The 53999-nt window shown below is 39.4% G+C and carries 49 protein-coding genes; 29 read left to right on the forward strand and 20 right to left on the reverse strand.

What is annotated here, in order from left to right; all coding sequences use genetic code 11:
- Positions 1–179: 179 nt before the first annotated feature.
- On the forward strand, positions 180–512 hold the full coding sequence (locus tag BKK47_RS05240) for a hypothetical protein (protein ID WP_077493849.1): 333 nt from the start codon (positions 180–182) through the stop codon (positions 510–512).
- Between the two features lie 211 nt (positions 513–723).
- On the opposite strand, the gene BKK47_RS05245 is transcribed toward BKK47_RS05240, so the two are convergent.
- The gene (locus tag BKK47_RS05245; RefSeq protein WP_077493850.1) at positions 724–1491 is read right to left on the reverse strand and encodes a TOBE domain-containing protein; all 768 of its coding nucleotides are present in this window, start codon (positions 1489–1491) and stop codon (positions 724–726) included.
- A gap of 124 nt (positions 1492–1615) precedes the next feature.
- Here BKK47_RS05245 and modA point away from each other — a divergent pair, with 124 nt between their 5' ends.
- From modA to BKK47_RS05265, 4 genes are all read left to right on the forward strand, one after another.
- The gene (gene modA / locus BKK47_RS05250) at positions 1616–2380 is read left to right on the forward strand and encodes a molybdate ABC transporter substrate-binding protein (RefSeq protein WP_077493851.1); all 765 of its coding nucleotides are present in this window, start codon (positions 1616–1618) and stop codon (positions 2378–2380) included.
- A gap of 92 nt (positions 2381–2472) precedes the next feature.
- Positions 2473–3201, forward strand: coding sequence for a molybdate ABC transporter permease subunit (gene modB, locus BKK47_RS05255; RefSeq protein ID WP_077493852.1), 729 nt, complete (start codon positions 2473–2475; stop codon positions 3199–3201).
- Positions 3188–4243 carry a molybdenum ABC transporter ATP-binding protein ModC gene (gene modC, locus BKK47_RS05260; protein WP_077493853.1) on the forward strand — a complete coding sequence of 352 codons (1056 nt, stop codon included), beginning with the start codon at positions 3188–3190 and terminating at the stop codon, positions 4241–4243. The genes modB and modC overlap by 14 nt, the downstream gene beginning before the upstream one ends.
- Before the next feature lie 102 nt (positions 4244–4345).
- The gene (locus tag BKK47_RS05265; RefSeq protein WP_077493854.1) at positions 4346–5674 is read left to right on the forward strand and encodes an L-cystine transporter; all 1329 of its coding nucleotides are present in this window, start codon (positions 4346–4348) and stop codon (positions 5672–5674) included.
- Positions 5675–5937: 263 nt separating this feature from the next.
- On the opposite strand, the gene dnaJ is transcribed toward BKK47_RS05265, so the two are convergent.
- Positions 5938–7086 (reverse strand): molecular chaperone DnaJ, encoded by a 1149-nt coding sequence (dnaJ, locus tag BKK47_RS05270; RefSeq protein WP_077493855.1) that lies wholly within the window; start codon positions 7084–7086, stop codon positions 5938–5940.
- A gap of 160 nt (positions 7087–7246) precedes the next feature.
- A complete protein-coding gene (gene dnaK / locus BKK47_RS05275) occupies positions 7247–9142 on the reverse strand; it encodes a molecular chaperone DnaK (protein ID WP_077493856.1) in 1896 nt (631 codons plus the stop codon).
- 271 nt (positions 9143–9413) lie between these two features.
- On the opposite strand from dnaK, the gene BKK47_RS05280 reads away from it, so the two are divergent.
- Positions 9414–10910 (forward strand): YdgA family protein, encoded by a 1497-nt coding sequence (locus BKK47_RS05280; protein ID WP_077493857.1) that lies wholly within the window; start codon positions 9414–9416, stop codon positions 10908–10910.
- Between the two features lie 95 nt (positions 10911–11005).
- Here BKK47_RS05280 and mgsA read toward each other — a convergent pair whose 3' ends face one another.
- On the reverse strand, positions 11006–11464 hold the full coding sequence (gene mgsA / locus BKK47_RS05285; RefSeq protein ID WP_077493858.1) for a methylglyoxal synthase: 459 nt from the start codon (positions 11462–11464) through the stop codon (positions 11006–11008).
- A gap of 319 nt (positions 11465–11783) precedes the next feature.
- Between mgsA and aceE the strand changes: the two genes are divergently transcribed.
- The 7 genes from aceE to BKK47_RS05320 all read left to right on the forward strand — a co-directional run bounded on the left by aceE (position 11784) and on the right by BKK47_RS05320 (position 23168).
- On the forward strand, positions 11784–14441 hold the full coding sequence (gene aceE, locus BKK47_RS05290) for a pyruvate dehydrogenase (acetyl-transferring), homodimeric type (protein WP_077493859.1): 2658 nt from the start codon (positions 11784–11786) through the stop codon (positions 14439–14441).
- Between the two features lie 63 nt (positions 14442–14504).
- Positions 14505–16406, forward strand: coding sequence for a pyruvate dehydrogenase complex dihydrolipoyllysine-residue acetyltransferase (gene aceF / locus BKK47_RS05295; protein ID WP_077493860.1), 1902 nt, complete (start codon positions 14505–14507; stop codon positions 16404–16406).
- A gap of 96 nt (positions 16407–16502) precedes the next feature.
- Complete coding sequence (gene lpdA / locus BKK47_RS05300) at positions 16503–17927, forward strand: dihydrolipoyl dehydrogenase (RefSeq protein WP_077493861.1); 1425 nt, start codon at positions 16503–16505, stop codon at positions 17925–17927.
- Between the two features lie 163 nt (positions 17928–18090).
- Positions 18091–18627: an NlpC/P60 family protein gene (locus tag BKK47_RS05305; RefSeq protein WP_077493862.1), complete on the forward strand. Its 537-nt coding sequence runs from the start codon at positions 18091–18093 to the stop codon at positions 18625–18627.
- Between the two features lie 183 nt (positions 18628–18810).
- Entirely contained in the window at positions 18811–19353 is a 543-nt protein-coding gene (apt, locus tag BKK47_RS05310; RefSeq protein ID WP_077493863.1) for an adenine phosphoribosyltransferase, read from the forward strand.
- Positions 19354–19364: 11 nt separating this feature from the next.
- A complete protein-coding gene (dnaX, locus tag BKK47_RS05315) occupies positions 19365–21449 on the forward strand; it encodes a DNA polymerase III subunit gamma/tau (protein ID WP_077493864.1) in 2085 nt (694 codons plus the stop codon).
- A 198-nt stretch (positions 21450–21647) separates the two neighbouring features.
- Complete coding sequence (locus BKK47_RS05320; protein ID WP_077493865.1) at positions 21648–23168, forward strand: catalase; 1521 nt, start codon at positions 21648–21650, stop codon at positions 23166–23168.
- 52 nt (positions 23169–23220) lie between these two features.
- On the opposite strand, the gene BKK47_RS05325 is transcribed toward BKK47_RS05320, so the two are convergent.
- A complete protein-coding gene (locus BKK47_RS05325) occupies positions 23221–23874 on the reverse strand; it encodes a hypothetical protein (protein WP_077493866.1) in 654 nt (217 codons plus the stop codon).
- Between the two features lie 57 nt (positions 23875–23931).
- On the reverse strand, positions 23932–25185 hold the full coding sequence (proA, locus tag BKK47_RS05330) for a glutamate-5-semialdehyde dehydrogenase (protein WP_077493867.1): 1254 nt from the start codon (positions 25183–25185) through the stop codon (positions 23932–23934).
- Between the two features lie 169 nt (positions 25186–25354).
- On the opposite strand from proA, the gene BKK47_RS05335 reads away from it, so the two are divergent.
- On the forward strand, positions 25355–25912 hold the full coding sequence (locus tag BKK47_RS05335) for a YtfJ family protein (protein ID WP_077493868.1): 558 nt from the start codon (positions 25355–25357) through the stop codon (positions 25910–25912).
- Between the two features lie 32 nt (positions 25913–25944).
- Here BKK47_RS05335 and BKK47_RS05340 read toward each other — a convergent pair whose 3' ends face one another.
- Both BKK47_RS05340 and BKK47_RS05345 read right to left on the reverse strand, forming a co-directional pair.
- A complete protein-coding gene (locus BKK47_RS05340; protein WP_077493869.1) occupies positions 25945–26124 on the reverse strand; it encodes a zf-HC2 domain-containing protein in 180 nt (59 codons plus the stop codon).
- A 9-nt stretch (positions 26125–26133) separates the two neighbouring features.
- Positions 26134–26682 carry a sigma-70 family RNA polymerase sigma factor gene (locus tag BKK47_RS05345; protein ID WP_077493870.1) on the reverse strand — a complete coding sequence of 183 codons (549 nt, stop codon included), beginning with the start codon at positions 26680–26682 and terminating at the stop codon, positions 26134–26136.
- A 112-nt stretch (positions 26683–26794) separates the two neighbouring features.
- Here BKK47_RS05345 and BKK47_RS05350 point away from each other — a divergent pair, with 112 nt between their 5' ends.
- Positions 26795–27043, forward strand: a complete 249-nt coding sequence (locus BKK47_RS05350; protein WP_077493871.1) for a hypothetical protein — start codon at positions 26795–26797, stop codon at positions 27041–27043.
- 131 nt (positions 27044–27174) lie between these two features.
- Here the strand turns inward: BKK47_RS05350 and BKK47_RS05355 are convergent, their stop codons facing one another.
- From BKK47_RS05355 to BKK47_RS05370, 4 genes are all read right to left on the reverse strand, one after another.
- A complete protein-coding gene (locus BKK47_RS05355; RefSeq protein ID WP_077493872.1) occupies positions 27175–27645 on the reverse strand; it encodes a redoxin domain-containing protein in 471 nt (156 codons plus the stop codon).
- Between the two features lie 114 nt (positions 27646–27759).
- Complete coding sequence (locus tag BKK47_RS05360) at positions 27760–28401, reverse strand: cytochrome c biogenesis protein CcdA (RefSeq protein ID WP_077493873.1); 642 nt, start codon at positions 28399–28401, stop codon at positions 27760–27762.
- Positions 28402–28458: 57 nt separating this feature from the next.
- Positions 28459–29526 carry a bifunctional peptide-methionine (S)-S-oxide reductase MsrA/peptide-methionine (R)-S-oxide reductase MsrB gene (gene msrAB / locus BKK47_RS05365; protein WP_077493874.1) on the reverse strand — a complete coding sequence of 356 codons (1068 nt, stop codon included), beginning with the start codon at positions 29524–29526 and terminating at the stop codon, positions 28459–28461.
- Positions 29527–29839: 313 nt separating this feature from the next.
- Entirely contained in the window at positions 29840–30502 is a 663-nt protein-coding gene (locus tag BKK47_RS05370) for a trimeric intracellular cation channel family protein (RefSeq protein ID WP_077493875.1), read from the reverse strand.
- 98 nt (positions 30503–30600) lie between these two features.
- On the opposite strand from BKK47_RS05370, the gene BKK47_RS05375 reads away from it, so the two are divergent.
- The gene (locus BKK47_RS05375; RefSeq protein WP_077493876.1) at positions 30601–31404 is read left to right on the forward strand and encodes a hypothetical protein; all 804 of its coding nucleotides are present in this window, start codon (positions 30601–30603) and stop codon (positions 31402–31404) included.
- Between the two features lie 43 nt (positions 31405–31447).
- On the opposite strand, the gene BKK47_RS05380 is transcribed toward BKK47_RS05375, so the two are convergent.
- Positions 31448–31666, reverse strand: coding sequence for an HP1242/YdcH family protein (locus tag BKK47_RS05380; protein WP_077493877.1), 219 nt, complete (start codon positions 31664–31666; stop codon positions 31448–31450).
- A 247-nt stretch (positions 31667–31913) separates the two neighbouring features.
- Here BKK47_RS05380 and serS point away from each other — a divergent pair, with 247 nt between their 5' ends.
- Complete coding sequence (gene serS / locus BKK47_RS05385; protein ID WP_077493878.1) at positions 31914–33203, forward strand: serine--tRNA ligase; 1290 nt, start codon at positions 31914–31916, stop codon at positions 33201–33203.
- Between the two features lie 76 nt (positions 33204–33279).
- Here serS and tpx read toward each other — a convergent pair whose 3' ends face one another.
- The 3 genes from tpx to serC all read right to left on the reverse strand — a co-directional run bounded on the left by tpx (position 33280) and on the right by serC (position 36060).
- The gene (gene tpx, locus BKK47_RS05390) at positions 33280–33777 is read right to left on the reverse strand and encodes a thiol peroxidase (protein ID WP_077493879.1); all 498 of its coding nucleotides are present in this window, start codon (positions 33775–33777) and stop codon (positions 33280–33282) included.
- Between the two features lie 9 nt (positions 33778–33786).
- Positions 33787–34896, reverse strand: a complete 1110-nt coding sequence (hisC, locus tag BKK47_RS05395) for a histidinol-phosphate transaminase (protein WP_077493880.1) — start codon at positions 34894–34896, stop codon at positions 33787–33789.
- A gap of 78 nt (positions 34897–34974) precedes the next feature.
- Positions 34975–36060: a 3-phosphoserine/phosphohydroxythreonine transaminase gene (gene serC, locus BKK47_RS05400; protein WP_077493881.1), complete on the reverse strand. Its 1086-nt coding sequence runs from the start codon at positions 36058–36060 to the stop codon at positions 34975–34977.
- A gap of 185 nt (positions 36061–36245) precedes the next feature.
- Between serC and BKK47_RS05405 the strand changes: the two genes are divergently transcribed.
- Positions 36246–36587 carry a DUF496 family protein gene (locus tag BKK47_RS05405; protein WP_077493882.1) on the forward strand — a complete coding sequence of 114 codons (342 nt, stop codon included), beginning with the start codon at positions 36246–36248 and terminating at the stop codon, positions 36585–36587.
- A 66-nt stretch (positions 36588–36653) separates the two neighbouring features.
- Here BKK47_RS05405 and folK read toward each other — a convergent pair whose 3' ends face one another.
- The 3 genes from folK to dksA all read right to left on the reverse strand — a co-directional run bounded on the left by folK (position 36654) and on the right by dksA (position 39105).
- Entirely contained in the window at positions 36654–37130 is a 477-nt protein-coding gene (gene folK / locus BKK47_RS05410) for a 2-amino-4-hydroxy-6-hydroxymethyldihydropteridine diphosphokinase (protein WP_077493883.1), read from the reverse strand.
- Complete coding sequence (gene pcnB / locus BKK47_RS05415; RefSeq protein ID WP_143529590.1) at positions 37127–38482, reverse strand: polynucleotide adenylyltransferase PcnB; 1356 nt, start codon at positions 38480–38482, stop codon at positions 37127–37129. Before pcnB ends, folK begins: the two co-directional genes overlap by 4 nt.
- A gap of 185 nt (positions 38483–38667) precedes the next feature.
- On the reverse strand, positions 38668–39105 hold the full coding sequence (gene dksA / locus BKK47_RS05420; protein WP_077493885.1) for an RNA polymerase-binding protein DksA: 438 nt from the start codon (positions 39103–39105) through the stop codon (positions 38668–38670).
- Positions 39106–39368: 263 nt separating this feature from the next.
- On the opposite strand from dksA, the gene BKK47_RS05425 reads away from it, so the two are divergent.
- From BKK47_RS05425 to BKK47_RS05475, 11 genes are all read left to right on the forward strand, one after another.
- Complete coding sequence (locus BKK47_RS05425) at positions 39369–41750, forward strand: DNA internalization-related competence protein ComEC/Rec2 (protein WP_077493898.1); 2382 nt, start codon at positions 39369–39371, stop codon at positions 41748–41750.
- Positions 41751–41789: 39 nt separating this feature from the next.
- Positions 41790–43553 (forward strand): lipid A ABC transporter ATP-binding protein/permease MsbA, encoded by a 1764-nt coding sequence (gene msbA, locus BKK47_RS05430; RefSeq protein ID WP_077493886.1) that lies wholly within the window; start codon positions 41790–41792, stop codon positions 43551–43553.
- 59 nt (positions 43554–43612) lie between these two features.
- Positions 43613–44611, forward strand: a complete 999-nt coding sequence (gene lpxK, locus BKK47_RS05435; RefSeq protein WP_077493887.1) for a tetraacyldisaccharide 4'-kinase — start codon at positions 43613–43615, stop codon at positions 44609–44611.
- On the forward strand, positions 44604–44783 hold the full coding sequence (locus BKK47_RS05440; protein WP_077493888.1) for a Trm112 family protein: 180 nt from the start codon (positions 44604–44606) through the stop codon (positions 44781–44783). Before lpxK ends, BKK47_RS05440 begins: the two co-directional genes overlap by 8 nt.
- A 53-nt stretch (positions 44784–44836) precedes the next feature.
- A complete protein-coding gene (kdsB, locus tag BKK47_RS05445) occupies positions 44837–45601 on the forward strand; it encodes a 3-deoxy-manno-octulosonate cytidylyltransferase (protein WP_077493889.1) in 765 nt (254 codons plus the stop codon).
- A gap of 1 nt (position 45602) precedes the next feature.
- Positions 45603–47429 carry an excinuclease ABC subunit UvrC gene (gene uvrC / locus BKK47_RS05450; RefSeq protein ID WP_077493890.1) on the forward strand — a complete coding sequence of 609 codons (1827 nt, stop codon included), beginning with the start codon at positions 45603–45605 and terminating at the stop codon, positions 47427–47429.
- Positions 47430–47526: 97 nt separating this feature from the next.
- Positions 47527–48240: a TerC family protein gene (locus BKK47_RS05455; RefSeq protein ID WP_077493891.1), complete on the forward strand. Its 714-nt coding sequence runs from the start codon at positions 47527–47529 to the stop codon at positions 48238–48240.
- A 131-nt stretch (positions 48241–48371) separates the two neighbouring features.
- A complete protein-coding gene (gene gshAB / locus BKK47_RS05460; RefSeq protein ID WP_077493892.1) occupies positions 48372–50645 on the forward strand; it encodes a bifunctional glutamate--cysteine ligase GshA/glutathione synthetase GshB in 2274 nt (757 codons plus the stop codon).
- 127 nt (positions 50646–50772) lie between these two features.
- A complete protein-coding gene (locus BKK47_RS05465) occupies positions 50773–51846 on the forward strand; it encodes a PhoH family protein (protein ID WP_077493893.1) in 1074 nt (357 codons plus the stop codon).
- A 10-nt stretch (positions 51847–51856) separates the two neighbouring features.
- On the forward strand, positions 51857–52336 hold the full coding sequence (gene ybeY / locus BKK47_RS05470; RefSeq protein ID WP_077493894.1) for an rRNA maturation RNase YbeY: 480 nt from the start codon (positions 51857–51859) through the stop codon (positions 52334–52336).
- Positions 52337–52338: 2 nt separating this feature from the next.
- Positions 52339–53124 carry a Cof-type HAD-IIB family hydrolase gene (locus tag BKK47_RS05475; protein WP_077493895.1) on the forward strand — a complete coding sequence of 262 codons (786 nt, stop codon included), beginning with the start codon at positions 52339–52341 and terminating at the stop codon, positions 53122–53124.
- 571 nt (positions 53125–53695) lie between these two features.
- Here BKK47_RS05475 and BKK47_RS05485 read toward each other — a convergent pair.
- Positions 53696–53875, reverse strand: coding sequence for a hypothetical protein (locus tag BKK47_RS05485; protein WP_077493897.1), 180 nt, complete (start codon positions 53873–53875; stop codon positions 53696–53698).
- Positions 53876–53999 lie beyond the last annotated feature (124 nt).

Genomic DNA, 53999 nt, shown 5'->3' on the forward strand with positions numbered 1-53999 from the left:
TGAAGGTGGATTTTTACTTTCAATGGTATGTGCTTTGCCCGAAGTTATGGCGTTATTTTTGCAAGAAATTAAAACGAAATAAAAAATGATTGTTTAATAAATTATTCATACCCATGAGTTTATTTTAGAATGTTTAACCCGAGCTCACAGCAATGATAAATTGAGTTGGAAAAGTAATAATGGCTAAATGGAAAAAACTTCTTATTTTTATACCGCTCTTTCTTATGGCTTTGATGGTTTTATTTTTATATTTTCATTTTATTCTTGCGGAAGAAATAGTGAATCCTGCAGAAGTCCATATTGGTTATGTTCTCGGACTTCTTTGGCTGACTTTTCCATTGGGTTATCTCGCCCTTGTTATTTTTTCTTTTCTTCTTAGCGACTTTTTTGATCCGATTGCAGTAGAATTAATGGGTATTGTTGCCATTATCGCTTTTTATTTTCAATGGTATGTGCTTTGCCCGAAGTTATGGCGCTATTTTTGCAAGAAATTAAAACGAAATAAAAAATGATTATTTAATAAATATTCAATTAAACTGAAAATGCTTTGCTTTGTAAACTTGCCAAAGTTTCTTTATTTACAATCAATTAAATGGGGGCATTATGAGTAGCCCACTTGCAGGCACATAGTTGGATGAATTAAGGGCTTATTTCGATTTTCTTCTGAAGAGAAAAGTTAAAAAGTAAACGGCTGATATTCAGCCGTTTTTTCTTATCAAGAATCTATTCCAATGTTGCCAAAATAATTTGTTCCGGATCGATATGCAACCAAATTTGTTGAGCAATTTTCCATTGGTTTGGTTGGAGGATTGTTGCACAAAATTCCATTCCGTTATCATCAAAAACTAAAATAGCTTCCTCTTCGTTGATTGATTTTATGCTAACGGGAAATTGATTTGTCTGATTTTCCAAAGGTTGTTCCGTCATTTTCACCCAAGGCGCTTTGCACATCAGCATCACTTCTTTTTCTGTCATTAATTTCAAACGTGAGGCACTTTTTGTAGTAATTGATACTTGTAAGGGCATTGGCAATCCTTCTACGCTTACATCAACAATACAACGGGAATAAATCATTCGTTGGTGTGCAACTTTGCCAAAGAATTGATTACGTGCGCTACTTTGCAAGGAAAAGCGTGCTGTGGCGGTAAGCAGACTATCGAGTGGTATGGATTCATCTTGCAAAATTTTGAATGCATGCTCTTGGGTTTTCTCTAATAAGTCATAAAGTTGCAGTAAACGTTCTGCATAGCTTGTTAAAACTGTACCACCGCCATTTTTCCCGCCCGTATTGCGTTCCAGCAAAGGAGAAGGGCTGAGTCTGTCCATCGCTTCAAGATGATCCCATGCACTTTTATAGCTGACTTTAGCATTTTTTGCCGCTTGATTAATGGAACCGCATTGTTGAATTTCTTTGAGTAACCGAACCCGTTTGGGATCAATAAAGAGCATTTGTTGAAGTTTTATGGTGAGTAAAATTTCTGTATTTTTCATGGGGATTCCTTTCATCACAATAGAGCGTGATATATTCTATGATAAAACCACATTTTCACGTATCGCTATTTTCTATTTTGATATATAATAAAGTAAATAACGTTATTCGATATAGGAGAAAATGATGAGAAAATTAACTAAAATTTCAACCGCACTTTTTGTTATTGGCTTTGGCGTTTCTTTGGCGACTTCCGCTAAAGTTACGGTGTTTGCCGCTGCCTCAATGACGGATGCTTTGCAAAATGTGGCGGCAGATTATATGAAGCAAAATCCTGAAAATGAAGTGATCTTTTCTTTTGCTTCTTCATCAACCTTAGCAAAACAAGTGGAAGAAGGTGCACCGGCAGATATTTTTATTTCAGCCAGTAATAAATGGATGAAATATCTTTCTGAGAAGGATTTAACGGTGAAAGATACGGAAAAAGTATTGGCAGGAAATGAATTGGTATTGATTGCACCGATAAAAAATGCGGTAGAAAAGGTCGATATTTCTAAAGGTGAGTGGATTAAGGCATTGAAAGACAGCTATTTATCAGTGGGCGATCCGGCGCATGTACCGGCAGGACAATATGCGGAAGAAGCTTTAACCAAATTAAATCTATGGGATAAAGTAAAAGAACGTTTAGCACGAGCTAAAGATGTGCGTGGTGCATTAGCGTTAGTTGAAAGATCAGAAGCGCCTTATGGTATTGTGTATAGCACAGATGCGAAAGTAAGCCAAAAGGTGAAAACGGTGGGGATATTTCCGTTAGATAGCTATAAACCGGTGGTTTATCCTATGGCGATTTTGAAAGGACATGATAATTCGGATTCCCGTGATTTCTTAACATATCTTGATTCTGAAGCAGCGAAAAAAGTGCTTGAAAGTTACGGTTTCTCCATAAAATAAATTTCAGTAAATAAAGGGCAAGTATTTGCCCTTTTTGTTAAAATCTCATATCACTTTTAAGCAACATATCAGTATTATTAAGGAAATGCAGTTTGCTCACTCAATTTCTTTCCCTCTTCAATCTTAGCCCGTTAGAAACCGATGCGATTCGCCTAAGTTTAAGTGTGTCGTTTAGTGCAATGCTTTGGAGCTTACCTCTTGCGATCTTTGTCGCATGGCTTTTGGCGCGTAAAAATTTTTACGGTAAATCCTTAGTGAGTGGTGTTATTCATTTGCCTTTAGTGTTACCGCCGGTTGTAATTGGATATGTATTGCTGGTGGCAATGGGGCGAAACGGGTTTATTGGCCGGTATCTATATCAATGGTTTGGGCTGTCTTTTGGGTTTAGTTGGAAAGGGGCGGTAGTTGCTTCGGCGGTAGTTGCTTTTCCTTTAGTCGTTCGGGCGATTCGTCTTTCCCTTGAAAGTATTGATGTTCGGTTTGAACAGGCGGCGCAAACTTTGGGGGCTTCTCCATGGCGTGTATTTTTCACGATCACTTTTCCCCTTTCACTACCGGGAGTATTAGCCGGATTGATATTAGGTTTCGCCCGTTCATTAGGTGAGTTTGGCGCAACTATTACTTTTGTTTCCAATATTGCCGGTGAAACCCAAACTATTCCCCTTGCGATGTATTCTTTCATTCAAACACCCGGTGCTGAGGTGCAAACCGCACGTTTATGCCTATTTGCGATTATACTTTCATTCATTTCATTGCTTGCCTCGGAATGGCTGGCTAAACGTATGCAGAAACAATTAGGGCAAAGCAATGTTGCAAATTAATATAAAAAAGCAATTAGGAAAATTGGCATTACAGGCAAATTTGCAGATTCCTATTCAAGGTGTGACGGCTATTTTCGGTTTGTCCGGTGCGGGGAAAACCGCTTTAATTAATTTAGTGAGCGGACTCACTCAACCTGATGAGGGATTTATCCGATTAAATGACCGCACTTTGGTTGACACTGAAACACAACAAAATGTCCCTATTCATTTGCGTAAAATCGGTTATGTGTTTCAAGATGCCCGACTATTTCCTCATTATACGGTGAAAGGCAATTTATGTTACGGTGCGCAAAATGTTTCAAAAGAGGAGTTTGATTATATTGTCGAATTACTTGGCATTAGCCATTTATTGAAACGTTACCCGCTCACCCTTTCCGGAGGGGAAAAACAGCGTGTTGCCATTGGACGTGCATTGCTCACTGATCCGGAAATGTTATTGATGGATGAACCCCTTTCTGCGCTAGATCTGCCGCGTAAACGGGAATTAATGCACTATTTAGAACGACTTTCTCAAGAAATTAATATTCCCATTTTGTATGTCACGCACAGTTTAGAGGAATTATTACGCCTCGCAGATCGGGTAGTATTAATGGAAAATGGAAAAGTCAGAGCCTGTGATTCGCTGGAGCGAATTTGGAACAGTGCGATTTTCGCCCCTTGGCAAGGGGAAAATGAACAGAGTAGCGTTTTAGCCTTACCCGTGTATTTGCATCATCCGCCTTATAAAATGACCGCACTTTCCTTAGGAGAACAATTACTTTGGATTCATCAAGTGAATTCAACGGTAGGGGAGCTTGTACGCATTTGTATTTATAGCTCCGATGTGTCAATCGCCTTGCAGAAACCGCAACAAACCAGTATTCGCAATATTTTACGTGGTCAAATTGCACAAATTGATATACAGGATTCTCGTGTGGATATTGCGGTATTAATTGAAGGGCATAAGATTTGGGCAAGTATCAGTAAATGGGCGCAAACTGAATTACGGTTTATGATGGGTATGAATGTTTATCTGCAAATTAAAGCGATCTCCGTTGTTTAAAATGATATTCCATAAAATTATAAGCTATAACAAAAAACGATTAGATCTTTTATGAGGAAGTCTATCTAATATCGCCACCTAAATTTATAGGAGAATATGAATATGTTATTTCTTACTTTAGCCATTTTTGCACTGATTCTTGTGCTGTTAGGCTATCTTTACAAAAAAACACAAAAATTGGGTCAAACGGTTTTTGTTGGTTTAGTACTGGGTTTAGGCATGGGGGCGTTGCTCCAAAATGTGGGTGATGAAGGCACTATTAAAACTGCATTAGATTGGATTAATCTTGTGGGTAGCGGCTATGTCCGTTTATTACAAATGATCGTGATGCCACTCGTCTTTGTTTCAATTTTATCGGCAATTACCCGCCTAAATGAGGCTCGCTCTTTAGGTAAAATCAGCTTCAGCGTGCTTTCGGTATTGCTTGTTACCACCGCAATTGCTGCGTTTATCGGTATTATTATGGTGCAAATATTCGGTTTAACGGCAGAAGGTTTGGTTGCCGGTGAACGTGAACTTGCTGCCCAAACCCGAGTATTAGGTCGTGCAGATCAAATTAATGCATTAAGTGTGCCGGCAATGCTGCTTTCTTTTATTCCTAAAAATCCTTTTGCTGAATTAACGGGGGCAAATCCAACTTCAATTATTAGTGTGGTGATTTTCTCTGCATTTTTAGGCGTAGCGGCGTTGAGTTTACGTAAAGAAAATCAAGAATTGGGTGATCGCATTGCACAAGGTGTGGAAACTCTTAATAAATTAGTGGCTCGTTTAGTGCGTTTTGTTATTCGTTTAACGCCTTATGGGGTATTTGCATTAATGATTAAAGTGGGGGCAACCTCAAAATGGGCGGATATTTTGAATTTAGGGAGTTTCATTGTCGCTTCTTATATCGCTATCTTCCTGATGTTTATTGTGCATGGCGTATTGCTTTTATTGTCCGGTATCAGCCCGATTCAATATTACAAAAAAGTGATGCCAACCCTCGCTTTTGCCTTTAGCTCTCGTTCAAGTGCTGCAACTATTCCATTAAATATTGAAACGCAAACGGATAAACTTGGCAATAATCCGGCTATTGCAAATTTCTCGGCTACCTTTGGGGCGACAATCGGGCAAAATGGTTGTGCGGGGATTTATCCTGCGATGTTAGCTGTTATGATTGCGCCAACGGTAGGTATCGATCCTTTTAGTGTGAGTTATATTGCCACACTTGTTTTAGTGGTGGCGATTTCTTCTTTTGGTATTGCCGGTGTAGGTGGTGGGGCAACCTTTGCTGCGATCGTAGTGCTTTCAACCTTAGGCTTACCGCTTGAATTAGTCGGTTTATTGATTTCAATTGAACCGCTTATTGATATGGGACGTACCGCATTAAATGTAAACGGTGCAATGACGGCGGGAACATTAAGCAGTAAATGGTTGAAATTAAAAGAATAAATAATTTACCCGATATAGGGTAACCACGACACAAAGATGATTTTACTCGTAGGGACACACTGCGTGTATGTCCGCTTATCACATATTAAGATGATTTTGATTTTATAACGGACACACGCAGTGTGTCCCCACATTTCATTGATATTTCTATTTTGGGGTTTTACATTCCGTTTAAATCATCAAGTTTGGTCAAAAACTACCGCACTTTTATCACAGCCAAAATGAAAAAGCCCGCAAAGTGCGGGCTTTTTTACTCAAGTTTTTTATTTATCGGATTTACCGAGATTATCAAAGAATTTCTTCACGCCATCTAAAAAGCCGGAGGATTTCGGACTATGTTTGCTTAATCCTTTACCTTGCAAACTTTCTTCAAGTTCTTTCAGTAATTCTTTTTGTTTACTGTTTAAATTCACCGGGGTTTCAACCACAATACGGCAGATTAAATCACCTGCATAGCCTCGATTGGATACTACACCTTTTCCACGCATTCGGAATAATTTACCGGTTTGGGTTTCGGCCGGAATCTTGAGTTTTACCCGACCATCTAAGGTTGGTACTTCAATTTCACCACCCAATGCTGCAGTGGAAAAGCTAATCGGTACTTCACAATAAAGATTGTTGCCATCACGTTCAAAGATATGATGTTCTTTTACGTGAATAACAACATAAAGATCACCTGCCGGCGCACCGTTTTCACCGGCTGCACCTTTACCGGCTAAGCGAAGTTGGTTACCGGTATCCACCCCTGCCGGGATTTTAACTGAAAGACTTTCTTTTTTATGAATGCGACCGTCTCCGTGGCAGACGTGACAAGGTTTTTCAATTTTCTTGCCGGAACCGTGACAGGTCGGGCAAATACTTTCAGATACAAAGAAACCTTGTTGGCGGCGAACGCGTCCGGCTCCATGACAGGTTGGGCAGGTTTCAACTTTTGAGCCTTTTTCAGCGCCTGTACCATCACAATTATCACAATGTACGAGTGTGTTAATTTGGATATCTTTGGTTGTTCCTTTTACGGCTTCTTCTAAGCTGATTTCAAGATCATAGCGTAAATCTTCACCACGTACGACACGCTGACGGCTACGACCGCCGCCACCAAAAATATCGCCAAAAATATCGCCAAACATATCACCGAAATCGGCACCGCTAAAACCGCCACCAAATCCACCGCCACCGAAACCGCCTTGTTCAAAGGCTGCATGACCATATTGATCGTAAGCTGCACGTTTCTCTTTATCACCTAAAACTTCATAAGCTTCTTGGATTTCTTTGAATTTTTCTTCTTTGGCTTTATCACCCTTAGTTCTATCAGGATGATATTGCATAGCGAGTTTTTTATATGCTCGTTTAATTTCTTTTTCATCTGCACCTTTTGAGATGCCGAGAAGTTCGTAGTAGTCTTGTTTTGCCATTAGGTTTTTCCATTTAGCTTTTTATTCGTTCTCCGAATTTCCCCCTCTTTAGTAAAGAGGGGGAGATATTTAAAGTGCGGTCAAAATCAACCGCTCTTTTTATAAGATAAATACACGAAAAGGGCGTTTTGCAACGCCCTTGTTATTCGCAACAAATTAATTATTTGTTATCTTTCACTTCTTCAAACTCTGCATCAACAACGTCATCATTTGGTTTGCTGTTGCTTTGAGTTTGCTCGCCTTGTGGTTGGGCGGTTTGTGCGAGTTTCTGTGCCGCTTCTGCAAGGGCTTGGATTTTCGCTTCAATGACCGATTTATCTTCACCTTTTGCCGCAGTTTCTAAGTCACTTAATGCACTTTCAATCACGCCGCGATCTGCCGCTGGGACTTTATCACCTGCTTCATCTAGTTGTTTGCGTGTACTGTGAATGAGGTGATCCGCTTGGTTACGAGCTTGAACCAATTCTTCAAATTTACGATCTGATTCAGCATTTGCTTCAGCATCACGTACCATTTGTTGAATTTCTTCATCACTTAAACCGGAAGAGGCTTTAATGGTAATTTGTTGTTCTTTACCTGTGCCTTTATCTTTTGCAGAAACATGGATAATACCGTCCGCATCAATATCGAAAGTCACTTCAATTTGTGGCATACCACGTGGAGCCGGGTTAATGCCTTCAAGGTTGAATTGACCTAAGGACTTATTGGCTGATGCTTGTTTACGCTCACCTTGTAACACGTGAATAGTTACCGCACTTTGGTTATCTTCCGCCGTTGAGAACACTTGTGATTTCTTAGTCGGAATCGTGGTGTTTTTCTCAATGAGGGTTGTCATTACACCACCCATGGTTTCGATACCAAGTGATAATGGGGTAACGTCTAACAATAATACATCTTTAACATCACCGGCTAATACACCGCCTTGAACTGCCGCACCGACAGCAACTGCCTCATCAGGGTTAACGTCTTTACGTGGTGCTTTACCGAAGAATTTTTCCACTTCTTGTTGAACCAATGGCATACGGGTTTGACCGCCCACTAAAATTACATCATCAATTTCAGATGGTGATTTACCTGCATCTTTTAATGCAATACGAACCGGTTCAAGGGATTTAGCCACTAAATCTTCCACCAGTGATTCTAATTTTGCACGGGTCAATTTAATGTTCAAGTGTTTAGGACCAGTTGCATCCGCTGTGATGTAAGGAAGGTTTACATCAGTTTGTTGGGCAGAAGAAAGCTCAATTTTTGCTTTTTCAGCCGATTCTTTTAAACGTTGCATTGCAAGCGGATCGTTACGTAAATCTACGCCTTGCTCTTTTTTGAACTCGTCAACTAAATAGTTAATAATACGGTTGTCGAAGTCTTCACCACCTAAGTGGGTATCACCGTTGGTTGCTAATACCTCGAAAGTTTTCTCGCCACCGACTTCATCAATTTCAATAATGGATAAGTCGAATGTACCACCACCTAAGTCATAAACTGCGATGGTTTTGTTGCCTTGACCTTTATCCAAGCCGTAAGCTAAAGCAGCGGCTGTCGGTTCGTTGATAATACGTTTCACATCTAACCCAGCAATACGCCCTGCATCTTTAGTGGCTTGACGCTGTGCATCGTTAAAGTATGCCGGAACAGTGATAACCGCTTCGGTAACCGGCTCTCCTAAGAAATCTTCGGCAGCTTTTTTCATTTTTTTCAATACTTCCGCAGAAATTTGTGGAGGTGCTAATTTTTCGCCTTTCACTTCAACCCAAGCATCACCGTTGTCTGCTTTAGTAATCGCAAACGGCATAATATCAATGTCACGTTTTACTTCTTCATCTTCAAAACGACGACCAATTAAACGTTTGATTGCAAACAAGGTATTTTTTGGATTGGTTACTGCTTGGCGTTTTGCCGGCTGACCGACTAAGATTTCGTTGTCATTTGTATAAGCAATAATTGACGGAGTAGTACGATCACCTTCTGCGTTTTCAATGACGCGAGGTTTATCGCCATCCATTACAGCCACACAAGAGTTGGTTGTTCCTAAGTCAATACCAATAATTTTTCCCATTTTGTTCTCCTAATTAAATTTTCTAATTCAGTGTAATTCACTATGAACTGTAAGATGTGGATACTTCTTCATAATTTCAAGAGAGAATTTAAAAATTTTTTATCTTTCTTACTTAAAAATAGCGCTGTTTCCGTTCTTGCTTTGTAAGATAAGAACAAAGCATAAAACTTCAAGGGATAATTTATGAATTTTTTGATAAAAATGTGGATAAGAAGGAAAAGTGCGGTAGAATTGACAAAGTTTTTATATTTCATTATCAAAAGGATAACTTATGAAAAAATCAAAGATTGCAATTAGCGTGATTGCCGTACTTGGCGCAGCTTGGATTGGTGGTGCATGGTTTACCGGTCAAATAGCGGAAACAGAATATAAACGTCAAATTGAATTGGCAAATCAACAATTCCGTGCTTTGGGGAGCTCGGATTCCTTCAATATTGAATTTAAAAATAAGCAATTTGAGCGTGGTTTTTTCAGCTCTCAAGTGGAAGATGAAATGGTAATTTCTTTGGCAAAAGAAGAAAAACAATGGACGATTCCTTTTTCAACAAAACTTTATCATGGGCCGTTACCGCTTAATCAACTAATGAGATTTGACTTTATGCCGGTAATCTTTTCGGAAGAAGGTTTTATCACAAAAAATGAAAGTACACAGCCGTTATTTGATGTGACTAAGTCGGACAAGCCGATTCGGTATCGTGCCTCAACAAGTTACGCTTTAACGACAAAAGGTACAGTTGACGTGGTGGGCGGAGAAGTGAGCTATTCCGAGCCTTCAAAAGGGAATATTGCTTGGTCAAATGCTAATATCGGTTTTGCAATAGACAAAGCACTTTCCGGAGAATATGAGTTTTCGGCAGATGAATTAATCTTTCATTCTTCAAGTAATGGTCAAAGAGATAATGCTTCTGATGAAGGTGTGGAATCTAAAACTCACTTGAAAGGAATTAAATACAAAGGAAGTATTGAACCGACAAAATGGGCTTATATTCAAACAGGGAAAGGCTCATCTTCTATTGATAGCATAGAAATCTCGTCGATAGGCGGAGCGAATAAAAACCGGTCTGTCATTGAAAAAGGGGTGAAAGGAATTACTGAGATCGATGTTAAAGATGATTTTTTAAATGTTAAGGGCACAAATTCTATTGATTCGCTAATAATTGAGATGGAAGGGAGAGACAAAACAGATTTAGGTAAATTAATCTATAACGTAGAGCTAAATCATCTTGAAGCCAATTCAGTTAATGCTCTGTTTGAATCTTTCATTAACATATTCAAAGAGGGATATGTCGGCAATAGTGTGGCGATAAAGCAAATTGTTGAATCGTGGTTTACCAAATACGGTATGGCAATTTTTAGTAACCAACCGCAAATTAAATTTAACCCAGTCTCGATTTCCGATAATCAGGGGAAATTGGCGTTGGATTTAAATGTAACTTTAGCTAAAGATCCTAAATTCGACTTGATGAGTGGCGGTTTGTATAACCAATTCACTGACTTTGCCGTGAATATTGAATTGGATAAAGCAACCGTTGAAGCGATTTTAACGAAATTTACCTCAGAGGAGGAACGGACAAATATTAAAGCTAAAATTGAAGAAATGGCGAGTGAAGGAGCAAACAACGGTATTGTCGTAAATAGTGAAAAATCAGTTACGATGAAACTTGCGCTTGAAAATGGCGAATTAAAACTAAACGGTCAAGCTGTGCCGGAAGAGCAGGCTAAAAGCATAATCTTTATGTTATTAATGAGCGCAGTGATGCAACATTAGGCTTAATGTCCATCCGCTTTTGATGAAATAAAAAAGGAGATAATGTCATTTATCTCCTTTTTTGTATTTGAAGTGCGGTTAATTTTTACTGAGTTTTATCCTAGACGTTCTTTCAAATAAGTTTCGTAATCGGGGATTTCAATTTCTATATTTTGCTCAAAAAGTGAAGATGTGAGTAAAAAATCTGCGGTCGTTTGATTAATTGCGACCGGAATGTTCCATACGGTTGCAATACGCATAAGGGCTTTCACATCCGGATCGTGAGGTGCGGCATTCATTGGATCCCAAAAGAAAATGATGAGATCAATTTTCTTTTCCGCAATAAGTCCGCCCAATTGTTGATCACCTCCCATAGGACCGCTCAATAGCGGTTTAATTGTCAAACCGCTTTCCCGAGCCAGTAAATGTCCCGTTGTACCTGTCGCATAAAGTTGATGAGTGCTTAATGAGATACTATGTTTTTTCACCCACTTAATAAGATGTTGTTTACAATTATCATGGGCTACGAGGGCGATGCGTTTGTGTTGATGGAGTGTTCTGGTTGTTGATTTCATAAAGAAAGTCCTTGTCTTGAAAGTAGAGGAAACTCTAGCGCAAAGATTATACGGATGCAATGATTTTACTTATCGTTTTGATGAGCTAATTAAAATACGTCGAAAAACTACCGCACTTTAGGTAAATGGGATAAAAAGGGAACGGAGAAACATAGTTTAGTAGAAAATTTACTATCTTTATTTCAAAAAATCTTCTAAAATTTATAGGATTTGTTAAATGTTTGTAATTTAAAACAAGCATTATTATATTCGTGTTTGGCTTTAGTATTTGGCTGTAAGTCAAACTAATTTTCACTTAATTAACAGATAAGGAAAACCTATGTCTGAGATTTTAAAAAATGACGTCGATCCAATCGAAACCCAAGATTGGTTGCAATCATTAGATTCTTTGATTCGTGAAGAAGGTGTTGAGCGTGCGCAATACATCATTGAGCAGGTTATCGGTCAAGCACGTACTAACGGAGTTTCATTGCCAACAGGCGTGACCACGGATTATGTAAATACCATTCCGGTGTCTGAACAGCCGGCTTATCCGGGCAATCGAGAAATCGAACGTCGTATTCGTTCTGCGGTGCGTTGGAATGCGATTGCGATGGTTTTACGTAGTCAGAAAAAAGATCTCGACTTAGGTGGTCACATTTCTACTTTCCAATCTGCCGCAACTATGTATGAAGTGTGCTATAACCACTTCTTTAAAGCGGCAACTGAGAAAAATGGTGGCGATTTAATTTTCTTCCAAGGTCATGCCGCACCGGGTATGTATGCGCGTGCTTTCTTGGAAGGTCGTTTAACAGAAGAGCAGTTGGATAATTTCCGCCAAGAAGCCTTTGTTGATGGTTTATCTTCATATCCACACCCGAAATTAATGCCTGAATTCTGGCAATTCTCAACCGTTTCAATGGGATTAGGTCCGGTTAATGCAATTTATCAAGCTCGCTTCTTAAAATATCTAGATAACCGCGGTTTGAAAGATACAAAAGACCAAAAAGTTTATGCCTTCTTAGGTGATGGTGAGATGGATGAAATTGAGTCTAAAGGTGCATTAACCTTTGCTGCACGTGAAGGCTTAGATAATTTAATTTTCACAATCAGCTGTAACCTTCAACGCTTAGACGGACCGGTAAATGGTAACGGTAAAATTGTTCAAGAGTTAGAAGGCTTATTCACCGGTGCAGGCTGGGAAGTGATTAAAGTTCTATGGGGTAGTAACTGGGATAAATTGTTTGAGAAAGATACTTCCGGTAAATTAACCCAATTAATGATGGAAGTAGTAGATGGTGACTACTTAACATTCAAATCGAAAGATGGTGCCTATGTTCGTGAACATTTCTTCGGTCGTTATCCGGAAACTGCGGCGTTAGTTGCTGATATGACAGATGATAAAATTTGGGCATTACGTCGTGGTGCGCACGATTCTGAGAAACTGTATGCTGCTTATGCAAAAGCACAAAATGCCACAAAACCGGTTGTGATTTTGGCGCAACAGGTTAAAGGCTATAAAATTCCTGAAGCGGAAAGTAAAAATACCGCTCACCAATCGAAAAAGATGTCTTACGACAGCCTTAAAGGTTTCCGTGATTACTTCCAATTGCCATTAACCGATGAGCAAGTTGAAAACCTTGAATACATCAAGTTCCCGGAAGGATCTGAAGAATACAACTATTTACACGGTCACCGTAAAGCATTAAATGGATATGTGCCTGCACGCAAACCAAAATTTGATGTGGAATATAAAGTTCCAGCATTAGATGACTTCAAAGCGTTACTAGATGCACAACCTCGTGGTATCTCAACTACTATGGCATTTACCCGTGTATTAAATACCTTATTGAAAGACAAAAATATTGGTAAAACCATTGTTCCGATTATTGCCGATGAAGCACGTACTTTCGGTATGGAAGGTTTATTCCGCCAAGTCGGTATTTATAATCCGTATGGTCAAAAATATGTACCTTCAGACCGTGACTTGGTTGCTTACTATCGTGAAGCAACGGACGGTCAAGTATTACAAGAAGGTATCAATGAATTAGGCGCGACGGCATCTTGGTTGGCTGTGGCAAATTCATACTCTGTAAATAACCAGCCAATGATTCCTTTCTTCATCTATTACTCAATGTTTGGTTTCCAACGTGTGGGCGATATGATGTGGTTAGCAGGCGACCAGCTTGCACGTGGTTTTATGATTGGCGGTACATCAGGTCGTACAACACTCAATGGTGAGGGGTTACAACACGAGGATGGTCATAGCCATGTTCAAGCAGGCGTAATTCCTAATTGTGTCACTTATGATCCGTCATTTGCTTTTGAAGTTGCGGTAATCATTCAAGACGGTATTCAACGTATGTACGGTGAAAAACAAGAAGATGTGTTCTACTACATCACCACATTGAATGAAGTGACAGAGCAACCTGCAATGCCTGAAGGTGCTGAGGAAGGCATCCGTAAAGGTTTATATAAATTTGAAACAGTGAAAGGCAAAGGCAAAGGACACGTTCAATTGTTAGGTTCTGGTGCGATTATGCGTCATGTTCGTGAAGCAGCACAAATCCTTGCAAATGATTATGGTGTGACTTCCGATGTGTTCTCAGCACCATCATTCAATGAATTAGCACGTGAAGGTAATGATGCGGCTCGTTGGAATTTATTACATCCGACAGCAGAGCAACGCGTACCTTATGTTGCACAAGTATTGGCTGATTTACCAACAGTAGCATCAACAGACTACGTTAAAGGTTATGCGGATCAAATTCGTGCATTTGTACCGACTAAACATTATCACGTATTGGGTACGGATGGTTTTGGTCGTTCAGACAGTCGTGCAAACTTACGTGAACATTTTGAAGTAGATGAGCGTTATATCGTTGTTGCCGCTCTTTCTCAATTGGCGAAAGAAGGTACTGTAACAAATCAAATTGTTGCGGATGCTATTGCGAAATTCGGTTTGAATGTTGATCGTATCAATCCGCTTTATGCGTAATTGATGGAAAACTGCGGTTAAAAATTTTGGTAAATTTGACCGCACTTTATTAAGGAACAAAAAATGTCAAAACAAATTCAAATTCCTGATATTGGTAGCGATGAAGTTACTGTAACGGAAGTAATGGTAAAAGTCGGTGATACCATTGCAGTAGATCAAAGTATTATTAACGTAGAAGGCGACAAGGCTTCAATGGAAGTACCGGCACCGGAAGCGGGTGTAGTAAAAGAAGTTTTAGTGAAAGTTGGCGATAAAGTCACTACCGGCACACCAATGTTGATATTGGATTCTGCAGAAGCAGCAGCTCCGGTATCAGCTGCGCCAGTACAAGAAGTGAAACCGGTTGATGTACCTGTGGCAGCGAGCGTAGTAGAGGTAAACGTTCCTGATATCGGTTCTGATGAAGTCAATGTCACCGAAATTATGGTGAAAGTCGGGGATTCCGTTGAAGTTGATCAATCTATCATTAACGTAGAAGGTGACAAAGCTTCTATGGAAGTGCCGGCTCCAATCGCGGGTGTAGTAAAAGAAATTTTGATCAATGTGGGTGATAAAGTTTCTACCGGTAAATTAATAATGAAATTTGAAGTAGCAGGCACAGCACCGGCTGTTTCTGCGCCTGTTCAAGAATTGGCTCCAGCGGCTGCTCCGGCAACATCTGCAATTAAAGATGTAAACGTACCGGATATTGGTGGCGATGAAGTGAATGTTACCGAAATTATGGTTGCTGTGGGTGATACTGTTTCCGAAGAACAGTCTTTAATTACGGTTGAAGGTGATAAAGCGTCAATGGAAGTACCGGCACCATTTGCGGGCGTGGTAAAAGAAATTTTAGTGAAATCAGGCGATAAAGTATCAACTGGTTCATTAATTATGCGTTTTGAAGTCGCAGGTGCAGCACCGGTAGTGGCTCCAGTCACACAGGAAGCTCCTACTGCACAAACAACAGCAGCTTCGGCTTCTACGACAGAAAGTGGCAATGTATCAGGCTTAAGCCAAGAGCAGGTTGTTGCAAGTACAGGTTATGCACATGCGACTCCGGTCATTCGTCGTTTAGCTCGTGAATTCGGTGTAAACTTAGACAAAGTAAAAGGTACGGGACGTAAAGGACGTATTGTTAAGGAAGATATTCAGGCTTATGTGAAAACCGCAGTTAAAGCTTACGAAAGTGGAGCAACTGCTTCTTCGGCGACTGGTAATGGTGTAGCAAATGGTGCAGGTCTTGGTTTATTACCATGGCCGAAAGTGGATTTCAGCAAATTTGGTGAAATCGAAGAAGTTGAGTTAAGTCGTATCAATAAAATTTCCGGTGCAAACTTACATCGTAACTGGGTGATGATTCCGCATGTAACTCATTTTGACAAAGCGGATATCACTGATTTAGAAGCTTTCCGTAAAGAACAAAATGTGTTAGCTGAAAAACAAAAATTAGGTGTGAAAATTACCCCTGTCGTATTTATTATGAAAGCTGTTGCGAAAGCATTGGAAGCCTATCCACGTTTCAACAGTTCAATTACTGAAGATGCGCAGCGCCTGATCCTGAAAAAATATATCAACATCGGTGTTGCGGTGGATACACCAAACGGTTTAGTGGTACCTGTGTTCAAAAATGTGAACAAAAAAGGTATTATCGAGCTTTCTCGTGAGTTAATGGAAGTATCGAAAAAAGCCCGTGAAGGTAAACTTTCAGCATCGGATATGCAAGGCGGTTGTTTCACCATTTCAAGCCTTGGTGGTATCGGTACAACACATTTTGCACCAATTGTGAATGCACCGGAAGTGGCAATTTTAGGTGTTTCTAAATCTTCTATGGAGCCTGTATGGAACGGTAAAGAATTTGCGCCTCGCTTAATTCTTCCAATGTCATTATCTTTCGATCACCGTGTGATTGATGGTGCCGACGGAGCCCGTTTCATTAGCTATATTGGCTCTGTATTAGCGGATTTACGTCGCTTGATTATGTAATAAATGACGCCTCTCGCGATTGAGGGGCGTTTTTTTGAATGGTTCCTGATTGCTCAAAAGAGCGGTCAATAATTTCAACGTTTTTACGAGGTAAAAATGAGTAAAGAAATTAAAACCCAAGTCGTTGTACTTGGTGCCGGTCCGGCTGGTTATTCCGCAGCATTCCGTTGTGCGGATCTTGGCTTAGAAACAGTGCTTGTCGAACGTTATTCTACGCTGGGTGGTGTGTGCTTAAATGTGGGTTGTATCCCGTCTAAAGCATTATTGCATGTTGCCAAAGTGATTGAAGAAGCAAAACAAGCTGAGAAAAATGGGGTTTATTTTAGTGAACCTAAAATTGATTTAGACCAAGTTCGCGCAGGTAAAGAAGCGGTTGTTGCAAAATTAACCGGTGGTTTAGCGGGCATGGCTAAACAACGTAAAGTAACGGTAGTAGAAGGATTAGCTGCTTTTACCGATCCGAATACTTTAATTGCCCGTGATCGTGATGGCCACCCGACGACAGTAAAATTTGATAATGCGATTATTGCAGCGGGTTCTCGTCCAATCGAATTACCTTTTATTCCACACGAAGATCCGCGTATTTGGAATTCAACCGATGCACTTAAATTAAAAGAAGTACCGAAAAAATTATTAATTATGGGTGGCGGTATTATCGGTTTAGAAATGGGAACAGTTTATCACGCATTAGGTTCAGAGATTGAAGTGGTTGAAATGTTTGATCAAGTCATTCCGGCTGCAGATAAAGATGTCGTCGCTATTTACACCAAACAAATCGAGAAGAAGTTTAAGCTAATGCTTGAAACTAAAGTAACGGCAGTTGAAGCGAAAGATGATGGTATTTATGTTTCAATGGAAGGTAAAGCCTGCAATGATACGAAACGTTATGATGCTGTATTAGTCGCTATCGGTCGTGTACCAAACGGTAAATTAATTGATGCCGGTAAAGCCGGTGTTGAAGTTGATGAACGTGGTTTCATTCATGTGGATAAACAAATGCGTACGAATGTGCCGCATATTTTTGCGATCGGTGATATTGTTGGACAACCGATGTTAGCGCATAAAGGCGTTCACGAAGGTCATGTTGCCGCTGAAGTTATTGCGGGACAAAAACACTATTTTGATCCGAAAGTCATTCCATCAATTGCCTATACGGAGCCGGAAGTTGCTTGGGTGGGTAAAACAGAGAAAGAATGTAAGCAAGAAGGCTTAAATTACGAAGTTGCGAAATTCCCATGGGCAGCATCCGGTCGTGCGATTGCGTCTGAGTGTTCAGAGGGGATGACGAAACTTATCTTTGATAAAGATACACATCGTATTCTTGGAGGCGCGATCGTTGGTTCAAACGGTGGTGAACTGTTAGGTGAAATCGGTCTTGCGATCGAAATGGGATGTGATGCGGAAGATATAGCCTTAACTATTCATGCTCACCCAACATTGCACGAATCTGTTGGATTAGCCGCTGAAGTTTTTGAAGGGTCGATTACCGATCTCCCTAATGCTAAAGCGAAGAAAAAGTAGTTAATTTCTAACAATTAAAAGGCAATTCCTATGAATTGCCTTTATTTTTTAGAAATCATATTATAAATTGGTATAAAAATTCAATTTTAGCTGGCTATTTACCTTTACATTTGATAGCCTCGGAGAGTTTTTTTATAATTTTGATTCTTTTAAATTTTTTAATATGTTAAAGCGACTTTTAATAATTACTGGAGTTATCACGCTCGCTACTGCGTGTTCAAGTGGGAATAATAAAATATCAGAAAGTGATGATGCTCAACTCAGCGGATTAATAAGTAAATTAGAAAAGGGTGATGGTAGTATTCATCGCACATTAAGAACAAACCGTCCCCGTTCCGGTTTAGTTGGCGATAAAGCACTTGCCGGCGTTTATAATGAATGGGCAGGAACGCGTTATAGAATGGGCGGAAGTAGTAAACGTGGTATTGATTGCTCAGCGTTTATGCAAACGACTTTTTTGAATGCTTATGGGATTAAACTTCCTCGTTCTACAGCGGAACAACGTTATTTAGGGCGTAAAATCAGTAAGCATGAATTACAAAAAGGTGATCTCGTCTTCTTCCGCGGTAACCACCATGTTGGTGTTTATATTGGTAACAACCAATTTATGCATGCAAGCTCCAGCCAAGGGGTTACCATTAGCTCCTTAGATGAAAACTATTGGGCAAGAACTTATACCCAATCACGTCGTATTATGTAAAGTGCGGTTGTTTTTTTAAGTATTTTTTAAGGCTAAATGAGAGGTCAATTTCATTTAGCCTTTTTGTTTTTGAAGATTTTTTATATTGCATTACGTCAGGAAATTTCCATTTTTTCTAGCATTTTATGATAGAATCTGGGCTCAAAAAATTGACATTGTCTCACTTTACCATTGAGCTCATTTATGAATAAACAACTTGAACTTATTAAATCGTCTATCAAATCTATTCCTAATTATCCAAAAGAGGGAATTATCTTTCGTGATATCACCTCCTTGCTAGAAGTACCGGCTGCATTCAAAGCGAGTATTGAGCTGATCGTTGAACAATACCGTACTAAAAATATTACTAAAGTATTGGGTACTGAATCCCGTGGTTTTATTTTTGGTGCACCGGTTGCGATTGCACTAGGTTTACCTTTTGAATTAGTTAGAAAACCTAAAAAATTACCCCGTGAAACAATTTCTCAATCTTATCAATTGGAATATGGGCAAGATACCTTAGAAATACATACTGACGCAGTTTCTCCGAGGGATAATGTATTAATTATTGATGATTTACTCGCGACAGGCGGTACTGTAGAAGCAACGGTTAAACTTGTCGAGCGTTTAGGCGGAAAAGTTAATCACGCGGCATTTGTGATTAATTTACCGGAACTTGGCGGTGAGAAACGTCTAAATGATTTAGGCGTGGATTGCTATACTTTAGTCAATTTTGAAGGTCATTAACAAAACAACCGATGAGTTATCAAGTTTTAGCCCGAAAATGGCGACCTCAAACCTTTGAGGAGGTAGTCGGGCAAGGGCATATTATTACCGCACTTTCTAATGGATTAAAAGAACAGCGGCTTCATCATGCATATCTGTTTTCGGGTACGCGTGGTGTGGGAAAGACTTCTATTGCACGCCTTTTTGCCAAAGGTCTGAATTGCATTAGAAACGGTATTACGGATCATCCTTGTGGCGAATGTGAAAATTGTCAAGCTATTGAACGGGGAACATTCATTGATCTGATTGAGATCGATGCGGCTTCACGGACAAAAGTAGAGGATACACGTGAATTACTTGATAACGTGCAATATAAACCGGTGATTGGGCGTTTTAAAGTGTATTTAATCGATGAAGTGCATATGCTGTCGCGCCATTCTTTTAATGCACTACTTAAAACGTTGGAAGAGCCGCCTGAGTATGTAAAATTTTTGCTGGCTACGACGGATCCGCAAAAACTCCCGGTAACGATTTTATCCCGCTGTATGCAATTTCATCTAAAAGCGTTAGATGAACAGCAAATTTCGCAACATCTTGCGAATGTTCTCACCCAAGAAAATATTCCTTTTGAACCCTTAGCTTTAGACAAGCTGGCGAAAGCTGCCCAGGGCGGAATTAGGGACAGTTTAAGCTTAACTGACCAAGCTATTGCAATGGGCGACCGCCACGTTACGGTGAACGTGGTGAATACAATGTTAGGCTTATTAGATGATACTCAAGCTATTGATGTTATTTATGCTCTACATCAGGGGAACGGTGAACGTTTGATGAAAATTCTTCAAACTGTCTCTGAAAAAGCCGGTGATTGGGAGCAGTTATTGGCGGAAGTGGCGGAAAAACTTCACCAAATTGCATTAATGCAGCTATTGCCTCAAAATTCAGTGCATGAAAATGAGCATCTTGCTTTCCTTGCGAAACATATCTCACCGGAAGACGTACAGTTTTTCTATCAAGTGGTTGTTTCAGGCAGAAAAGAGCTGAATGCAGCACCAAATTATCGTGTAGGGGTAGAAATGACCCTATTGAGGGCATTGGCATTCCACCCAAAGTTTCTTACGGCAACATCTAAGGCAAGTTTGCCTGCCAATGTTACAGATTCTCCTGCGAAAGGTGTCGTTGAAAACGAAGGCAATTATATTAATATGCCGGTGTTGTCGCAAAATATTAAATCTAACTATAAGAAAACGAAGTCCGTTCAACCTATTTCTTCCCCTTCAACAAATAACGAAGTAAATTTCGCTGGGCTGGCAGCGTTAGAAGCACTAAAACAGCTTGATCAAATTGAAACCAGTGAACGACAAGTCCGGCAAAAAGAAGTGAATGATGCTGTGAATGAAGCAATACATCAGGTGCAAACACTTGATGCACAAAAAACACAGCGAAAAATGACCGCACTTCCTGTGCGTGAAATGACGCCTCCCAAGAAAGCCAAGCCGACAATTTCAAAAAATATGTCGGAAATGTCTAAAAATGTTCAAACTATCATGAACACAATGGAAGATAATTCTGACTTGGAACAGGAAGAACAGGATATTATTGGGGCAGGAAATTATCGTTGGGAATGGCGTAATCCGGAATTAGCAAAAGAAACGGCGACTGTTGCGCCTTCTGATATTAAGCAGGCTATCTTAAAAGATATTACGCCGGAGCTGAATTCACGTATCATTGAAATGACACAAGAACAGGATGAATGGGCTAACATTGTGGAAAGCTCTGGAGTGAGTGGTTTTTCAAAAGAATTGGCGCTAAATTGCTTTTTACTTGATAAATCTGAAAATAAAATTTGTCTGGGGCTTCATTCAAGCAAAGCGCATTTACGCCAAGAACGGAGTATTTATTTATTGGCTGAAGCATTCAGCCAATTTTATGACAAGTTACTAACCGTTGATATCCAATTAGATGATCGTGATATAGCAACGCCAATGACTTATCGTAAAAGAATTTATCAAGGTTTGCGGGAGCAAGCTCGAGACGAGCTTCAACAGGATAAAAAACTCCTTCTTCTACAACAGGAATTTGATGCTAAATTGGATATTGATAGTATTCGTCCTGTTTAGATTAGTTTTAAACGTAGTTGTAAAATGGAGAGAAAATAGACCGCACTTTATAAATGTTAGCGAATGAAAAGTGCGGTTTTTTTATAGAGAAAATTTTTAAATTGGTTTTTTTGATTAATTTGATAGATTTTAATCGTTTAAACCTTTTGATATTATTCCACACGAAATCTACTTAAACTCAATCCAAAGGAGCATATTATGACATCAAAATGTCCGTTTTCTCATTCAACGCCTTTAACAATGGGAAATGGCGCACCTGTTGCCGATAACCAAAACAGCTTAACAGCCGGTCCGCGCGGTCCATTGCTTGCGCAAGATTTATGGCTTAATGAAAAACTAGCGGATTTCGTCCGTGAAGTCATTCCTGAGCGTCGTATGCACGCAAAAGGTTCAGGTGCATTTGGTACTTTTACCGTAACACACGACATCACCAAATATACGCGTGCTAAAATCTTTAGCGAAGTGGGTAAAAAAACTGAAATGTTCGCACGTTTCACTACCGTAGCAGGTGAACGTGGTGCGGCAGATGCAGAACGTGATATTCGTGGTTTTGCATTAAAATTCTACACCGAAGAAGGTAACTGGGATATGGTGGGTAACAATACACCGGTGTTCTTCTTACGTGACCCTCGCAAATTCCCGGATCTAAACAAAGCAGTAAAACGCGATCCACGCACCAATATGCGTTCAGCGACCAATAACTGGGATTTCTGGACATTATTACCTGAAGCATTACACCAAGTGACCATCGTAATGAGTGATCGTGGTATTCCGGCAAGTTATCGTCATATGCACGGTTATGGTTCTCACACTTATAGTTTCTGGAATGAAGCGGGCGAACGTTTCTGGGTGAAATTCCATTTCCATACTCAACAAGGCATCAAAAATTTCACGAATGAGGAAGCGGCAGAGTTAATCGCAAATGATCGTGAAACTCATCAACGTGATTTATATGAAGCCATTGAGTGTGGTGATTTCCCGAAATGGAAAATGTTTATCCAAGTGATGCCGGAAGCCGATGCAGAAAAAGTGCCTTACCATCCGTTTGATTTAACCAAAGTATGGCCGAAAAAAGACTATCCGTTAATTGAAGTGGGTGAGTTTGAACTTAACCGTAACCCTGAAAACTTCTTTGCTGATGTAGAGCAATCTGCTTTCGCACCAAGCAATTTAGTCCCAGGAATCGGTGCAAGCCCGGATAGAATGTTACAAGCTCGTTTATTCAACTATGCTGATGCACAACGTTACCGCTTAGGGGTGAATTATCGTCAAATTCCGGTAAACCGCCCTCGTTGCCCGGTTCATAGTAACCAACGTGATGGTCAAGGTCGTGTAGATGGTAATTATGGTAGCTTACCGCATTATGAGCCAAACAGCTTTAATCAATGGCAGCAACAACCGGACTTTGCTGAACCACCACTTCGCATTAATGGTGATGCAGCATTCTGGGATTATCATCAAGATGATAACGATTACTTCAGCCAACCGCGCGCATTGTTTAACTTAATGAATGCAGAGCAAAAACAAGTGTTATTCAATAATACCGCAGCGGCAATGGGTGATGCACCTGATTTCATCAAATATCGTCATATCCGTAACTGTCACTGGTGTGATCCTGCATACGGTGAAGGAGTGGCAAAAGCATTAGGTTTAACCGTAGAAGATGCATTGAAAGCTCGTGAAACCGATCCGGCTTTAGGTCAAGGCGGCTTATTATAATTCACTGAATAAGCAAAAAGGTTGATGTCAAAATGGCATCAACCTTTTTTATTTATTGCGCCGACAGCATTGGGTAGGCGTTGATAAAATCCGGTAATCGATAGGCTTTACTAAAAATTAAGGTGTAAGTATTCCGATCATTATTGACGGCGATGGTGTCAGGAATTGATTCATCTAAACCAAATCGCCAAGGTTGATTGCCTATACGTGTAATCAAATATTCATTACTCACCTCAAAAGGTCCTTCATAGGGTTTTCCAGCTATTGTTACGGTTTTATATTCAATGGGTAAACTCACGGAACCATAAACAGTTTTCCAAAAGAAATAAGGCGAGGCAGTTGGGTTTAAGATAGAGCGGTTTGTTCCTTCTTTCTGTGTTAATTCAATCACTTTACCATCACTCAATTCCAAGCGATGTTGTCCCGGTTCTAACATGAGTTTTTGGGTTTGATGAGCGGCAAGGGTGATTTCTTTTTCATCTAATTTAAACGTCACGGCAGTGTCTGTTGGATTATCAGCATAAACAATATTTTTATCGTACCATGCAACAAGATCTTCCGCTTCAAACGGAAAATATTTTGCCACGAGCGAAACCACAAAATTTCGTTTGCCATCGTCAGTATTGTTATCGGTTGCAGAAGGTTGTACAGCGGCAATGCCGATTAAGGCAGCAATGATAATAAGTAGTGAAAGTAATTTTTTCATAAAATTCTCCTAAAAATAACCGCACTTTATTGATGAAAAGTGCGGTAGAAATAATCGTTATTTTCTTGTGCTGTAGTTTCCTTCACACACCCATTTGTAAGTGGTAAGGGCTTCTAATCCCATAGGACCACGAGCATGAAGTTTTTGGGTGCTGACGGCGACCTCTGCGCCTAAGCCAAATTGTCCGCCATCGGTGAAACGTGTGCTTGCGTTCACATAAACCGCTGCTGCATCCACTTGATTCACAAACTGGCGTGCTAGAGTTTGAGAGGCGGTTAAAATGCTTTCTGAATGCTGTGTGCCATATTCACGAATATGGGCAATTGCAGCCTGAATATCTTTCACGATCACGACATTTAAATCAAGCGATCCCCATTCTTCACGTAATTGTTGATCAGTCACTTCATCCACGCTTGCTCCGGCTTGTTTTAATATCTCAAGTGCGGTTGATTTTGCGTGATATTTTACCTTTTTCGCTGAAAGTTGAGCCACGAGTTTAGGTAAGAATTCAGTAGCAATAGACTCTTGAACAAGTAGGGTTTCTAGCGTATTACAGGTGCTTGGACGCTGAGTTTTCGCATTGTCGATAACTAAAACGGCTTGATTTTGATCCGCACTTTCTTCCACAAAGGTATGACAAACACCGACACCGCCTATAATCACCGGAATCGTAGAATGTTGTTTACAAAGTTCGTGTAAGCCTGCACCACCACGAGGAATAATCATATCTACATAGCGATCCAGTTTTAATAATTGCATCACAAGATCCCGATTAGGATCAGTAATGGCTTGCACTGCGAATTTAGGCAATCCGGCTTGCTCAAGGGCATTTTGTAGTACTTCTACTAAGATATTATTAGAGAATTGGGTTTCTTTTCCCCCTCGCAAAATCACCGCATTGCCGGTTTTTAGACAAAGGCTTGCCACATCGATAGTGACATTCGGGCGTGCTTCATAAATCGTACCGATCACCCCAATGGGTGTGCGGATACGTTCAATTTTTAAACCGCTATCCAGTGTTCCCCCATCAATGACTTTACCTACCGGATCGGCAAGGGAAATTACATGGCGGACATCATTGGCAATGCCTTGTAAACGCTCAGGGGTGAGCAAAAGGCGATCAATCAAGGCTTCTGACAGCCCGTTTTGTTTTGCCAGTTCAATATCTTTGGCATTCTCGGCTAAAATGCGATCTGTTTGTTGTTCCAACTGCTTAGCAATAATAGTTAAAGCACGATTTTTTTCCACAGTACTTAATTGTGCCAACACAAAAGCTGCCGCTTTGGCTTGTTTTCCCATTTGTTCTAACATACTATGTCTCTCTAAAGGTAAAATAATGATGCGTAGCTTATCTGAAAAATTAAGAAGATTAAATGCTTAATAGTAGGATTTGGAGAAAACTTATATTTCTAGAACTAGAAATAATGAGGCATTCTCCAAAAGAGCGGTCGTTTTTTAAATGATTTTTAAAGGAATACAAATGAAAAAACAAATTTTAATTTTTGTATTAGGCTCACTGATGCTAAGCCGTTTTGCGTTTGCACATAATTTACAACTTGAACAACCATTGCCGTCAGTAAAAGTTGTGGAATATGGTGAAATTATACTTGCAGGGAAAGAAGCTAAATTCCAAACTTGGACATCTTCCTCATTAGTGGGGAAAGTGCGGGTTATTCATCATCTTGCAGGAAGAACGGCGGCAAAAGAAAAAAATCAAGGGATGATTGATGCCATTAAAGCAGCTCATTTTGCTCCAATCCACTACCAGACTACCACTATTATCAATGCTGATGATGCCATTGTCGGCACTGGTATGTTTGTGAAAAGCAGTGCGGAAAAAGGAAAAATAGAAAACCCACATAGCCAAGTAGTGCTGGATGATAAAAGTGCGGTGAAAAACGCTTGGCATTTGAATACCAAAGACAGCGCGATTATTGTGTTGGATAAAAAAGGCAAAGTGAAATTTGTGAAAGAAGGAAAATTGTCTCAGACAGATATTCAGGCAGTTATTTCTTTGATAACAGAATTGACGAAGTAATATTCGTGCGGAAGCTTAAAACTTCCGCGTTTTTATTTTTTGGCGCTTTTTGCAAATTCTTTCATTAATTGACTTAGCTCGCTACAATTTTGCTTAAAATTACGGCAATGAGGACAGGTCACTAAATGAAGACGTAAACCGACTTTTTCTTGTAAAGTTAATGGACGTTCATAGGAATCTGAAATGATTCTTGTAGCTTGACGGCAACGCATAGAGGCTCCTTATAATTTCCGAGAAAGACAATGTTGCAGTTGTAAGCGTGCACGGTAAAGTGTGGTATGCAAATTAGATATGCTTAACTGCGTTTCATGACAAATTTCATCTGACGATAATTCTAAAAATTCACGCATCATAAAAATTCGTGCTTGTTGAGCCGGTAGACAAGTCAGGCAGGTTTCAAAAATTAGCCAAAATTCTTCAGAATAAACTTTTTCTTCATGTTCTTTTAAATTACTCGGTGTGCATGCCAAATTCCAGTGACCGGATTCATCAAAAAACGTATTCGGCGAATCTTCCTCTTCTATTTCACTTTCTAAAACAAACCGTCCTTTTTGGCGCAAATAATCGATAATTTTATTTTTTAGAATGGCAAACATCCAGGTTTTAAATGCCGCCTTACGTTTAAAATGCTCGATATTTTTAAACGCACTTAAAAAGGATTCTTGCACAAGATCTTCTGCAAGCTCATGGTTGTGTAATTGTAATTCGGCAAATTTCAGCATCTGCTGCCGAATATCATTCAATTCCTTTTCAGAAATTTGACTAGACATTGCTATTCCTTTAAAAAATTTTGTAAGAAATGAAAAGTTTCTTCGTCTAACATCAATGAATGAATAAAGTTCATTCAAAAAATAATGTATCACTTATAGAAGGAAACTAAAAATGAAAAATATCACATTAAAAAGTACAATCATCAGTATAGCGGTTGTATTAGGTGCAGCAAATGTTTATGCCTCATCAATGCACACCGACTGTTCAAAAGACAAAATGGGTTGTGAAGAATCTATGCAAATGAAATCTGACAATATGATGAAAGATGACATGAAAATGAAATCCGATAGCATGATGAAGGACAACATGAAAATGAAATCCGACAATATGATGAAGAACAACATGAAAAATAATATGTAGTAAACAACTATTCTAGTTTAATGGTGATCGCTTAGTCGATCACCTAAATCATTCATTAATCCTTTTGCAGATACCCATAGATCATTAAATAAGGAGAGATATTCAACTATCTCCCTCAACTTTTGGATGCATTATTGCTCGGCAAATTGGCGAATTTTCTCTGTATTTAAATGTCCCGGTACGGTTTTTTTGACATTTAAATCAGCATCTAAAAATACATTAAAAGGATAACCACGAACACGTGCACGATCAATAATTTCCCCTTTTTCATCCAGTAATACCGTAATATCTTTGTAGTCTAAACCTTTGTACCATTCAATGAAATCAGCCGTTGTTTTTTCACCTTTATGAGAAGGTGAAACGATGGTAATGATTTCAAACTTTTGATGTTGCTCGGCACTTAAATCATCAATTTCCGCCAAGCCTGCTAAACAGATGGGACACCATGATGCCCACATTTTGATATACACCGGTTCGCCTTTGTATTGGTCAAGAGTAACAGGTTGATTGTTTAAATCCTTGAGGGGAATGTCTGCTAAGTTGGTTGTTGCGAAAGTCTGAAGGCTGAATGCCATTAATAAGATTGAGAGTAGTTTTTTCATTTGTTTTTCCTTTTTGTTTTGTCATACCAAGAGTTGGGTTTATTCAATTCAAGCCACATTGGGGTTTTTTTAAACTTATGATATGGCTTGGTTTAAGAACCTGCATAGCAAATGCTAGGCTAAATTATTGGTGATTAATAAAAATCCCATCACAATAATCAAAATTCCGCCACCGATTTTGAACTTGTTTAAATGCTTGTTTAAGCTTTTAGTTCGTTTAAGCAAGCTGTCTGAGAATAGTGAGAACAGCATAAAGGGGGTAGCCAAACCAAAGACATAAACAAGCATCATCGCAGCACCGTAAATAGCTGAACCTTCATCACCGGACAGCGCAAGGACAGAGGCAAGAATTGGTCCAATGCAAGGTGTCCAACCAAGGCTGAAAGTTAAGCCAAGCACAAATGCTTCAAGTGCGGTGGATTTTCCCGATGTTTTGATTTCCAATAATTTAGTACGCTCAAGCAAGTCGATTTTAACGATACCAAGTTGATGAATTCCGAGAATAATCACGATAATACCGGCAATCACACGGGTCGTATCACTGAATAAAATATTCCCTAAAAAACCAAAGCTAAAGCCTAGGCTCACAAAGGTAAGTGAAAGCCCTAAGATAAATAAAAAAGTGTTAAGGACTTTTTTTCCTCCTTTACTGAGAATACCAAAATAAATCGGGATAATTGGAAAAATACAAGGGGAAAGAAAAGAGGCTATCCCCGCTAAAAATACCGTACCGATAAGAAGTTGTTGATCTAACATTGTTTCATTTCCTTATATTTTGTAAGGTGTGTAAAGGCGTTCGCACACCTTACAACATTATTTTTTAATGGTTTTTATTAAATACCCATATCCGGCTTTTTCCATCTCAGCCAAAGGTATAAATTTGATGGAGACACTGTTGATACAATAACGCAAACCGCCTTTATCTTTCGGACCGTCATCAAAAACATGTCCTAAATGAGCGTTACCACTGCGACTTAGCACTTCAGTGCGTTGCATATTAAAACTGTTGTCCGTTTGATAATGCACGACTTCTTTGGCAATAGGGTGAGTGAAACTTGGCCAACCACAACCCGATTCAAATTTATCATTGGATGAAAACAGCGGTTCACCGGTTGTGACATCGACATAAATGCCCGGCTGGAAGTTATCCCAGTATTCATTGCTGAAGGAACGCTCCGTGTGCTTATTCTGAGTCACCGAATATTGCAATGGGGTTAATGCCGCTTTGAGAGTTTCATCGCTTGGTTTTGGGTAATCTTTCTCGTTAATCATCGGTTCGTCTGCCTGTGTAATGTCGATATGGCAATAGCCATTGGGATTTTTTTTCAAATAATCTTGGTGATATTCTTCTGCTTCTGTGTAGTTTTTAAGGGGTTGTACTTCAATTTGAATTTTATTTTTGTACTTCGTTTGAAGTGTGGCAATCGCACGGTCGATTACGGTTTTGTCTGTGCTATCTTGATAGTAAATCCCCGTACGATATTGTCGCCCTCGGTCATTGCCTTGTTTATTCACACTGGTTGGATCGATCACTTTAAAATAATATTGCAGCAGTTTATCCAGTGAAATTTCGCTTGCATCGTAAGTGACTTTGACCGCCTCAGCGTGATCTGTAACGGCTAAAAGCGTATAGCTGGTTTTATCCGTATTGCCATTGGCATAGCCTGAAACCGCATCTTTCACGCCGTAAATGCGTTCCATATACGCCTCTACCCCCCAAAAGCAACCACCGGCTAAATAAATTTCACGTAGATTTTGTTGAGGTTTAATCATGGGTTTTTGCTCCGTGTTTTGCATTGACATGTTTTTTTCTACTGCCCAAATTGATTGGCTTGTAGCACAAAGTGCGGTTAAAAGTAGAAAGATTTTTGAAAATTTCATAATAGGGTCCTCCTTCAATATTCAAGTTATATTGTTTTAGACGAGGCAAGTTTTCATTTCTTACAGATTTTTTGAGTTTGGCGTTTGTGGTGTGATGGAGAAGAGAAAAGTGCGGTAAAAAGTAACCCATTTTTTGTTCATCAATTTTTAGATGCAACGGGGATTTGGATAAAATTCCTATTTTTTCAATTTCTGGTTGATAAGAATAGTGGTGTCGGTTTTTTACGGACACAAAATTGGACCTATTTTTCAATAGGTCCAAGCGTCATTGGCATAGCAAGTGTTCGCGAAAGAGAATTTACAGACTCTGTAATTATTTTGTTTTCTTTGGTAGTTTATCTTGTTCTTCTTGCGACAATTCTTGGTAGTTAAATACCGGTAGTCCCCATTCAAAACGAATAGCTAAAACCCTTAATGTAAAGCTCGTGATTAAAGTGATTAAGACTGCAATGATATGTTCTATTTTGAGTGTGCTAAGTGCGTAATAAGTGAGAGTAGCAAAAAGAGAGACACTGGCATAAAGTTCCTTTTGGAAAACAAGAGGAATACGATTGCAGAGTAAATCACGTAATACACCACCAAATGCACCGGTAATACAACCTGCGATACAGACAATCGTGAGACTATGCCCCATATCCATAGCGATTTGTGCGCCGATGATAGAAAATACGACTAATCCCATGGCATCCAACACTAAGAAAATCGTGCGGAAGTAGCGCATAAAATGATTAATAAAAGGAGCAACATAGACAGTTATCACCGCAGCGGTTGCAACAATTAAAAAATATTCTGGATGTTTAACCCAGCCTAATGGGTAATGACCTAATAGCACATCACGTACAGAACCGCCTCCGATAGCGGTTACTGAGGCAATAATAATCACCCCGAAAATGTCCATTTTTTCTCTACCGGCAGCTAATGCGCCGGTCATACCTTCGGCTGTGATACCGATAATATATAAAATGCTGAGTAACATTTGAGTTCCTAAAGTGCGGTCAAAATCCCGTTCATTCTACTTTAAAACATTGTGAATTTTTAGCATAATGACGCATTATTTTTCTATATTTTTCAATTATGTCTGAACAATCCTCCAAATCTGTCTTACTGCTACTCTCTATACTTACTATTTTTATGGTGTTGGCTATTGATATTTTTATCTTTGCGTTAAAACTTCAAACACAAGCGATTCCTCATTTAGGTTTAGCGGTGTTGGTGGCACAATTACTTTCTTTACTGGTATTTTATAAAGGTGAAATTTGCCCCGGACAGAGAGGGCGGCTGGTTAAAGTAAATTTAGCCTTTGCATTATATTGGATAGTATGGATGGTTGTGAGCCTTTTACTTGATTATCATCATACCCTTACCAATATCATGAGCTTGTGCGGTTTATCCGTAGTGTACTTTATTTGGAAACAATTAAACGTTGAAAAAGCCCGTAATAGTTTTTTATTGATGGCAATTTTGGTGGCGGGGTTAGGTGGATTGAGTTATTTTATACTGTTTAGCCGGCTACCTATGTCGGCTTTCGCTGAATATAACCCTATTGCACCGATTTTAGCCGGTGTGATATTGACTAACTTAGTGTTAGTGATAGCAAAAAATCGCTTACAAAATTTTATTGCCTTGTTGCCATTGTTAATGATTATATTACTGGCTTTAAATGCGTTGGCAATATTCATTTTTTTAATTTTCATTGGTTTGCAGAGTGCGTTCAATCCGGAAAGTATTTTTGCCTATAGCATTTATTTTATTTGCCATTTTGTGATTGCGGCGATTTTAGTTATTCATAGTTTTCAAAAATGGACATTAAGCCTAAACACATTATTCATTTTGCTTTTTATCAGTGTTTGCCTGCCATTATGGATGGTATTTGTATAGAAAAACAAAAAAGTGCGGTTAATTTTAACCGCACTTTGGTCTTCTATTCCGTTGCTTTCTTTTTCAAGTAAGCATAAAGCTCATCTTTAATTCGTAGTTTTTCTTTCTTTAAGATTTCAATTTCCGTATGGGTTGCAAGCTGAATGTTTTCTTCTTTATTTTTAATATCTTGATCCAATTCATTATGCTTGTTAAATAGACGCTCAAAGTAAGCATCATTATTTTTAAGTTTAGTGATTAAGTCTCTGAATTCGGGAAACATATTAAGCTCCTATTTTGATAAAAACTTTCTTTACTTTACTCTTTTTATAAAAAATTAATAGTGTGGAGTAGTAAAAGTGTGAACTGGATCAAAAATAAAATCACTGTGTTTAACCGTGAAAAATGACGGTTTAAAATTTTTTTATTTTTATAAAATCCTTGTTATTGCTTGGCTTTTAACTGGTTTATTTTATCAATCCACGCTAGAATACGACTACTCTCATTTCAACAAATACTAAGGACGTTCAATGATTGATCCGAATCTAATCCGCAATAATTTAGCGGAAGTCGCAGAAAAACTAAAAATTAAACGTAACTTCATTCTTGATACCGAAAAACTTGTGGCGTTGGAAGAACAGCGTAAAACGCTTCAAGTTAAAACCGAAACCTTGCAGGCGGAACGTAATACTCGCTCGAAAGCTATCGGTGCGGCAAAAGCCCGTGGTGAGGATATTGCCCCATTACTTGCTGAAGTCGATAATATGGGCAACCAATTAAATGAAGCGAAAACTCAATTAGATGAAGTTTTGGCGGAAATCAATCAAATTGCATTAACCATTCCAAATTTACCGGCAGATGAAGTGCCGCTTGGTAAAGATGATTCGGAAAACCTCGAAATTTTACGTTGGGGAACGCCAAGAATTTTTGATTTTGAAATTAAGGATCATGTTACTTTAGGCGAGCAAATTGACGGTTTGGATTTTGCTGCCGGAGCAAAATTGGCGGGGGCGCGTTTTGCTGTGATGAAAGGTCAAATTGCTAAAATGCACCGTGCTTTAGCCCAATTTATGTTGGATCTTCACTCGGAACAACATGGTTATTTAGAAACCTATGTGCCTTATTTGGTGAATCATGCAACTCTTTACGGTACAGGGCAATTACCAAAATTTGGTGAGGATTTATTTCACACCAATGCTTTAGAAGGGGAGCAGCCTTACGCCTTAATTCCAACGGCGGAAGTACCGGTAACGAATTTAGTCCGTGATGTGATTCTTGATGACGCAGAATTACCGATTAAAATGACCGCACATACGCCGTGTTTCCGTTCAGAGGCAGGATCTTACGGGCGTGATACGAGAGGATTAATTCGTATGCACCAGTTTGATAAAGTGGAAATGGTGCAAATTGTTGATCCGGATAAATCAATGGAAGCCCTTGAAGAATTAACCGGCCATGCGGAAAAAGTATTGCAATTACTCAATCTTCCTTATCGCAAAGTATTGCTTTGTACCGGTGATATGGGATTTGGTTCTTGTAAAACCTATGATTTGGAAGTGTGGGTGCCGGCACAGGATACTTATCGTGAGATTTCTTCTTGTTCTAATATGTGGGATTTCCAAGCCCGTCGTATGCAAGCCCGCTGCAAAGCAAAAGGCGATAAGAAAACCCGTTTAGCGCATACGTTAAACGGCTCGGGTTTAGCAGTAGGGCGTACGTTAGTTGCCGTGCTTGAAAATTATCAAAATGCAGACGGTTCAGTTACCGTACCGGAGGTATTACGCCCGTATATGGGCGGATTAGAGGTTATTGGCAAATAATCCCAATATTCAGCGAGTAAAAAGTGCGGTCAATTTTAACCGCATTTTTTGTTTTCTACATACTACAACCGATTTTTTATAATACAGCTACTGCGGCATCATAATTCGGTTCACTTTTAATTTCAGATACCAATTCACTGTGTAATACATTGTTGTTTTCATCTAACACGATCACAGAGCGGGCGGTTAAACCAGCAATCGGGCCGGTTGCAATAGCTACACCTAAGTTCTCATGAACATCTTTATGGCGGAAAGTAGAAAGTGTTTGCACATTTTCAATGCCTTCGGCACCACAAAAACGGGCTTGAGCAAAAGGGAGATCCGCTGAAATACATAATACGACGGTATTTTCCAAATTTGCCGCACGTTGGTTGAATACACGTACTGATGTCGCACAAATACCGGTATCAATACTTGGGAAAATATTTAATACTTTGCGTTTACCTGCAAAATTTTCTAAGCTGACATCCGCCAGATCTTTATTGGTTAAGATAAGATTATCAACTTTTTCACCTTTTTGTGGAAAGTTGCCTTTGATTTCAATGGGGTTACCCATCATAGTTACTGTTGCCATAAAAAGCTCCTAGTTGGCTTGAGTTAAATTTAGCACGTTAATTAGTGCGGTAAAAAATTTGTCGTTTTCGTGAGGTAATCCGATACTCACACGTAAATGATTTTGCATTCCGTAGCCTGTAATTGGGCGAACAATCACGCCTTCCCGTAATAACGCTTCATAAATCGGGGCTGCAGGCTGTTTGAAGTCGATGGTAATGAAATTGCCTTTTGAGGGAATATAATCCAAGCCATATTGTTGGCAGAAACTTTCATAACGCGCCATTTCGGCACGATTATTTTCTGCCACTTTTTCAATGAAGGCATCATCATTCATCACGGCAATCGCTGAGGCAAGCGCCAAACTATTGCAGTTAAACGGCTGACGAACACGGTTTAATAAATCAGCAATTTCAGGATTAGACACGGCATAGCCAATCCGTAAACCGGCTAATCCATAGGCTTTCGAGAGTGAACGGGAAACAATGAGATTGGGATATTTTTTCAATAAACCGAAAGAATCGACCCGTTCTTCGGGCAGAGTAAATTCCGTATAGGCTTCGTCTAATATCACTAGTACGTTTTTTGGTACTTTTGCCAAAAACGCATCAATTTCTTGTTCTGTGAGAAAATTCCCCGTTGGATTGTTCGGATTCGCAATAAAAATTAATTTGGTTTTGTCAGAAAGTGCGGTTAAAAATCCCGCTAAATTATGCCCCCAATCCTTTGCCGGAATTTCTTTTGCAATGGCATTAATCGCCTTTGTAACAAGGGGATAAACGATAAAAGCATATTGTGAGTAAATGATTTCGTCTTCTTCACCGGCAAAAGTATGGGCGAAGAGTTCAAGCAAATCGTTTGAACCGTTGCCTAAGGTAATTTGATTCGGCTGAACACCAAATTTTTTTGCAATAGTTTGTTTTAGTTCAAAACCGTTTGCATCGGGATAGCGGGTAAGCTGATCTAACTGGTTGATAATTGCTTGTTTGGCACTTTCGGGAAAACCGAATGGGTTTTCATTAGAGGCAAGTTTAACGATATTGGAAATACCAAGTTCACGTTCAAGCTCTTCAATCGGTTTGCCGGCTTGATAAGGTGAGAGGGATTTTACCCCCTGATTAGTGATGTTGATGTATTGCATAATTTTATATTGAATTGAAATATAGGGGCGTATCCGCACGCCCATATTTGATGTAAAAACGGATTATTGTGCTTAAGATTAAGATAAATTTTCGGCTTCAAATTTTTGCATAAATTTGATGAGTGCTTCCACGCCTTCTAACGGCATTGCATTGTAAATAGAGGCACGCATACCGCCTAATACTTTGTGCCCTTTTAGGGCTTGTAAACCGGCAGCCGTGGATTCCGCCACAAATTTTGCATCCAATTCCGGATTGCCGGTAACAAAAGTCACATTCATTGTGGAGCGATTTTCTTTTGCCACAACATTTCGATAGAGTTTGCTGGAATCGATATAATCATAAAGGGTTTTCGCCTTTAATTCATTTCGCTTAGCAATCACTTTCAAGCCACCGAGCGATTTAATATGTTTGAATACAAGCGAGCATAAATACCATGCAAAAGTTGGCGGAGTATTAATCATAGAATCTGCATCGCGTTGCACTCCATAGTTCCAAATAGAAGGCGTTTCTTTGCGTGCATTGCCAATTAAATCTTCACGAACAATCACAAGCGTGATACCGGCAGGACCGAGATTTTTTTGTGCGCCGGCATAAATTACGCCGAATTTGCTAATATCAATTTCACGAGAGAGAATATTAGAGGACATATCCGCGACGAGTACAGTATTGCCAACCTTTGGAACATCAAAAATTTCTACGCCGCTGATGGTTTCGTTAGGGCAGTAGTGCACATAATCATATTGATCGGCAATATCGCTAAAATCTAATCGGGTAATATGTGTATTATCGCCATTTTTAACAATGGTAATTTCATCAATTTCTGCAAAATTACGGGCTTCTTTCGCCGCTGTGGCAGACCAATGTCCGCTGTTTAAATAAAGTGCTTTGCCTTTTTTACCAATCAAATTTATCGGCAATGCGGCAAATTGACCACGTGCACCACCTTGTAAAAATAACACACGATAGTTATCCGGGATGTGATAGACCTCACGTAGATCTTTTTCTGCCTCTGCAATGAGTTCCATAAAATATTTTCCGCGGTGGCTGACTTCCATAACGGAAACACCTTGCCCTAACCAGTTAGTCAGTTCTGCTTGTGCTTGGTGTAGTACTTCAGGAAAAATCATTGCCGGTCCGGCACTAAAATTGAAGACTTGAGACATTGTGCTTTCCTTATTTTTAGAAAAATAATGGGTTACGTTTTATCACTAGAAAAGCGGATAATCAACGTTTTTTAGAAAAATCTCTGCTTTTTTTATATCGGACAAAAAATTTAAATTTAAGGTTTTGACGAATAGGAAAAAAAAAGCTAAATTACAGTCATTTATTTATCTGGGGGAGTAATGTAATGGAAACCGTAAACAAACAATCTTTTCAAGAAGTGTTGGAATATGTGCGTATGTATCGTTTAAAAAATAAGCTAAAACGTGATATTGAAGACATCAGCCGTAAAATTCGTGACAACCAAAAACGCGTGTTATTACTTGATAATTTGAACCAATATATTCGTGATGATATGGATATTGAAGATGTTCGCGCTATTATTGAAAACATGCGTGATGACTATGAAGCACGTATTGATGATTACACGATTCGTAGTGCAGAACTTTCTACACAGCGCCGCAAAATCAGTGGAAAGATGAAAGACCAAAAGAAGTCTCACGCAGAATTATTGAAAAAATCTAAATAAAAATTACTGCATAAAAATTCAGTCAAAATAACCGCACTTTGAGAGTATTAGAGTGCGGTTATTTTTTTAGATTTTTTTCATTGAATGATCGATAAAATTCGATGCTAATTCAGAGAGTTTTTTCCCATCAGGAAAAATAAGATCCGGTGTAATTTCCAACAAAGGTACAATGACGAATTCCCGATTATACATATCATAATGGGGTATGGTTAGACGTTCATTTTGAATCATTTCATTGCTATAAAGTAAAATATCCAAATCCAATGTTCGTTCACCCCAACGGCGCAAGCGTACCCGTCCTTGTTCATTCTCAATACGTTGTAATTCATCCAACAACAATAATGGAAAAAGAGCCGTTTCGATTTTTGCTACCGCATTGACATAATCGGGCTGATCTTGCGGACCAAGTGGTTTACTTTGGTAGAATGAACTTACCGCAATAAGTCGGGTTTGCGGCAAGTTTTTTATTGCTTTCAACGCACTATTAAGCTGTTCAGCAGGTGTATTTAGATTGCTACCAAGAGCAATATATGCAGTTATCATTGGTTATTTTCTATCGGTCTTGGTTTGCGACGTTTACGAGAACGAAAGTATTTTTTCTTCGGTTTTGGGCGTAACGTTTGCTGCTCTTTTACAAGCTGGTTACGCTGATCGCTATTACTGAATTGATATTCATGCCACCATTTAGCGAGCTCAATAGTATCTCCACCTTCAACTTCTGCGCGCATTGCCAATAGATCGAAAGCTGCGCGAAATTTAGGGTGCTCCATCACGCGTACAGGTGTAGAGCCCGTACGTTTGAGTAATTGTAATTGCAAAAACCAAATATCACGAATTACTGTTGTATGACGGCGTGGAGCAGTCAAGGATTGACAAAATAAATCCAGTACTTCATTGCCGGCAAGAACGTAGGCGTCATGGTTGTTTAATCCCCCTTCATTTTTTAACATTTCTACTTTTTCACGCAACGGATACCAGAAAAATGCAGCAAATAAAAATGCAGGATTAATACGTAATTTATCAGCGACACGTTCGTCAGTTGAGGTGAGTGCAGTCACGATCATACGCTCGGCAAAACTATCTTCTTTTTCCGTAAAAAAAGGTATGAGGCTAGGAAATAGCTGCTCAAATAAGCCGTATTGGTGTAATAAACGATAGGTTTTTACGCCATGACCGGTTTGTAGCAATTTTAAACTTTCATCAAATAAACGTGCCGGTGGAATATTTTTTAGCAAATGGGCTAACTCGTGAATAGGCTGTTCGCTTGGTTTTTCAAGGAACATATCCAATTTTGCCATAAAACGGATTGCACGTAACATACGTACGGGATCTTCTTGATAACGGGTTATCGGATCACCAATTAAGCGTAACTTACCAGCCTTTAAATCTTCAATACCATTGAAATAATCGCGTAATGTATTATCTTGCGGATTATAATAAAGGGCATTTATTGTGAAATCACGGCGTTCAGCATCTTGTTCAATAGTGCCATAGACATTATCACGCAAGAGCATTCCATCATGACTCTGTTTGGCTTGGCGTTCATTACGTACATCAGTATGATTTGCACGAAAAGTTGCCACTTCGATAATATCGCGACCAAACATAATATGAGCGAGACGGAAACGACGACCGACCAAGCGACATTGGCGTTGGAAAATATTTTGGACTTGTTCCGGACGGGCATTGGTAGCCACATCAAAATCTTTTGGATGTTTGCCCAGTAACATATCACGAATAGAACCGCCAACAATATAGGCTTCAAATCCTTGGCGTTGTAATTTTTCAACCACGGAAAGCGCATTACGGCTAAACATACGTGGATGAATACCAAAATTTGTCGCCTTAATCACGCTTTTATCATAGCGATGAGATTGATTGGCTGTATTTTTCACATATTGTTGTGTAACAGGTTGCTCAACTCGTCTAGAATGAGCTTTTGCTTGGGGTGCTTTTTGCTGTCGCACTTTTTTCTTTTTGCCAAACAAATTTTTAATATAAGTAAGAATAATAAGCTCCGTTTTTTTAAACGCGAAAAGTGCGGTTGTTTTGACCGCACTTTTTCTAAATGAATGGTAAATTAACCCGCAACTTGCTTCTCGCGAATCTCTGCAAGGGTTTTACAGTCAATACACAAATCTGCCGTTGGACGGGCTTCTAAACGGCGAATCCCAATTTCTTCACCACAAGAATCACAGTAACCGAAATCATCGGTATCCAATTTTTTTAATGTGGATTCGATTTTTTTCATTAATTTACGCTCGCGATCACGATTACGTAATTCTAGGCTGAATTCCTCTTCTTGAGTCGCACGATCCGCAGGATCCGGAAAGTTAGCTGCTTCATCTTGCATATGAGCAACCGTACGTGATGCCTCTTCCACGATTTGTTCGTGCCAAGCCGTTAAGATTTTTTTAAAGTGAAGAAGTTGATTTTCATTCATGTATTCTTCATCTTTTTTTGGTTGATATGGTTTTACGCCTGCCAGCTCTAATAAGCTTAACGTTGCTTTTGACATATCTCACTCCTAATACAAACAGAATTTAAGCGTGAACTTCACTACTTCCTGTCATTATCATTGATAATTTGTTCTCAATTTTTATTGAGAAACCCGCTTTTTTAAGGGCGATATAAATAGCAGATGTTGCCCCTTTTAGCAAACAAAATTTCCTCACTAAAATTTTATTTTGCGATCAAGCTCTCAAAATTTAGGAGAAAAGATTGTTTATTAATTTAAAAATACATAGTGTGCGCACATTTCATTCATTACTCTTATTACCAATGCCTTTAAATTTGTTTACCTTGGCAATAAGTCTGATTTGTGCTTCGTTATCGTTAATATTTCTACCCGATTTTATGTTGATCGGTTGGAAACAAACGTTACTATGTAATTTAATTTTCACTCTGACCGCATTTTTTTTCTATTGGTTCAAAAAAATATGGCTGTTTCATTGTTTCATTATGTTGAATGTCGTTGTTTTGGCATTCGGTTATACACATTCTTTTGCATTGAATTTATTACAACAAGCCGATGAAATTTTACCTGAAAAACAAAATTTAGTTTTACAAATTGAAGGTTTGTTACATCAGCAGGAATACCAAACTGTAATTGCTCGTACGATACTAAATAAAAAGGAACAACGAATTTTTCTTAATTGGAAAGCGGAGGTAAAGCCTTTTTTAGGCGAGAAATGGCAGGGTGAAGTTTCTGTTAGACCACTTTCTGCAAGATTGAATTCGGGAGGATTTGATCGCCAACAATGGTATTTTTCTCAAGGTGTGACGGCGATTGGAAATTTAAAAAGTGTGGTTAAAATTGGCGATGATTTTTCATGGCGGGAGAAAAAGTTATGGCGTGCATTAAAACAAACTGAAACACTTTCTGCACGAGGTTTACTGATAGCTTTAGCTTTTGGGGAGCGGGCCTGGTTGGATCAAACGATATGGCAAATTTATCAGCAGACGAATACGGGACATTTAACTGCGATTTCTGGCTTACATATCGGGTTAGCTATGGGGATGGGATTTTTATTGGTTAGATTGGCGCAGTTTTTCTTGCCGACAAAGTATATTCAACCTGCTTTTCCGCTGTGGTTAGGCGCTTTTTTTGCCTTGTTTTATACCTATCTGGCGGGCTTTAATATCCCCACTTTTAGGGCCATTTCCGCCTTGCTTTTCGTTTTAACAATACAATTACAGCGTCGTTATTATTCGGCTTTCCGGCTTTTTATCTTAATCATCACCTTTCTTCTACTATGTGATCCTCTTATGCCTCTTTCAACGAGTTTTTGGCTTTCGATAGGGGCGGTATTTTGTCTCATTATTTGGTATCGTTACCTACCTCTTTCTTTGTTTCAATGGCGGTTTAAACCTTTTTCACTTAAAGTGCGGTGGATTTTAGGCTTATTTCATTTGCAGTTCGGTTTATTGCTGTTGTTTACGCCGTTACAACTTATTTTATTTAATGGAATATCATTGGGCGGTTTTTTCGCCAATTTAGTGGCAGTACCCTTATACAGTTTTTTTCTTATCCCTGTGATCTTATTTGCCGTGCTAAGCGATGGGGCTTTGTATTCTTGGCAATTAGCAAATAGTCTGGCAGAAGGTATCACACAACTTATTTCCTCTTTTCAGGGAAATTGGTTTAGTGTTTCATTGAATTTATCACTTGTTTTAACCGCACTTTCCTGCTTGTTTTTTCTTCTGATCATTCTTGCGATCTACCGTGAAAAAAGCCTTTTGCAAAAAGCTTGGAAAATAAAATCAGCGAAATATTTTACATTAGATACTAATAGAGCATTGCCGACAATTTGCAAAAAACAAGCCATTTGGGGGGCTATCGGTATTGCTGTGTTATCCTTATTGACAGCAGTTATTCGCCAATACCATAAACCGGTTTGGCAGTTGGATACCCTAGATGTAGGACAGGGATTAGCAACTCTAATTGTAAAAAATAGTCGGGCGATTTTGTACGATACTGGTTCAGCATGGCAAGGCGGTTCAATGGCCGAATTGGAAATTTTGCCTTACTTACGGCGAGAAGGAATAAGTTTGGATAAACTCATTTTAAGCCACGACGATAATGATCATTCCGGTGGTGCAAAGGCCATTTTAAGAAATTATCCGAATGCAGAACTTATCACTTCGTCTGAAAAAAACTATGGTGAGATTCATCGGGATTTTTGTATTGCCGGAAAAGAATGGGAATGGCAGGGGATTCATTTTCGTGTTCTTTCACCGCAGAAAGTCGTTGTACGGGCGGATAATCCGAATTCTTGTGTCATTTTATTAGAAGATGGCAACTATCGTGTTTTACTTACCGGCGATGCAGAGACCAAAAACGAGCAAATTTTTGCCCGCACTTTAGGGAAAATTAATGTGTTACAGGTCGGACATCATGGTAGCAAAACTTCTACCGGAGAGATTTTGCTTTCACACACCAAACCGGATGTTGCGATTATTTCAAGTGGGCGTTGGAATCCTTGGAAATTTCCTCATCCAACAGTTATTGAACGTCTTAAACGACATCAAAGTGCGGTCGAAAATACAGCGGTTTCGGGACAAATTCGTGTTAGTTTTTACCCTGACAAATGGAAAGTTTCACGCCAAAGGACGGCATTTTCTCCTTGGTATGCTCGCCCGATTGGATTATCAACAGAATAAAAGGTACAATGCGACGAATTTTTTCGGACGATAATGACTATGCAGGATCAAAAAATGCAAGATAAAGACCTATCCACTATGCAGACTTTCAAACGTTTGTGGCCAATGATTAAACCGTTCAAATCCGGATTAGTGGTGGCTGCTGTTGCACTTGTACTTAATGCTTTAGCGGATTCCGGTTTAATTTATTTATTAAAACCCTTACTTGATGAGGGATTTGGTAAAGCCGATCATTCTTTTTTGAAAATGATGGCTTTTGTTGTGGTAGGCATGATTTTTTTACGCGGTGTAAGTAATTTTATTTCTAACTATTGTTTAGCTTGGGTTTCAGGCAAAGTGGTGATGACAATGCGTCGCCGCTTATTCAAGCATCTAATGTTTATGCCGGTGAGCTTTTTTGATCGTAATCCTTCCGGCAAGTTGCTTTCCCGTATAACTTACGATTCTGAAATGATCGCGAATTCTTCTTCTAACTCACTGGTGACGATTGTACGTGAAGGGGCTTATATCGCTTCTTTGCTTGCTGTCATGTTTTATACCAGCTGGGAATTAACGTTAGTGTTATTTGTGATTGGACCGATTATTGCCGTACTGATTCGTATAGTGTCGAAAATCTTCCGTAAACTCAGTAAAAATTTGCAAGATTCTATGGGGGAACTCACCTCTACTACAGAACAAATGTTAAAAGGGCATAAAGTCGTCTTATCTTTCGGTGGTCAGTATGTGGAAGAGGAACGCTTCAATCATGTGAGTAATGATATGCGCCGTAAAGGGATGAAAATGGTCACGGCGGATGCGATTTCTGATCCTGTTGTACAGATTATTGCTTCTTTAGCTTTAGCTGTGGTGCTTTATTTGGCAACAACCCCATTAATTGCAGATGATAATTTAAGTGCCGGTTCTTTTACGGTAGTTTTTTCCTCCATGCTTGCCATGATGCGTCCGCTTAAATCTTTAACGAATGTCAATTCCCAGTTTCAACGCGGAATGGCGGCTTGTCAAACATTGTTTGCAATTTTAGATTTAGAACCGGAAAAAGATAACGGTAGCTACAAAGCGGAACCGGCAAAAGGCGAATTAGAATTCAAAAATGTGACCTTTGCTTATCAAGGTAAAGGTGAGCTCGCATTAAATAACATTTCATTCAGTATTCCTGCTGGAAAAACCGTGGCATTGGTCGGTCGTTCAGGTTCAGGTAAATCCACTATTGCCAATCTTGTCACCCGTTTCTACGATATTTCACAAGGTGAAATTTTGCTTGATGGCGTGAATATTCAGGATTATCGTTTATCCAATTTACGTCAAAATTGTGCGGTGGTTTCTCAACAGGTACATTTGTTTAACGATACGATTGCGAACAACATCGCTTATGCAGCAAAGGATAAATACACGCGTGAAGAAATTATCGCTGCGGCTAAGGCGGCTTACGCACTAGAGTTTATCGAAAAACTACCGCAAGGTTTTGATACCGTAATCGGTGAGAATGGTGCGAGTTTATCTGGAGGACAGCGCCAACGTTTGGCGATAGCTCGAGCCTTACTGCGTAATTCTCCAGTATTAATTTTAGACGAAGCGACCTCAGCCCTTGATACGGAATCCGAACGTGCGATTCAATCGGCACTGGATGAATTGAAAAAAGATCGTACCGTGCTTGTGATTGCACACCGTTTGTCAACCGTTGAAAATGCCGATGAAATCTTAGTGATTGAACACGGAGAAATTCATGAGCGCGGTAGTCATGATGAACTGCTCGCTTTAGAGGGGGCATACAAACAACTCCATAGTATGCAGTTTAGCGGTTAGGTTTAACGCGGGTTGAAAAACTCGCGTTATTTTATTCGCACTTTTTAGAGGGAACATTTATGCCGTTTTGGTATTCACATTCCAAACTCGCTTGGTTTCTTTTGCCATTCTCCTTTTTATTTTGGCTGATAAGTCAATTTCGTCGAGCTTTGTTTTCGCTTGGGGTTAAGTCATCTTATCGAGCGCCGAAACCGGTGGTGATTGTGGGGAATTTATCCGTTGGCGGTAATGGAAAAACTCCGGTCGTGGTGTGGCTAGTGGAGGAAATAAAAAAACGCGGGTTGCGTGTAGGGGTGATTTCCCGTGGTTATGGTAGCCATGCGAAAACCTATCCGTTACTCGTCACCGCAAATACCCATTCCCATGAAGGTGGAGATGAGCCGGTACTCATCGTTCAACGCACCGGCGTGCCGGTGGTGATTTCACCAAACCGCCGACAAGCTATTGAATTACTCTTGAATCAAGGTGATTGCGACATCATTATTTCGGATGATGGATTACAACATTATCAATTACAACGAGATATCGAAATTGTTGTGATGGATGCGGAACGTGCGCTCGGCAATGGCTTTGTGTTACCTGCCGGCCCTTTGCGTGAATTACCAAGCCGATTAAAAACCGTGGATTTTGTGATCACTAACGGCGGTAAAAATCAATATTCCGATGCCGTGATGACCTTAGTACCTCATTATGCTATCAATTTAAAAACTAATGAAAAACGCCCTTTGAGTACTTTTCAATCAGGCGCTGCTATTGCCGGTATTGGTCATCCACCACGTTTTTTTACGATGTTGGAAAAATTAGGGATAAATTTAGTACAGACCCAGGCTTTCCAAGATCATCAAGATTTTGATGCGACACAGCTAGAAAAATTTCCGCAAAATCAACCGCTCTTTATGACGGAAAAAGATGCAGTAAAATGCCAAACTTTTGCTAAAGAAAATTGGTGGTATGTGCCGGTGGATGCCGAAGTGGTTGAGGCGGAAAAACAAGGCGAAAATTTACCGCACTTTTGGCGCAAAATTGATGCAATCGTGGAGAAATACAAAAATGCCTGAGCGACTAAATCCAAAATTGCTTGAAGTGATCGCTTGCCCTCGTTGCTTGGCTCGTTTGCAATATGATGCTGAAAATCAACGATTAATTTGTCGTTATGAACAGTTGGCTTATCCTATTGAAAACGGTGTGCCTCTATTAATTGCGGAAAAAGCGGAAAAGATCACAGATTAACTTTTAGGCTGTTAAACGCCTTAGAACCGTTAAGGATTAAGAAGGAATATTTTATGTCATTTACTGTTATTATCCCTGCCCGTTTTGCTTCCTCACGTTTGCCGGGGAAACCCCTTGCGGAGATTGCGGGAAAACCAATGATTCAACACGTATTTGAGAAAGCGCAACAATCAGGTGCAAACCGTGTGATTATTGCCACCGATAACGAAAAAGTGGCAGCAGTGGCCCAAGGTTTTGGAGCTGAAGTTTGTATGACATCGGAACAGCATAATTCAGGTACAGAGCGTTTAGCGGAAGTGGTGGAAAAACTTACTATTTCTGATGATGAAATTATTGTGAATATTCAAGGTGATGAACCCCTTATTCCGCCTGTGATTGTTCGTCAAGTGGCGGAAAATTTAGCAAAATTTAAGGTGAATATGGCAACCCTTGCAGTGAAAATTCACGAAGCGGAGGAATTATTTAATCCGAATGTCGTCAAAGTGCTCACGGATAAAGAGGGTTATGTGCTGTATTTTTCCCGCTCGGTCATTCCTTACGATCGGGATCAATTTATGGGCTTACAAGACATCACAAAAGCCACCTTGGCGGAGGTTTATTTACGCCATATCGGTATTTATGCTTATCGTGCAGGATTTATCAAAAAATACGTGCAATGGGCGCCGACACAGTTGGAAAATTTAGAAAAACTGGAACAATTGCGTGTGCTATGGAATGGTGAACGGATCCATGTTGAACTGGCAAAAGAAGTGCCAGCTGTGGGAGTGGATACGGCAGAAGATTTAGAAAAAGTGCGGTCGATTTTAGCGGCGAATTAAGATGTTTGATGCTAAAAAATTCCTGACAAATGTTTCCCATGAACCGGGTGTTTATCGTATGTATGACGATAAAGAGCAGGTGATTTACGTGGGGAAAGCCAAGGACTTAAAAAAACGCCTGTCGAGTTATTTTCGTTCCAATCTTAGCAGTAAAAAAACAGAAGCGTTGGTGGCGTCTATTCATCATATTGATACCACGATTACCTCTTCCGAAACGGAAGCGTTGTTATTGGAACACAATTTCATCAAACAGTATCAGCCTCGTTACAATGTGCTTTTGCGTGATGATAAATCCTATCCTTTTATTTTATTGACGAAAGAACGCCACCCTCGCATTACCGCTTACCGTGGTGCTAAAAAAATTGCCGGTGAATATTTTGGTCCCTATCCTCATGCAGGGGCAGTACGGGAAACTTTATCCTTGATCCAAAAATTATTTCCGGTTCGCCAATGTGAAAATTCCGTCTATGGCAATCGCTCACGCCCTTGTTTGCAATATCAGATTGGGCGGTGCTCTGCGCCTTGTGTGGCGGGTTATGTGACTGATGAAGAATATTCGCAACAGGTGGAACTGGCGAGGTTATTTTTGCAGGGTAAGGATCAGCAAGTGCTGGATTATTTGATTGGCAAAATGGATCAGGCAAGCCGAGATTTGGATTTTGAACAAGCCGCGCGTTATCGAGATCAAATCCAAGCGGTGCGATCGGTTATCGAAAAACAGTTTGTGTCCAATGAGCGATTGGACGATATGGATATTATGTCCATTGCCTATCAACACGGTTTAGCTTGTGTTCAAGTGATGTTTATCCGTCAAGGAAAAGTATTGGGCAATCGTAGCTATTTTCCTAAAGTGCCGGCAAATACCGATCTTTCCGAGCTAACGGAAACCTTTGTAGGGCAATTTTATTTGCAAGGACATCAAGGCAGAAGTATTCCAAATAGTATTATTGTAGATCGAAAACTCAGGGAAAAAGTGGAATTAGAAACTCTGCTTACAGAGCAAGCAGGCAGAAAAGTGACGATTCAAGAAAAAGTGAAAGGGGATAAAGGAAAATATCTACAACTGGCACAGGTGAACGCAAAAGCTGCATTGGCAACCCAACTCAAGCAATCCTCACGAATGTCCGAGCGTTATCAGGCATTATGCGAATTGCTCGGTATGTCGGAAATTAAGCGAATGGAATGTTTTGATATTAGTCATACTATGGGGAATCAAACGGTGGCATCTTGTGTGGTGTTTAATCAAGAAGGCCCTTTAAAATCCGATTATCGGCGATTTAATATTGAAGGCATTATAGGTGGTGATGACTATGCGGCAATGGAGCAAGCTCTCAAAAAACGCTATGACCGTGATTTGGAAGAAGACAAAATCCCTGACGTAATCTTTATTGATGGTGGAAAAGGGCAACTTAACCGTGCTTTGGAAGTGTTTCAGCAATTGAAGGTCAAGTGGAATAAAAACCGACCGCACTTAATTGGTGTAGCGAAAGGGGTCGATCGCCGAGCTGGGCAGGAAGTGTTGATTATAAGCAAACAAAATCGTGAAATACACTTGCCCGATGACAGTTTGGCCTTGCATTTAATCCAACATATTCGTGATGAAAGCCATCATCACGCTATTAGCGGACATCGTAAAAAACGGCAAAATGCTTTTACTCAAAGTGGCTTGGAAACTATTGAGGGGGTAGGGGCAAAACGCCGCCAAGCCTTGTTGAAATATCTTGGTGGTTTGCAAGGCGTGAAAAATGCCACGGTAGATGAAATTGCTTCAGTACCGGGCATATCAAAAAAATTGGCAGAGACGATTTATGAAACGCTAAAAAGCTAGTTTTGATTTTTTTAAGAACGGATAGAATAAATAGCTATTGCTTTTCTTAATAAAGCGATTATGATCCGGCTCTTTGAATTTTTCGTAGGAACAAATTATGTTTGAATGGCTTAGTGATCCCGAAGCTTGGCTTTCTCTTGCAACATTAGCTGCACTTGAAATCGTTTTAGGGATCGATAATATTATTTTTATTAGTATTTTAGTGGGACGTTTGCCGGCGCATCAACGCCAGTCCGGTCGTGTTATCGGTTTATCTTTAGCAATGATCACCCGAATTTTACTCTTGATGTCGCTTGCTTGGATGATGAAATTAACCGAACCGCTGTTTACCCTGTTTAGCCAAGAGATTTCAGGACGTGATTTAATTTTATTCTTGGGCGGTTTGTTCTTAATTGTGAAAAGTATCGGAGAAATTAAAGAAGCGCTCCATCCTGAAGAACATCATAAAAATGAAAGTCAAAAGAAAGTGAGTTATTTTGGTGTATTGATCCAAATAGCCATACTGGATATTGTATTTTCCCTTGACTCTGTGATTACGGCTGTCGGTATGGCAGAACATTTACCGGTGATGGTTTTAGCAATTATTATTGCTGTCGGCGTGATGTTGTTTGCAGCGAAACCAATCGGTGATTTTGTGGATACCCACCCAACTTTAAAAATTCTCGCTTTAGCATTCTTAATTCTAGTGGGAATCAGCCTCATTGCAGAAAGTCTTGATACACATATCTCAAAAGGCTATATTTACTTTGCTATGGGATTTTCTGTCGTAGTGGAAATGTTGAATATCAGAATGAGAAAATTGATGAAATAGTAAAAAAAAGTGCGGTCAAAAATGATCGCATTTTTTATATAAATTAATATTTTTGATCTATTCAATTTTCCTATTTATTTTTCTGAAGAATCCAACCATAATACTAGGAAATTTTTCTAAAAGGACTTACTATGAATATCCAGAACATAATCAAACAACATCATCTCGAATTACTTTTCCAACAAGGTTTATTTGGTATTGAAAAAGAAAGCCAGCGTGTCTATGCAGACGGTTCGATTGTAACGACTGATCACCCGAAGGCCTTTGGTAATCGTAGTTTTCATCCATATATCCAAACAGATTTTGCTGAAAGCCAGCTGGAATTGGTCACACCGCCGAGTAAAACATTAGAAAATGCAATGCGTTGGCTGTCCGCTATTCACGAAGTAACATTACGTACCCTCCCCGAAAATGAGTATATTTTTCCATTCAGTATGCCGGCAGGGTTGCCACCGGAAAATCAAATCAAGATTGCGCAATTAGAGAATCCGGAAGATGTGGCATATCGTGAACATTTAGTAAAAAGCTACGGCAAATATAAACAAATGGTTAGTGGAATTCACTACAACTTCCAGCTAGATTCGGCATTTGTGCAAGCGTTGTTTGAAGCTCAAGCGGAACAAAAAAGTGCGGTAGATTTTCAGAATGATTTATATCTAAAAATTGCGAAAAATTTCCTTCGTTATCAATGGATTCTGCTTTATTTATTTTCTGCTACACCGACAGTTGATGAAAACTACTTCCGTAAAGGTACCCCGCTTCAAGCCAATCAATATGTGCGTAGCCTGCGCTCAAGCCAATTTGGTTATGTAAACGATCCTGAAATCAAGGTCTCTTTTGAAAGCTTACAATCCTATGCTGACAGCCTTGAACATTGGGTGAACAGTGGTAAATTGATTGCAGAGAAAGAATTTTATTCTAATGTTCGTTTGCGTGGTGCGAATAAAGCCCGTGATTTAGTAAAAAGCGGTATCCAATACCTTGAATTCCGCCTTTTTGATCTCAATCCTTTTGCTCCTTATGGTATTACTCTGGAAGATGCAAAATTTATCCATTATTTCATTTTATTGATGGCGTGGTTGGATCACACGGCCGATCAAGATGACGTAGAATTAGGCAAAACCCGTCTTTTGGAAGTGGCTTGGGAAGACCCTTTATCACCAACGACTTACTCTGTGGAAGGGGAATTAGTATTACTTGAAATGCAAAATATGCTTGAAGTTCTTCAAGTAAATGATGATATTAAAGCTATCGTAAAAGAAAAATTTGCACAATTTGCCAATCCGCGTGACACGCTTTGTGCCAATGTTGTCGCAGCCATTGAGAAATTTGGTGGTTATCAAAAATTGGGGGCAGATATTGCGAAAGGCAATAAGAAAAATGCCTTTGAACGTTTTTATGCCCTGTCCGCCTTTGACAATATGGAACTTTCAACCCAAGCATTAATGTTTGATGCCATTCAGAAAGGCTTGAAAATTGAAATTTTAGATGAGCGTGATCAATTTTTAAGCCTGCAACATGGCGACCATATTGAGTATGTAAAAAACGGCAATATGACTTCACATGATCGCTATATTTCACCATTAATTATGGAGAATAAAGTCGTCACGAAAAAAGTGTTGGCAAAATCCGGTTTTAATGTGCCGCAAAGTGTGGAATTTACCGATGTAGAAAGTGCGGTCAAAAATTTCCCGCTTTTTGAAAATCGGGCTGTGGTGATTAAACCAAAATCAACTAATTTCGGACTTGGTATCACGATTTTCCAATATGGCGTACAAAACCGCGATGATTTTGCCAAAGCGGTAGAAATTGCTTTCCGTGAAGATAAAGAGATCATGGTGGAAGATTATTTGGTTGGCACGGAATATCGTTTCTTTGTGTTAGGTGATCAAACTTTAGCTGTATTATTACGAGTACCGGCAAATGTGATTGGTGATGGGGTACATTCAATTAAAGAATTAGTGGCAATGAAAAATGATCACCCGTTACGCGGCGATGGTAGCCGTACTCCATTGAAGAAAATTGTCCTAGGTGATATTGAAAAACTTCAATTAAAAGAACAAGGATGGACGATTGATTCTATTCCTCCAAGGGATCTTATCGTGCAATTACGGGCTAATTCAAATATTAGTACCGGTGGGGATTCTATTGATATGACGGATCAAATGCATGAGAGCTATAAAAAGATCGCAGTGGAAATTTCCAAGTCTATGGGCGCAGCCGTATGCGGTGTCGATTTAATTATTCCGGATTTAACAAAACCGGCTGAGCCTAACCTCCAATCTTGGGGTGTGATTGAAGCCAATTTTAATCCAATGATGATGATGCATATTTTCCCGTATGCAGGACAATCACGCAGAGTTACCTTGGATGTGCTCAAAATGTTATTTCCTGAAATGAAATAATGTCGTCAATCGAAAAAAAGTTGGCTTTTATGAAATATCGGGTTTTGCCATTGGTGAAACCCGATGTAAATGAAAGCGGATTGAGCTAAAATAGTCCTGAATTTAAATCACTCAGCATCAAACATTAATGACAACATTTACCCTAGAACCTCAAGATAATACACGTCTTCAATCCCTTTGTGGTGCATTTGATGAACATCTCAAACTGATCGAAAAAGAGTTTAATCTGAGCATTGCCCGCAATAATTTCACTTTTACCCTTAAATCAAATGAAGATAACCCCAAACCCTACCACGAAAAACTCATTCAAAGTGCGGTTAAATTAATCCAAGATTTATATGTAGAAACAGCGCCGATCAAGGGGAAAGTGAATGAATTAGACTTAGAAGATGTGCACATTGCTCTACAAGAAAGCCGAATGCTTTCTCAATCGGAATCGACAAGAACGGAAAGTCAGGTTTATAGCACAACGATTAGAACCAAACGTGGTGTGATTAAGCCACGCGGTGAAAATCAAATTCAATATTTACATAATATTTTGACTCACGATATTAGTTTTGGTATCGGACCTGCGGGCACGGGAAAAACTTTTTTAGCTGTTGCGGCCGCAGTGGAAGCCCTAGAACGACAAGAGATCCGCCGTATCTTATTAACCCGTCCGGCAGTTGAAGCGGGGGAAAAACTCGGTTTCTTACCGGGGGATTTAGGGCAAAAAATCGAGCCTTATTTACGACCGCTTTATGATGCTTTATTTGAAATGCTGGGCTTTGAACGCGTACAAAAACTGATGGAACGCAACGTGATTGAAATTGCCCCGTTAGCCTATATGAGGGGGAGAACATTAAACGATAGTTTTATCATTTTAGATGAAAGCCAGAATACCACAGTGGAGCAAATGAAAATGTTTCTCACCCGTATCGGATTCAATTCTAAAGCGGTGATCACCGGCGATGTGACACAAATTGATTTACCGCGTAGTACCAAATCAGGCTTACGCCATGCGATTGAGGTGTTGGAAACTGTACCTGAGTTGAGTTTCAATTATTTTGATAGTCAAGATATTGTGCGTCATCCGGTGGTGGCAAAAGTTGTACAAGCCTATGAAGCATGGGAAATCCAAGATGAAATTCGCCGTAAAGAATTAGCCGAAGAACGTAAAGCGGAGCGGGAAAAAGAGCGGTTGTTTTTAACTGAGAATTGAGAAGGGTAGTATGGGAAATATGTTAATTGATTTACAGATTGCCACTGAAAATACGCAAGGTTTGCCAACGGAACAACAAATTATTCAATGGGCAACCGCAGCTGTGCAGCCGGAAAGCGATAATGTGGAAATGACAGTGCGTATTGTAGATGAAGTGGAAAGTCACGAACTCAATCTTACTTATCGTGGAAAAGATCGCCCAACAAATGTGCTTTCTTTTCCCTTTGAATGTCCTGATGAAGTCGAGTTGCCTTTATTAGGCGATTTAGTGATTTGTCGCCAAGTGGTAGAGCGTGAAGCCATCGAGCAAAAAAAAATGCTAATGGCACATTGGGCGCACATGGTCGTGCACGGCAGTTTACATTTATTGGGCTATGATCATATTGAAGACGATGAAGCCGAAGAAATGGAAAGCCTGGAAACACAGATTATGCAAAATTTAGGTTTTGCTGATCCTTACTTATTAGAAAAAGAACAAAATTTGGAGTAACCATGTATAAAGCCGTATTTAGTGATTTTGACGGAACCTTATTAACCTCGGATCATAAAATTTCCCCAAGAACTTTGGCGGCAATTCAACGTATCACCCGCAAAGGGATTCCCTTCGTACCTATTTCAGCCCGTTCCCCTCTTGGTATTTTGCCTTATGCCAAGCAAATAGAAAATTACAATGTCATTGTGGCATTTAGCGGTGCGTTGATTTTAGATCGAAATTTGACCGCACTTTATTCAGTGAATATTTCCTCAGAGGATATTCAAAAAATTAATCAAGTTTTGGCACAGTATCCGGAATTAGGTGTGAATTATTACACCAATGACGATTGTGTGGCACGTGATGTAAATAATAAATGGGTCATTTTTGAGAAGAGTGTGACGAATATTCAAATCGATCCTTATGATGAAAGTGCGGTTTATTCGCCACACAAAATTCAGATTATTGGTGAAACAGATGAAATCATTGAGGTTGAAAAACTTCTAAAAGCGGCTTTTCCAGATTTAAGTATTTTCCGTTCTCATCAAAATTTCTTAGAAGTGATGCATCAATCCGCCACAAAAGGCAATGCCGTGCGTTTTTTAGAAGATTATTTCCATGTCAAAATTGAGGAAACCGTCGCCTTTGGAGACAATTTTAACGACTTAGATATGCTGGAAAATGTTGGTCTTGGCGTGGCAATGGGCAATGCACCTGAAGAAATCAAACAAGCCGCCAAGCGTGTCACTGCAACAAATGATGAAGATGGGTTAGCCCTGATTTGGGAAGAGATTTTCCCGGAATAAAAAAAGAGATAAAAAAATGACCGCACTTGATCTGCACCTTAATCGGTTGGTTATTAAACCGATGGTTGGGGTTAGATCGCTAGAAGAATATAACAAATATGGCGATATCGAGGTTAAAAAGATATTCTCTTATCTTCCTTTATTTTTTGTTAGTGTGCAATTATTGTATTTTTACTATACAACGCTATCGTTCACATTTAAGCGCAAAACCATTATTTACAGGGGAGATTATGTTGGTTATACATTAGTGCTTTTTGTACTAAGTTTTCCTTTGGGTAGTTTTTTATTTTTGTTTTAGCTCTAGTTGGTTTTGAAGGAACAGTATTTTTTAATCCTTTTTTGTATTTATTTTAACGGTTATTGCCACTCTTAGTTTTAATGTTCAGTGGCATATAGTTTATCCTAAATTACGAAAGATAATATTAAGAAAATACTTTTCAGGTTCTGAAAATTATTTTATTTTTGATATTCTCATTTTTGTTTTAATTGTTTTTCTTATTTTATTTCTTTCTGAGGTTGAAGTTGGTTAATGATTGTATAGTTTCCCTCCGGCAGATGTTATTATTTTAAATTAGTGAGATGGTGTTGAAATAATCCCTAAAATAGCAACTGCACTACCTGCTAGAATTGCCCAATCTGGAGCAAATGAATTAACTATGGCGTAAACAATCCACCCAGTTGCTACGCCGGCGAATAGATTTCTTGCTAAAAAGAAAGAAATAACCAAACTGCCTATTACCCAAGCTATCATAAAAACTCCTTATCTAAAATACCCTTTACTATTGTAAAGCCCAGACATAATTCCATTCAAACCTATTTGAATTGCACCATATCTATGTCATATTCTTTCAAAATCAAGCATTACAAGTTGGCAA

Origin of the sequence: Rodentibacter mrazii, assembly GCF_001998825.1 — a bacterium.
GTDB lineage: Bacteria > Pseudomonadota > Gammaproteobacteria > Enterobacterales > Pasteurellaceae > Rodentibacter > Rodentibacter mrazii.

Bases quoted from the DNA above. Each gene is read 5' to 3' on its own strand.
- BKK47_RS05240 (WP_077493849.1), top strand. From the start codon at position 180: ATGGCTAAATGGAAAAAACTTCTTATTTTTATACCGCTCTTTCTTATG.
- BKK47_RS05245 (WP_077493850.1), bottom strand. From the start codon at position 1,491: ATGAAAAATACAGAAATTTTACTCACCATAAAACTTCAACAAATGCTC.
- modA (WP_077493851.1), top strand. From the start codon at position 1,616: ATGAGAAAATTAACTAAAATTTCAACCGCACTTTTTGTTATTGGCTTT.
- modC (WP_077493853.1), top strand. From the start codon at position 3,188: ATGTTGCAAATTAATATAAAAAAGCAATTAGGAAAATTGGCATTACAG.
- BKK47_RS05265 (WP_077493854.1), top strand. From the start codon at position 4,346: ATGTTATTTCTTACTTTAGCCATTTTTGCACTGATTCTTGTGCTGTTA.
- dnaJ (WP_077493855.1), bottom strand. From the start codon at position 7,086: ATGGCAAAACAAGACTACTACGAACTTCTCGGCATCTCAAAAGGTGCA.
- dnaK (WP_077493856.1), bottom strand. From the start codon at position 9,142: ATGGGAAAAATTATTGGTATTGACTTAGGAACAACCAACTCTTGTGTG.
- BKK47_RS05280 (WP_077493857.1), top strand. From the start codon at position 9,414: ATGAAAAAATCAAAGATTGCAATTAGCGTGATTGCCGTACTTGGCGCA.
- mgsA (WP_077493858.1), bottom strand. From the start codon at position 11,464: ATGAAATCAACAACCAGAACACTCCATCAACACAAACGCATCGCCCTC.
- aceE (WP_077493859.1), top strand. From the start codon at position 11,784: ATGTCTGAGATTTTAAAAAATGACGTCGATCCAATCGAAACCCAAGAT.
- aceF (WP_077493860.1), top strand. From the start codon at position 14,505: ATGTCAAAACAAATTCAAATTCCTGATATTGGTAGCGATGAAGTTACT.
- lpdA (WP_077493861.1), top strand. From the start codon at position 16,503: ATGAGTAAAGAAATTAAAACCCAAGTCGTTGTACTTGGTGCCGGTCCG.
- BKK47_RS05305 (WP_077493862.1), top strand. From the start codon at position 18,091: ATGTTAAAGCGACTTTTAATAATTACTGGAGTTATCACGCTCGCTACT.
- apt (WP_077493863.1), top strand. From the start codon at position 18,811: ATGAATAAACAACTTGAACTTATTAAATCGTCTATCAAATCTATTCCT.
- dnaX (WP_077493864.1), top strand. From the start codon at position 19,365: ATGAGTTATCAAGTTTTAGCCCGAAAATGGCGACCTCAAACCTTTGAG.
- BKK47_RS05320 (WP_077493865.1), top strand. From the start codon at position 21,648: ATGACATCAAAATGTCCGTTTTCTCATTCAACGCCTTTAACAATGGGA.
- BKK47_RS05325 (WP_077493866.1), bottom strand. From the start codon at position 23,874: ATGAAAAAATTACTTTCACTACTTATTATCATTGCTGCCTTAATCGGC.
- proA (WP_077493867.1), bottom strand. From the start codon at position 25,185: ATGTTAGAACAAATGGGAAAACAAGCCAAAGCGGCAGCTTTTGTGTTG.
- BKK47_RS05335 (WP_077493868.1), top strand. From the start codon at position 25,355: ATGAAAAAACAAATTTTAATTTTTGTATTAGGCTCACTGATGCTAAGC.
- BKK47_RS05340 (WP_077493869.1), bottom strand. From the start codon at position 26,124: ATGCGTTGCCGTCAAGCTACAAGAATCATTTCAGATTCCTATGAACGT.
- BKK47_RS05345 (WP_077493870.1), bottom strand. From the start codon at position 26,682: ATGTCTAGTCAAATTTCTGAAAAGGAATTGAATGATATTCGGCAGCAG.
- BKK47_RS05350 (WP_077493871.1), top strand. From the start codon at position 26,795: ATGAAAAATATCACATTAAAAAGTACAATCATCAGTATAGCGGTTGTA.
- BKK47_RS05355 (WP_077493872.1), bottom strand. From the start codon at position 27,645: ATGAAAAAACTACTCTCAATCTTATTAATGGCATTCAGCCTTCAGACT.
- BKK47_RS05360 (WP_077493873.1), bottom strand. From the start codon at position 28,401: ATGTTAGATCAACAACTTCTTATCGGTACGGTATTTTTAGCGGGGATA.
- msrAB (WP_077493874.1), bottom strand. From the start codon at position 29,526: ATGAAATTTTCAAAAATCTTTCTACTTTTAACCGCACTTTGTGCTACA.
- BKK47_RS05370 (WP_077493875.1), bottom strand. From the start codon at position 30,502: ATGTTACTCAGCATTTTATATATTATCGGTATCACAGCCGAAGGTATG.
- BKK47_RS05375 (WP_077493876.1), top strand. From the start codon at position 30,601: ATGTCTGAACAATCCTCCAAATCTGTCTTACTGCTACTCTCTATACTT.
- BKK47_RS05380 (WP_077493877.1), bottom strand. From the start codon at position 31,666: ATGTTTCCCGAATTCAGAGACTTAATCACTAAACTTAAAAATAATGAT.
- serS (WP_077493878.1), top strand. From the start codon at position 31,914: ATGATTGATCCGAATCTAATCCGCAATAATTTAGCGGAAGTCGCAGAA.
- tpx (WP_077493879.1), bottom strand. From the start codon at position 33,777: ATGGCAACAGTAACTATGATGGGTAACCCCATTGAAATCAAAGGCAAC.
- hisC (WP_077493880.1), bottom strand. From the start codon at position 34,896: ATGCAATACATCAACATCACTAATCAGGGGGTAAAATCCCTCTCACCT.
- serC (WP_077493881.1), bottom strand. From the start codon at position 36,060: ATGTCTCAAGTCTTCAATTTTAGTGCCGGACCGGCAATGATTTTTCCT.
- BKK47_RS05405 (WP_077493882.1), top strand. From the start codon at position 36,246: ATGGAAACCGTAAACAAACAATCTTTTCAAGAAGTGTTGGAATATGTG.
- folK (WP_077493883.1), bottom strand. From the start codon at position 37,130: ATGATAACTGCATATATTGCTCTTGGTAGCAATCTAAATACACCTGCT.
- dksA (WP_077493885.1), bottom strand. From the start codon at position 39,105: ATGTCAAAAGCAACGTTAAGCTTATTAGAGCTGGCAGGCGTAAAACCA.
- BKK47_RS05425 (WP_077493898.1), top strand. From the start codon at position 39,369: ATGCCTTTAAATTTGTTTACCTTGGCAATAAGTCTGATTTGTGCTTCG.
- msbA (WP_077493886.1), top strand. From the start codon at position 41,790: ATGCAGGATCAAAAAATGCAAGATAAAGACCTATCCACTATGCAGACT.
- lpxK (WP_077493887.1), top strand. From the start codon at position 43,613: ATGCCGTTTTGGTATTCACATTCCAAACTCGCTTGGTTTCTTTTGCCA.
- BKK47_RS05440 (WP_077493888.1), top strand. From the start codon at position 44,604: ATGCCTGAGCGACTAAATCCAAAATTGCTTGAAGTGATCGCTTGCCCT.
- kdsB (WP_077493889.1), top strand. From the start codon at position 44,837: ATGTCATTTACTGTTATTATCCCTGCCCGTTTTGCTTCCTCACGTTTG.
- uvrC (WP_077493890.1), top strand. From the start codon at position 45,603: ATGTTTGATGCTAAAAAATTCCTGACAAATGTTTCCCATGAACCGGGT.
- BKK47_RS05455 (WP_077493891.1), top strand. From the start codon at position 47,527: ATGTTTGAATGGCTTAGTGATCCCGAAGCTTGGCTTTCTCTTGCAACA.
- gshAB (WP_077493892.1), top strand. From the start codon at position 48,372: ATGAATATCCAGAACATAATCAAACAACATCATCTCGAATTACTTTTC.
- BKK47_RS05465 (WP_077493893.1), top strand. From the start codon at position 50,773: ATGACAACATTTACCCTAGAACCTCAAGATAATACACGTCTTCAATCC.
- ybeY (WP_077493894.1), top strand. From the start codon at position 51,857: ATGGGAAATATGTTAATTGATTTACAGATTGCCACTGAAAATACGCAA.
- BKK47_RS05475 (WP_077493895.1), top strand. From the start codon at position 52,339: ATGTATAAAGCCGTATTTAGTGATTTTGACGGAACCTTATTAACCTCG.
- BKK47_RS05485 (WP_077493897.1), bottom strand. From the start codon at position 53,875: ATGATAGCTTGGGTAATAGGCAGTTTGGTTATTTCTTTCTTTTTAGCA.